The sequence below is a fragment of the Methylocystis bryophila genome (assembly GCF_027925445.1).
Lineage (GTDB): Bacteria > Pseudomonadota > Alphaproteobacteria > Rhizobiales > Beijerinckiaceae > Methylocystis > Methylocystis bryophila.
In genome coordinates, this window is record NZ_AP027149.1 from 4138792 (window position 1) to 4193849 (window position 55058).

The following is a 55058-nucleotide window of genomic DNA, read 5'->3' on the forward strand; positions in this document are numbered from 1 at the left end:
CGGCGCGCTTTCCATGTGTTTTTTTCCTTTGAAGGCGAGAGAGACGCATTTGCTTGCGCGACGCGACCGAGCGATCCGCGCTCTTCCCTCTCGGAGGATTTGACGCATTGCTTTCATGGCGCCTCCGCGAAATATAGTCCACAGGGGCGCCGGAGCCACGGCGGTTCATTCCTTCGCGATAGGCGCCGAAGGTGAGGTCTGCGTGATCGCGGAGAGTTTCAAGAGGATCGACGTCTCGATCGGCCGCGGCAAGTTGGGCGGAAACTTATTCTTGCCTCAGCGGCCCTCCGGTCTCGTCATTTTCGCGCATGGCAGCGGATCGTCGCGATACAGCCCGCGCAACGTGTTCGTCGCGGAGAGCCTCGTCGCTCGCGGCCTCGCCGCATTGCTCTTCGACCTGCTGCATCCGGAAGAGTCCGAGCAACGACGTAACGTGTTCGATATTCCTCTGCTCGCGTGTCGTTTGCAGGAGGCCATAGGGTGGGCGCCTCGCCAGAATGAAACGAAGGATCTTCGCATCGGGCTCTTCGGCGCGAGCACCGGAGCCGCAGCGGCCTTAGTCGCCGCCGCACAGGACTCGGCGTCGGTCGCCGCCGTGGTGTCTCGCGGCGGGCGCCCCGACCTTGCCGCCGCGTCGCTGGCGCATGTCAGGGCGCCGACTCTGCTGATCGTCGGCGGCGCCGATCCCCAGGTGCTGGAGCTCAATCGATGGGCGCAGCGCCAGCTTCGCTGTAAGACGCGGCTGGACGTCGTGCCGAACGCCAGTCACCTCTTCGAGGAGCCAGGAGCCCTGGAGCAGGTTGCGCAAATCGCAGGCGACTGGTTCGTCGAGCATCTTCCGGACATAGGCGAGAGCCGGCGATGACCCCGGCCCGCGCGCAAAGCCTCCCATTGACAGAGCCGCTCAAGAAGTCAGGCGACGCGCCAGACCGGATGTGGTCCGCAGGCGTGACGAGAAACAGCAACGCGCTCGACCTCGAGGCCGGCGTCTTCGCGCTTGACGAGCCGCGCGAGATTGCGCGCTCATTGAAGCGCTCCGCAGAGATGAGCACGCGCCGAAAGAGCGACCCCTTCCGCTCGGCCATGTCCATGCTGACTTTTTATATGAACCGAGCCGGCTCGAACCTGTCTGACGAGCGCAAGGCGGTGCTGCGAAGAGCGAAGGACGAGTTGCGAAGAGCTTTCGGCCGGCCGCCCAAGAGATAGCCGCTCGCCAAGAGATGGCCGCTCGCCAAGAGATAGCCGCTCGAATTCTAGCGTTTCTCAGGGACTCATTGAGGGGGTGAAATGACGACAATGGACGAGGTTCCGGGCGCGCCCGCCACGCAGCCCCTCAAGCCGGCAGACCCTGAGCTCGCCGTGTTCGCGCTCGACGCTAACGGAGACCTCGCGCAAAACATCGGGCGCTCGCTTCATCTTGAGCTTGCTCCGCATGAGGAGCGCCGGTTCGAGGACGGGGAGTTTAAGATCAGGCCCCTGGCGAACGTCCGCAACAAGGATGTCTTCGTCATCTCTAGCCTCTATGGCGAAGCGGACACGAGCGTCTCCGACAAGCTTTGCCGGCTGCTGTTCTTCACGGGCGCGTTGAAGGACGCCGGCGCGCGTAACGTGACGACGGTTGCGCCTTATCTGTGTTTCCAGCGCAAGGATCGGCAAACAAAGCCCCGCGATCCGATCGGCACGCGCTATCTGGCGCAGCTGCTCGAAGCAATGGGGACGGATCGCGTGATGACGATCGACGCGCATAATCTCGCCGCTTATCAGAACGCCTTCCGTTGCGACAGCGACCATCTCGACGCACAGGCATTATTCGCGCGCTTTTTCAGCCGACTCGTCGGCGGCAAAGAGATCTCGGTTGTCTCACCCGATCTCGGCGGCGAGAAACGGGCGGAACTTTTTCGAGAGCGCCTGGAGAGGGTGCTGGCGAGGCCCGTCGCCAAAGGCTTCATGGACAAACGCCGCAGCGAAGGCAAGGTCACGGGCGACATCTTCGCGGGCGACGTGAAGGGGCGGACAGCCATCGTGCTCGACGATCTCATCAGCGGCGGCGGCACGATGGCGCGCGTGGCGGCGGCCTGCCGCAGAGAGGGCGCAACCGAAGTCTGGTGCGCGGCGACGCATGGCGTGTTCTCGCCAGCAGCCGCCCCCGTGCTTGAAAGCGCGCCGATCGATCGACTTGTCGTCACCGACAGCGTCCCTTTGCCAAGCTATATGAACAGCGATTTGTTACAGAGACGCCTGACGGTCGTGAGCGTCGCAAATCTCCTCGCCCAAGCCATTCGGTGTTGCCATGAAGGCGGTTCGATAGCAAAGCTGTTGGAAGAAGGCGCTTGAGCTAGCGCCTTAGATCACGCTGCGTTCAGGCGGACTCGCCTGAACGCAGAAAACGTGATCGCTTCTAAGAGTTCAGAGCGCGATTTGCGCGAAAAAAGCCGGTTTCCACTTTTTCGCATCGCGCTCTAGCGTGGACAGACTCCCGAGAAACCTCAATGGCGAACCAGGCGCTCTTCGCGGACTTTTACGAATTCACGATGCTGCGCGCCTATTTCGAGCTCAAGCTGACACAAACGGCGACCTTCAGCCTCTATGTGCGAAAGCTTCCGAAGCCTCGCAATTTTCTCCTCGCCTGCGGCTTGAGCGACCTTCTCGACGACATCGAAGCGCTGCGCTTCGGCGAGGAAGAGATAGAGAGACTGCGCTCTCAGGGCGAGTTTGGCGAGCCGTTTCTCCAATGGCTGCGCGGCTTTCGCTTTCGCGGCGACATTGTCGCCATGCGCGAGGGAACGCCGTTTTTTGACGAAGAGCCCATTCTGGAAGTGACCGCGTCTCTTCCAGAGGCGCAATTGATCGAGACCCTGGTTCTCAACCAAATTGGTTCCCAGACGATTTTCGCCTCCAAGGCGGCGCGCGTCGTCGCGGCCGCGAAGGGGCGTCCGGTGAGCGATTTTGGCGCGAGGCGCGCGCAGGGGATCGACGCGGCGATCCGCGGCGCGCGCGCCTTCTTCATCGCCGGCGTCACATCGACTTCGAATGTGGCGAGCGGCTTGATCTACGGCCTGCCGCTCGAAGGCACGATGGCGCACAGCTTCATCGAGGCTTGCGACACCGAGCGAGCCGCGTTCGAGAACTTCCTGGAGATCTTTCCGCACGCGACCCTCCTCGTCGACACCTATGACACGCTCGCCGGCGTCGAGAATGTGATCGCCGTCGCCAAGTCGAAGGGCGCGGGGCTCGCCCTGCGCGCCATCCGCCTCGATTCGGGCGACCTCGCCGCGCTTTCGCGCCGAGCCCGGAGGATGCTCGACGACGCAGGCTTATCCCATGTGGCGATCGTCGCGAGTGGCGGCCTCGATGAGCGCGCCATCGAACGGCTTTTGGAAGACGGCGCTCCCATCGACGCCTTCGGCGTCGGCTCAGACATGGCCGTCTCCGCGGACGCTCCGACGCTCGACATCGCTTATAAGCTCACAGAATACGCTGGCGAGCCCCGCATGAAGCTGTCTTCCGGCAAGCGCTCTCTGCCGGGACAGAAACAGGTTTTCCGTCAATTCGAGGATGGCGTCGCGGTTCGCGACATTATCGCGCTGCGTGGGGAGAATGTAGAAGGCCAGGCTTTGCTCCGGCCCGTGATGCTCGCCGGCCGTCGCGTGGAGAGCGAAAAGGTTAGTCTAGTCCAAAGTCGCAACTACGCCGGAGAGTCGACCGCCGCCTTACCCGAGGAATGCCGAGGTCTCTCGGCGTCCTCATCCCGCTATCCGGTCGCGATCAGCCGCAAGCTCGCCCAGCTTGAAGAAGAAACGCGGGGGCGGCTGCTGCATCGTTGAGCTTTCCTGCGCGCCTCGCGCCTTCGCGCCCGCTCAGGCCAAGGCTGCTTCAGCGATCGCGAGATACCGCCCGGCCAGAGGCTCCCACTTTTCCGGCGTGCGCGGCGACGAATCCAGCAGATGAGCCACCGCGAGCCGAGCCCTCAGAACGGCGCGCCAAGCCGCGTAGAGCGGCATCAGCTGCTTTGGGACGCAAACGCCCAGCCTTTGGGCCACAGCCTCGGCAAGCATGGGTCCGATTTTAGGGGCGCCAAGCAGCGCGCATTCCACCCCTAGAAACGCAATCTCGTCGAAGGGATCGACCTGGCGGAGCTCGGCGTTGAATTCCAAAGAGTCGAAGATCGCAATTCCGTCGGAAAAATTCACATGCTCCGGACGAAGATCGCCGTGACCATCGACGACGCCATGGGCGCGAACACGCTCTTCAAGGCGCGCGCGATCGATGGAAAGACGGGCGTCCAAGCGATCGAGCACAAGCGACGAGCGCCCGTGATCGAGATGGAACGCGCGAGCGGTGAGCACCTCGCGATTGATCTGCTGCTCGCGAAAGAAACGCTCCGCATAACCAGCCGCGGCAATCGTCGAAACCTGGGCCTTGAGATAAAAATCGGCGAGCTTTTGCGCGAGAAGATCGACCTCATGCGCCGAGACCCGCCCCTCGGCAATCATCACATCCAGCATTTGCCGTTCCGGCAGACTCTTCATCTCGATCAACCAATCGACGATCACGCCGGCGCCGCCGATCGCCAGAGCGCCCGCCGACGACTGGACCAAAGCGCAGACGTCCAGATAAACGTCCGGGGCCAGACGACGATTGAGGCGTAGCTCCTCGCGGCACATCGCCTCGCGCAATTTAAGAGTCGAGAAGTCCAGGAAAGAAAAGCGAACCGGCTTCTTCAGCTTGTAGGTTTTCGCCTCGGCGATGAAGACGAAGGACATATGCGTTTCGACCACGCGCACCTCCCGCGACGCGTGCGGATAGCTTGCCGGATCGCTCAGGAAGCGCAGTTTATCCTCCAAGCTGACGCAAGCGCCGAAGGCCCGGTCCGGTGTCGAATGCATCGGTCATCCCCCTCCTCGCGCTCAGGCCGCGACCGCAATATTCAGATTCGAACGCGCTCCGCGCTTGGTCGGTTTCGCAGTTTTTTGGAACACGCTCTGAGAAAGGAGGGATTTATGAGCTTTGGTCAAGACGACGCCCTCATCGTCCTCGACCTTCAGCGTGATTTTTGCGCAGGCGGCGCTTTGGCTATCGCCGGCGCAGACAAGATCGCGCCTAAGATAAATCAGCTCATCGACGAGGCGACCGCGGCGGGGGCGATGGTGGTCGCCTCGCGCGATTGGCATCCAAAGGGTCACGTGAGCTTCGCGGCGCGGGGCGGGCCTTGGCCCGAGCACTGCGTCGCCGGTTCGGAGGGTGCGAAGTTCCACGCGCAGCTTTGCCTGCCCGACAATGCGCTCATCGTCACCAAGGGCGCCGACCTCGACAAGGACCAGTACTCGGTGTTCGACGAGACCGGCCTCGTCGAGCAACTGCACGGCCGGGGAACGCGGCGTGTATTCCTTTGTGGCCTTGCGCTCGACGTTTGCGTGCGCGCGAGCGCGCTTCAAGCTGTGCAGGCCGGCTTCGAGACCCATGTGATGCTGTCGGCGACCCGGCCCATCACACAGGCCGGAGGCGAAGCCACGATTCGAGAGATGACGAACGCCGGCATTGTCGTCGAACATGGCGATCCAGACGACACTACGGCGGGGTGCGCTTAGAGCATGTCACGGAAAAGTGCGAAGCGGTTTTCCGGTCATGACATGCTCCAACTTTTTGACTTGGCGCGATTCCTTTTCGTTCGAACGATTCCGTTCGAGCGGGAAACGCGCTAGCCGGTTGGCGATTGACGCTTCCCCCCGCCTGTGCCGCCCAACGCCTGCTCACGCGATCGTGTCCACCACGCCGCCGTCGACTCGAAGCGCGGCGCCCGTCGTCGCGGAGGAGAGCGGCGACGCCACGTAAACCACGAGGTTGGCGACTTCCTCGGCCGTTGCGGCGCGCCCGATGATCGAGCTCGGCCGATGAGCCTTGACGAAGCCGGCGGCGACCTCCTCGATCGGGCGACCGGATTTCGATTGCTCGGCCTGCAGCATGACCCACACGCCTTCGGACAGCGTCGGCCCTGGCAGGACAGCATTCACGGTGACGCCAGTCCCGGCGACGCGCTTCGCGAGGCCGCGCGAAAGCGCGAGGTCGGCGGTCTTGGTGACGCCGTAATGGATCATGTCCGCAGGAATATTGAGACCCGACTCGGAGGACAGGAAAATGACCCTGCCCCATCCTCTCTCGATCATTTTCGGTAAATAGAAGCGCGACATGCGCACTCCCGCCATCACATTCACCTCGAAGAAGCGGAGCCAAGTCTCGTCCGAAGTGTCGAAGAAGTCCTCCAATCCGTAAACGCCGAGATTGTTGACGAGAATGTCCGCCAAGGGCTCCGCTTCGAAGAGCGCGGCGCAACCGCTCGCCGAGCCCAAATCAGCGGCGACGCCTGAAACGAGGGAGGGGTCGACCTCGTCTCTCAGTCGTCGCACCGCTTCGTCCACACGGCTCGGCGTGCGGCCATTGACCACAACCCGAGCGTTGCTCTGCGCCAGCCCCAGCGCAATCGCGTAGCCAATGCCCGCAGTGGAGCCCGTCACCACCGCCGTTTTTCCCGTGAGGTCGATCTGCATTTTCATCCTCCAAAAAAGGCGAGCGCCACGGCTTCCAACTCATCCGTCGCGTGCGCCCGCCAACCCTTGCGGCGGAAGGGGCGACTAATCGGCGCAAGCTAAGGACTGCAAGAAATATGCGCGCGCCACTCAGCGCGCTCCTATTCGGCGAGCGCCGAGTCAAGCGAGGCGCAAGCCGCGCCATGCGCTTGCGCCACCGCCTGCGAGACAATCGCGCCGTCCGAAATCTGGAGCCCGGCGCGCAAATCGGCGTCCTCCCGCAAGGCGCGGCGCCAGCCCTTATCGGCGATGGCGAGCACGAAGGGGAGCGTCGCATTGTTGAGCGCGAAGCTCGCCGTGCGCGGCACGACGCCCGGCATGTTTGGCACGCAATAATGCAAGACGTCGTGGAAAAGGAACGTCGGATTCGAATGCGAGGTGGCGCGCGAGCTCTCGCAACAGCCGCCTTGATCGATTGCGACGTCGACGATAACGGCGCCCGGTTTCATCGTCGCGACCATCCCGTTGGAGATGAGCTTTGGCGCCCGCGCCCCAGGGAGAAGAACGGCGCAAATCAGCAAATCCGCGCGTTTGACGATTTCGGCGATCACGGTTCTCGTCGAGAACACGGTGCGGGCCGCGCCGCGGGATCTCGCTTCGAGGCGGCGAAGCGCTTCCGGATCGCGGTCGATCACGATCACGCTGGCGCCCATGCCGAGCGCGATCGTCGTCGCGGCGGAGCCGACGACCCCTGCTCCGAGGATCGCGACCTCCGCTGGCGGCACGCCCGGCGCCCCGGCAAGCAAAACGCCCCGGCCTCCAGCAGATTTTTCCAGGAAATGCGCGCCGATTTGCGGCGCCAGCCGTCCTGCCATTTCCGACATGGGCGTCAGCAACGGAAGGCCGCCCCGCGAGGATGTCACCGTCTCATAGCCGATGCAATTCGCGCCGCTCCGCAGGAGATCCTGCGTAAGCTCGAGATCGGGCGCGAGATGCAAATAGGTGAAGATCGTTTGACCTCGCCGCAGCTGTCGGCGCTCGGCGGCGAGCGGCTCCTTGACCTTGACGATGATGTCCGCGCCTTCGAAGACGCTCGCCGGCCCATCGACGAGCAAGGCGCCGTTCAACTCATAAGCTGCATCGTCGAAGCCGGCGCCCAGCCCAGCCCCCTTCTCGACCAGGACCGCATGGCCATGCTGCACGAGCTCGGCGACCGAGGAGGGCGTCAGACCCACGCGATATTCATTGTCCTTGATTTCCCTCGGAACGCCAATCCGCATCGACCTCGCCTCCCGCGTCAAAGCCCCGCGTCTTTATCGTTACTATGTCAGCGCTAGCTGCCGCCAAGCCCTATGATGATCGCCGCGCGCATTTGTCCCTCGGGAGACGCAGGCCCACGGCTCCGCGTCACTCCGACCGCTTAGATTGAGGCGGCTCCTTGGGCCCGAGACGATCGAGGATCGAGATGACCTCAGCATCGCTGATCTGGCGAAAATCCGCGTAGAAATAGCCGATCGCGCCGAAGTCCTCGGGCGTCTCCAGGCAAATTGTCTCGTCGGCCTCGGCCTCGAGCGAAGCGAGCGTGTCCGCCGGCGCGACCGGGGTCGCGAGCACGAGCTTCTTGGGGCGCCGCGCACGAACGGCCCGTAGGGCGGCGCGCGTCGTGGCGCCCGTCGCAACGCCGTCATCGACAACGATGGCGACGCGCCCCTGCGCTTCCGGCCGAGGGCGCAAGCCGAAATAGAGCCGCCGCCGTCGCTCGATCTCTTCGAGCTCGCGCTGGCGGACGGCCTCGAAGTCCTCCGCGCTGACGCGCGCCATCGCAATCACGTCATCATTGCGGACGGTGATCGGCGCGCCGCCATCCGCCACTGCGCCCATGGCGAGCTCCGGTTGGAAGGGGACGCCGATCTTGCGGACGAGAACGAGGTCGAGAGGCGCGTCGAGCGCCGCTGCAATCGGCGCCGCCACGGGCGCGCCGCCGCGCGGCAAGGCGAACACCACGGTTTCCTCGCCTTTATATTTAAGGAGCCGCGCGGCGAGCCTTTTTCCCGCCTCATCCCTATTGCGAAACGACATGGCCCTCTCCCGTCCCGAGCCCGAATTGGCCCGTCAGAGCGTGATGCGAAAAAGTGGAAACCGGTTTTTCGCGCCAATCGCGCTCTGAGCTTTTAGAATCGATCACGTTGTCCGCGTTCAGGCGATTCCGCCTGAACGCGGCGTGATCTCGTGAGTTAGATCTGCACGAGGGCTCGTCGGCGGAAGATCGACGGCGTCATTCTGTTCACTGGAAACGTCGCCGAAGGCCGAGCGATAATTCCTCGAGGATCACCACGGCCGCGGAAGGGGCACGACGAGGCCGACCCGCAGCTCATTCTCGACCAGCCCCGTCCTTGCGCCGAAAGAAGCGCCGCCGGCTGCGCCGCCCCAAATCGCTGTCGCGACCGGATTGTACTCGTGCCGCAAATAGAGGAGCTGAAGCGTCGGCCCACCCATCTTGAGCTCGAGGCCGCCGCCATAGGTCGCGCCGAGCCTGAAGTCGGAGGCGCTACCCCAGGCGAAGGTCCCCAAGGCGCCGCCATAACTGGAAAAAGCGATCTGCGCTTCGGAAAAACCTGCGGTCACGAAGGGCGTGACCACCGTCGTTCCCCACAGATCTATGTCGAAGCCGACCTCGACGCGCTGAGTCGCCTCGAAGCGGCTACTGAAGCTTGTAAAAGCGAAGGGGAAGTGGCCGTTATGCGCGCCGCCGCCGCGTCCGGCGACGTCCAACGCTAGGCCCACCAGAAAGCCCGCGTCGAAGGGCCGCAGGCGCAAGTCGACTTGAGCCCCGCCGCCGCCGAAGCTGCGATCGAGCGAGGGCGAGGCGCCGAGAGGACCGAAGGCCCCGCTCCCGACCCCCGACGACCAGGAGAGGTTGGGGCGCGCCCAGCTGACGCTCCCGAACACGCCCGCGCGCAACTGCAGGAATTCGTGCGGCGCGGCCGCGAGCGTCGCCGCGGCGGGCGTCGCCGGAATCGTTGCGTCTCCGTCCTCGGGCAACTCGGGCGCCGCGGGCAGCGAAACGGAGCCGGACTCCGCGGGAAGCTTTGGAAGCGGGGGCAACGGCGGCAGCGCCCCAGCGGAAGGAGATTCGGGACCGCGCGCCTCGCGCAACGGCCCGGGCTTAGCGATCGCCTCGCGGGGAGCCTCCGGGTGCGGCGGCGTTTCGACTTGCGGCGCGATCGGCGCTTCCGCCTGTGCGGCGGCTTGCGATTGGGGCGGCGCCTGCGGCGCCGGCGCCGTCGGCTCCTCGCTCATGCGCAGCTCTGGAGGTCGAGGCGGCGCTTTCGCCGGCTCCTGGCCGGAAGGCTTCGCGGACGCTTCCGCCGGAGGCTTCGCCGGCGGCTCCTGGAGGGGCTGAGTCGGCTCCATGGCGCTGGGCTGCTTGACGGCTCCAGCGGTCTTCGCCGGAGCCTCGGCAAGCGGCTGAGCCGGCGCCTTCTCGGCTGGCTTTGGAGGCTCCAAGGGAGCGGTCTTCGCCGTGGCCGGCTGGGCGGCTTCTTGGCTCGCGGCCGGAACCTCTGCGTCAATCTTTTCGATCAGCGCGTCCTGATGGGCCGCAAGCGCCTTGTAAGCCTGCAGACGACGCGCGCCGAGCGTCTGAATCTCGGCGTTGCTCTGCACATATTTTGAGACGATCCCGAGGAAACCTTCGTCAGGCTCGCCATGAGCAGAGGCGGACGTCGCTGCCGCATCCTCTTCGACCGGGCGCTTTCTGTATTGCAGATCTTCGCCGTCGAGCTTCGCGCCGTTGAACTCGTAACCCTCGGCCTTCAGTTCATCGAGCGCGCTCTGCCAGACGGCCTTGCGCTTTGTCTCATATTCTTCGGCGGCGGACTGATAGGCGGACTTGTCTTGTGTGTAAGTGGGATCGAAACTCTTCAGGAAGTTTTCCTTGTCGAGGTCGTAGGCTTTTTGAGCCGCGTTCTTGCGCGCGCCCTTCAGATCTTTGAGACTGACGTATCTCATGGCGAGCCGGCGCAGCGCGGCCCGCTCCGCGTCGGGGCTTTGCGCCGTTTCCGCCTTCTTTTCGAGTTCGGCCGGCTTTTGGCCGCCGTCCTGCGCAATGGCTTCGTCGGAAAGCGCAAGGACGACTCCGCCAAAAAGAGCGGCGTAAGCGAATGCGCGGCGAAGATCCTTGCCCCCGATCATGAACAACTCCGAGCGGATCGGCCGCCCACGTCGGCCGAAACTCTCGGAACTGTGAAGGATTAACCTTAATGGGGATTAAAGAGCGCCGATCGCTCTTCGTGCTCGGGCGGCTCCAAGGCTCGTTCGAGCCTTCTCACCAGGCGCGGAAGAACGAGAAGCCATCATTGGGCGCCGGCTGCGGCGCCACACGGCGCTCGACGGCGACGCGTCCTGCGCGAGCCCGGGGCGCCTCCGTGTAGACTGCGGCGCGGGTCGGCGCGGCGACGCCGTCGATCTCGATCGAGGCGCCATATTGCTCGACCCAGCCGAAAAGCTCCCGCGCGTGCTCGATTGAGAGCCGCACGCAGCCATGCGACGCTGGTCGCCCAAGCCCGCGCTCGGAGGTGCCGTGGATCGCCAATCCGCGCGAGAAGAAGATCGCGAAGGGCATGGGCGCCTGATCATATTCGTCGGAGAGATGGTCGGCGTCGAGTCGCTGAACGATGAACTTGCCGGTTGGCGTCTCGAAGCCCGGGCGGCCGCTCGAGATTTTCCAAACCAACGGCTTGTCGTTGTTCTTGGTGACGGTCATTTGCTGACGCGTCAGATCGACGCGAATCTCAACCTTCGCCCTGGCCGACCCGAGGGAGCCCGCGAGAATGAGAGCCAGCGTGAGGAGCCCGAGAAGCCGAAGGCGCATCGCCTTGGCAGACTACGCCGGAGCGGCGCTCCGGTCTAGCCTGGGGCGCCTGAACCGCCAAGGAAAGCTTGCGCTCATCGCGGCTTGAGCCCAAATAGCCGTAAGAGCGCCGATTTCAAACTCCGTCCGGCGCGACAGCGGCTGACGAGGCAAGATGCGCGATCCCTACGAGGTCCTTGGCGTTACGAAATCGGCGAGCCACGCCGAGATCAAGAAGGCCTATCGACATCTCGCGAAGAAATATCATCCGGATCACAACAAGAATGATCCGAAGGCGGCCTCGCGTCTGGCCGAGATCAATGCGGCGTATGAGATCGTCGGCGACGAGGACAAGAAGGTAAAGTTCGACAGGGGCGAGATCGGCGCCGACGGCAAGCCGCGCTTTGCCGGCTTCGAAGGCTTTGGCGGCGGCCCTGGGGGCTTTGGCGGATTTGCGAAGGGCGGCGGCTCGGGGCCCGGCGGGTCGCGCTTTGACTTCGGTCAAGGTTTCGACGCCGCCGACATCCTGTCTGATCTCTTCGGCGGCGCGGCCCGGCGCGGCGCGGGGCCAGGCGGCGGCGCAGCGCGACGCGGCGGAGACGTCGTCGCCACGGCGCGCGTGGCGCTCGAGACGGCTGTTCGCGGCGGCTCCGCGCGTGTCGTCATGCCTTCCGGCCGCACGCTCGACGTGAGCATTCCGGCGGGCGTCGAAGATGGTCAGCAGATCCGCCTGCGTGGGCTGGGACAGGCCGGACCCGTCGGCGCCGAGCCCGGTGACGCTCTGGTAACCGTGAGAATCGCACCGCATCCGCATTTTCGCGTCGAGGGGCGCGATCTGCGTCTCGATTTGCCGGTGACGCTCTACGAAGCGACTCTCGGGGCGAGAGTGCCCGTCCCCACTCTCACGGGAACGGTGGAGCTCGCCGTTCCGCCCGGCTCCAATGGCGGCCGCGTTCTGCGCCTGCGCGGGAAAGGCCTCCCGGCGGCTGACAGCAAACCCGCGGGGGACCTTTATGTTTCGCTCAAGGTGATGTTGCCGGAGGCGCTGGACGCGGATTTCGAGGCGCTGATGAAGAAATGGCGCGACGGCAAGCCCTATGACCCCAGAAAGGGGCTTTGAGGGCTTGTATCGAGCGCCTGCTCGAGCGCATGCGAAAAAGTGGAAACCGGTTTTTCGCGCGAATCGCGCTCTAAGCTTTTAGAATCGATCACGTTTTCTGCGTTCAGGCGATTCCGCCTGAACGCAGCGTGATCTAGCGCGTTTCTCGCTCGAACGGAACCGTTCTAGCGATAAGAAGTCGCGCTAAGCCTTGGCCTCCTCCTCGATCCAGGTCTTCGCCAGCTCCCAAGCAACCGCCAGCACAACGGGACCCATGAAGAGCCCGCCAATGCCGTGCGTCATGACGCCGCCGACGACGCCGAAGAAAGTCACCGGCATGGGCGTCTTCAGCCCATGCGAGAGCGCGAAGGGCTTGGCGACGTTCTCGATGAGCCCCACCGTCAGCATGCAGAGCGTGAAGGCGAGAGCGCCGAAAGTGGGAAGGTTCATCCAGCCCCATGCGATCAGCAGCACGCAAACGGGCCAGGGGCCGACCTGCACGATGCCGAGCGCCAGAATCAGCACGGTGATCAGGCTCGCGCCGGGAACTTCAGCCGCCGACATGCCGAGCGCCGCGATGACGGCTTGCACGAGGGAGATGCCGATCACCCCACGCGAGACGGCGCGGATCGTTGCTCCGGTGAGCGTGACGAAGCCTTCGCCACGCGCAGCATCAATCCTGCGCGCGAAACGCATCGTCGCGGCGAGAAGACTGGGGCCGGGGTTGAACATGAAGCCCGCGATAATCACCGAGGCCAGGAATTTCAGCGTGCCCATGCCGGCGCTGCCGGCCGCGCCGAGCAACGCCTCGCCGACCGGCCTGAGCTGCGGCAGCAGCGGGGAGAGGACGCTCGCCAGATTGGTCGAGGCCCGGGCCCAATAATCATAGGCGAGGCCGCCGATGACCGGCCAGTCCTTCACGCTTTCTCGGGGCGGCGGGATATTGAGATCGCCCACGCTCACCTTGGTGACCAGCTCGCGCCCGCCCTCGACGAGGCCGATGCCGAGCCAGGTGACCGGGCCGATCACGACGAGGAGGCCGAGCGCCGTCAGCAGCGCAGCGGCGAGCCGCCTGCGCCCCCGGAGCAGATGCGCAAGCCAAACGAAAAGGGGGTAAAGCGCGACGGTCAGAACCACGCTCCACAGCACGATCGACGCGAAAGGCTGAATCAGCGTGAATGTCCAATAGCCGAGAAAGCCGATAACGCCGAGATGAACCGCAATCTCTATGACGGTGGCGTTGGAAATATTCAGCTTGAAGGGCTCGGGAGTGGTCTTGAACATGGCCTTTTGTCCTTCTCGGCCCGAGGCGGCGCGGTCGCGGATCAAGCCTTAGAGCGCGTCCCGAACGCGTGGCGCCACGCGATCGAAAAAGACTAGGCTTCAAATCAAAAACTTGGAGCCTGTCCTGACCGGAAAAGCGCTTCGCACTTTTCCGGGACGCGCGCTAGAGCGCGATGCGAAAAAGTGGGAACCGGTTTTTCGCGTGAATCGCGCTCTAAACTTTTAGAATCGATCACGTTATCTGCGTTCAGGCGATTCCGCCTGACCGCAGCGTGATCTAGAGCGCGATGCGAAAAAGTGGAAGCCAGCTTTTCGCATAAATCGTGATCACGTTATCTGCGTTCAGGCGATTCCGCCTGCACGCTGCGTGATCTAGCCCATAGCGGCGCAAAGCGACACTGACGCGAAGACCAATGATTCCTGAGGCCGGTCGGCGGTCAGCGCGGCGTTCTTCGTTCAGCATCGCCATATTCCACGCGCGTCGGCTCAGGCCGGTCCTTTAGACCGGGATGGCGCGCGCGGTTTCCTCCTCGCCGTCAGTCCGAGACGTCGAATGTTTCGCATTTCACGGCGCTCACAGCAGCCCGCGCTCTTTCGAGGTCGGAGCCGCGTTTGGCGAAGGCGCGAATGAGCACAAAGCCGCGCGGCGCGGGAGCCGTCACGCGCGTTTCGGACGGCGCCGGGCCGTCTTCGGGATCCGCCTCTTCGAGATCCTCCATCTGCGGAGCCTGTCCGAGCACGATTTCAATCTTGCCTTTATTCGCGCCCCGATCGCTCACCGCGTGAAACACCGGGCCGGCGGCGGTGTGAAAGGAAAGCCCGAGGAAGTTTTCGGCGTCCGTGGAGGCGGTGACGCGGAGCAATCCTCCGGTGAGGTCATAAACGCACGCGCCCTCCGCCAACGCCGGATCTTCGAAGGGCAACAACTGCTTGTCTGGAGCCGGAGCGTCCAACAAAACAACGCCCTCGGATGACGGCGCCTTGGATTTCGAGGCCGCGAGGAGGCGATGATAGGCGTCGTTCGGGGCGACCGCAGGCATGAGCAGGATGGAGACGATATGAACGATCCCTCCGAGCAGGAGAGCGGCGATCAGCCAGGGCAGGAAATTGAGAATTCTGTCCTTAAGGTTCATGAGCAGGCCTGTCGGACAATGCTTGGAAAAGCCGAAGGATCGGGTTTCGCCGAGGCGTCGATCGACATATCGTAAAGTCGCAAGGCGATCACGAAGGACCGCGCCTTGCCTGGCGAGAGCCAGTTGCCCGGACGGGCGTTCCGCGCCACTTCAATATCGAAGCCGCCGCCTTCGCGCCTCAGAACCTCCCCTGAAGAATAGGCGTATCTCTGCGCGTCATTGGCGAGAGGCGCGCCGTCCAAACCGAAAAGGCCAATCGTCCAAAAGCGAGCCGGCGGCACGGGGGAGCTGATGCGATAACTGCAGCGTCCGTCGAGCGGCTCACCGCTCGAGTCGACTCGGGCGACAAAGGCTAGGCCCAGCCCACGCGCCAGCGGCGCCTCTCCCCGCCCGGCCAGCGCAGCCCGCGCGTAGGGATCAATGTCAGGAACGCCCGTCTGTGGCCAGGCCGTCCAGGGGCCGGCGACAAGAGATCCGAAGCCATAACCGGCGTTGATCGCCGCCCATGTCGCCAGGAGCCCGAGAACGAGGCCGCACAAGCAGGCGCAAAGGACATTGAGGTAAAGCCCGTAGGGGCCGGGCGACGCAGGGCCGAGCTTTTTCTGCGAAGCGGCCGCGCGCCATGGTTTTTGGAGCAAGCCTAAAGCCCCTTGCCACGGGCCACGTTCGGCGAAGCTCATTCTATGGCGCCGCCGCCCGGACGCACATTTTCCGCCGCAGCTCGCGCGGCGGGCAGTGCGGGCTCCATGATGCTTGCGCCTTTACCGAGCGGAAGATTTTTGGCTTTCGCGGCGATCGCCGAAAGCGCCTCTGCCGCTCCCTTGGAAAGCGACGCCGGGCGCTGCAGATTTCCGACATCGGCAGTCTTGCCTGCGCCCGCGTCCTTGGACGCCGTCTGAACGGCGGAGGATGTCATGCCGACGATCGGCTTGAGCTGCACGCCCTCATGCGCATAGGCCATGACGTCATGCCAGGTGTGTGCGGGCAGCGAGCCGCCGGTCATATTGTTCATCAATTCGCCGTCGTCGTTGCCATACCAGATGCAACCGCCCATGGTGCCCGAATAGCCGCAGAACCACGCGTCCTTAAACCCGTTGGTCGTGCCGGTCTTGCCGATCACGTCAATCCCCGGTCCCAGGTCGGCGGCTCTTCCCGTGCCTTCTAGGACCACCTTGTGCATCATCGACCCGAGCTCGATGACCTTGTCGAGCGGGACGGCCTGCACCTGTTTCGGGGCGTCCCGATCGTGCTTATAGAGCACATCCCCCCGCCGGTTGGAAATCTCGACCGCCGTGTAGGGCGTCGTGCGCTTCCCGCCGTTCACGAATGCGGCATAGGCGGCGGAATGCTCCAGCACGGTCAGCTCGCAGGCGCCGATCGGCAAAGAGGGCGTGTCGGTCAGCGGCGCGGTGATCCCCAAAGCGCGCGCCGTCTCGACGATCTTCGCGCGGCCCATCTTGGGGTTGCCGTTGCCGATCGCGATGGAAAGCTTCACGGCGACGGTGTTCAGCGATCGCGCCAAGGCATTTGCGAGCGGCAGGGATCCGGCGTAGGAGCCGCCGAAGTTATGCGGGCACCAGTTGCCGATGCAAACTGGCGAGTCCACAACGATCGTCGTCGGCTTGAACTTACCGCTCATCAACGCGGTCAGGTACACATAGGGTTTGAAGGACGAGCCGGGCTGCCTCAGGGCTTCCGTCGCACGATTGAACTGGCTTGCGCCATAATCGCGACCGCCTACGATCGCGCGTAGCGCGCCATCGGGCTCCATCACGACCATAGCCCCCTGCTTGACGTGATAGGATCGTCCATTGAGGCGCAAATTGTCCTCAATGACGGAATCCGCCTTCTTCTGCACGTTGGAGTCCAAGGCGAGACGCGCGTTTAGAATGCGCTCCTCGCCGAGCTTGCCGGCTTCGGCAAGCTTTTGCACCTCACCATAGGCATAGTCCAAATACCAGTCGGGACTTGAGTCCTGCTTTCTGGCGACGGGAGTCGCCGGATTGCGCCGGGCTTGCGCCACCTCGCTTTCGGTCATGAAGCCGAATTCGACGAGATTGTTCAACACGTCGTTGGCCCTGGCGCGCGCAGCCGGCAGATTGACGTGAGGGGCGTATTTGGTTGGCGCCTTGAACAGGCCGGCCAGCATCGCCGCTTCCGCCACGGTCACGTCTTTGACGGATTTTCCAAAGTAGAATTCAGTCGCCGCCTGCACGCCGAAAGTGCCGCCTCCCATATAGACGCGATCGAGGTAAAGCTGAAGAATATCTCGCTTCGTCAGGTGGTGCTCGAGCCAGAGGGCAAGAAAAGCCTCGTTGATTTTGCGTGTGACAGTTCGCTCGTTTGAGAGAAAGAGGTTCTTGGCGAGCTGCTGCGTGATGGAGGAGCCGCCTTGCACAACGCCGGAAGACTTTGCATTGACGGTCAAGGCGCGCGCCGTTCCGATCACGTCAATGCCGAAATGCTCATAGAACCTACGATCTTCTGTCGCGAGCACGGCCTTGACGAGATGGGGGGGATATTGCTCCAAGGGCACGGCGTCGTCATGCTTGATGCCGCGACTGCCCACCTCGGTCCCATAGCGATCGAAGAAAGTGACGGCGAGGTCGGCGCGCTTTAGCCAGTCATGCTCACTCGTCAAGCGGAAGGCGGAAAGAGCGAGCGTCAGCGCGACGAGACCCGCGGCGAAGCCCAGAGTCAGCGCCTCGCACAGCAATTCCACGACGACCCGCGCGAGGCCGGACACTTGGAACCGCGACATAAAGTTGGAGAACTTCTCGTAGCTCTCCCGCGAGCGGCGGCCACTGTCGAACATGCCCCAGTCGATCGACGCGTCGATTGCGAGCAGCATTCGCTGGAAACGCTTGACGACGGGGAGGTTTTTTAGTTTTTGCCACAAGATGGGAATGTCCCGCTGCTACGGATTTTCCACGCGACTCGATATTAGCGCTTCGGCCGCCAGTTGACGATGGTCCGGCCCACGACCGAGGAAGATAAGGTGTCAACTGGCGCACGCCAAGGGAGAATGCCGAGCCGGAGCTCATGAGCGCTGATTCGCGGCCTTTTTGGGAGAAGCCCCTCTCCTCGCTGACCCGATCGGAGTGGGAAAGGCTCTGCGATGGTTGCGGGCGCTGCTGCCTCATCAAGCTGGAGGATGAGGACTCGGGAGAAATCCATCACACCAGCGTCGCCTGCCGTTTATTGGATCACCGCAGTTGCCGTTGCTCGCATTATGAAGGGCGCAAGAGCCTGGTTCCCGATTGCATGCGCTTGACGCTGGCAAAGCTAGCCAAGATCCGATGGCTGCCGCCAAGCTGTTCGTACCGGCTGCGTTTTGAGGACAAGCCCCTGCCCCCCTGGCATCATCTGCTGACGGGCGATCCGGACAGCGTCCACAAGGTTGGAATCTCCGTCAGGGGGCGTGTGGAGGCGAGCGAGCAGGAGGTCGAGATCGACGATCTCCCCCGATTTATCCGGCGATGGCCCAAATCTTGGCCGAAGCGGGGACGCTAGGGCGCGACGCAAGTCTCGCGAATGCGGCTCTAAAACTTTGGAATCGATCAGTTTGTCTGCGTCTGAGCGGTTCCGCTCAAAGGCAGCGTGATCTAAGGTCTGGGCGCAGAAAGGTCGCGCGCCGTTCATCCCAAGTTCAGTAGGCGGATTCTAGCGTTTCGCGTGGAGGAGGTTCGTGGTGACGTTCCGCTGCGGGACAACGATAAGGATCGTGACGGCGGGCGCCGCGCTTGTCGCCACGAGCGTCGTCCGCGCGGAGGAAACCTCGCCCAATACCGAATGCTACACTGTGGCGCAGACGCGCGAGAAAATCGCGCAGCACGGATTGGCGGATCCGGTTCCGCTGCTCCGCAAGGCGGGCGCCGAAAACCAGGGGGAGCCGCTGGCGGCGCGGTTATGCCGCAATGGCGAAGTATTCATTTACGACATCACCGTCATGCGCCGCGACGGGCGCATCGAGCGTGTTCCGATAAACGCCGCGGACGGCAAACCTCAGCCGAGGCGCGAAAAGCGCCCCTAATTCACGCTGCATCGCCTGAACGCGGAAAGGAGAAGGAATTGCGCCTGCTCGTCGTGGAGGATGACAAAAATCTCAATCGCCAACTCGTCGAGGCGCTTCAGCAAGCCGGTTACGCGGTGGATCGCGCCTTCGACGGCGAAGAGGGGCATTTTCTTGGAGACACAGAGCCTTATGATGCGATTGTGCTCGACGTGGGCCTGCCCAAGAAGGATGGCGTCAGCGTGCTGCAGGAATGGCGCAAGGCCGGTCGTCTCACCCCTGTGCTGATTCTCACCGCTCGCGACCGCTGGAGCGATAAGGTGCAGGGTTTCGACGCCGGCGCCGACGACTATGTCGCCAAGCCGTTCCATATGGAGGAGGTCTTGGCGCGGCTGCGCGCGCTTTTGCGGCGCGCCTCCGGTCGCGCGACGGACGAGATCGTCTGCGGTCCCGTCACCCTGGACGCTAAAGCGGGCCGCGTCGTCGTGGACGGCGCCCCCGTGAGGCTCACCTCTCATGAATACAGGCTTTTAGCCTATCTTCTGCACCACGCCGGCCGGGTCATTTCGCGCAGTGAGATTATCGAGCATCTCTACGATCAGGATTTCGACCGGGACTCCAATACGATTGAAGTTTTTGTCGGGCGCCTGCGCAAGAAACTGGGCGTCGACCTCATTCAAACCGTCCGTGGCCTTGGCTATCTCGCGGCGCCTCCGGGCGACCAAAAGAAAAACTGACCGACGATGCGCATCCGGTCACCGGCCGCTGGCTCAGTTGCGCGTCGCCTATTCCTGAGCGCTGCCGCGCTAAGCTTTCCGCTTCTCCTCATCGCCTCGTTCTTACTGACGGAGCTCTATCGCCGCAGCGAAGTGGAAAATTTCGAGCAGAAGCTCGAGGGTTACGTGAAGAAAATGGGGAAGGACGTCGAGGATTGCGCGCAAGACGGTCGTGAGATTTCGATCGAGCTCCCCGAGCCCCGGTTCGAGCTCCCCTTTAAGGGCTGGTACTGGCAGGTGACGAGAACCGACGTGACGCCCCATGAGATCGTCACCTCTCATTCTCTTTTCACTGCGCAACTGCCGAGGCTTTCGACCTCCGGAAGCGAGCTCGCAGGAATACACGGGGGAGAAACCGCAGGATTTTCCGGCGATCGGCTTTACCTGGTCGAATCAAGAACGAATGTTCGGGACGCAGGCGTCTATCTCCTCCAAGTCGCCGCGAGCCTCGACGAGATCGAGCCTCGCATTCGGCGGTTTCGGCTCATTCTCATCGGCGCCTTCACCCTTTTGGGCGTCGCTCTCGCCGCCGTGGCGGCGATTCAGGTGCGCATTGGATTGAAACCTTTGCGGGCTTTGCGAGGAGAGCTCGGCCAGATTCGGCGTGGGGCCCGCGACCGCATCGAAGGGGCCTATCCGAGCGAAGTTGCTCCGATCGTCGAAGAGCTCAATCTTTTGATGGGCGCAAACCGGGAGATCGTCGAACGGGCGAGAACGCAGGTCGGCAATCTCGCTCACGCATTGAAGACGCCGCTCAGTGTGATCGTCAACGAAGCCGACGCCGCGCCCTCGCCCTTGGCCGAAAAGGTCAATGAGCAGGCGCAAGTCATGCGTCATCAATTATCGTATTACCTGGACCGGGCCCGGGCGGCGGCCGGGGCCGGCGCGTTGGGCTCCTCGACCCGCCTGGCGCCTGCCCTCTCGGCGCTCCTCCGCACCTTCACGAAGCTATATGAATCTCGGGGAATCCAATTTGTCGCCCAGGCTCCCGATTCGCTCTGCTTTTCCGGTGAGCCTCAGGACCTCGATGAGATGGTCGGCAATCTCCTCGATAATGCCGGAAAATGGGCTCGCGAGGCTATAAGCGTCGAAGCGGCCCTGGTGGCGAATGCGAAGGGAGACGGCCGAAGCGAGATCCGGCTTTGTATCGATGACGACGGCCCCGGGCTCGCGCCAGCGTTACGCGAGGAAGCCACTCAGAGGGGGCGCCGCCTCGACGAGACCAAGCCGGGCTCGGGACTGGGTCTCTCGATCGTGTCCGATCTCGCCGCGGCCTATGGGGGCTCGCTAAGGTTGACCGACAGTCCCCGGGGAGGCCTGAGAGCGGAGCTGCGACTGCCCGGATATGACGCGGCCTGACTCGGCTCCCGCTCGAACGAAATCGTTCGAGCGATGAGAAATCGCGTCAAGGCCTGCCGCGTCCGTGCGGTCGCCCTCTGATCAGTAAAAAGCGATGCAGATGGGCTCGCCGTAGTAGTCGCGACCCCAACGCGCGCAGCGAGGCGGTGGGGGAGGCGGCGGCGGCGGAGGCGGCGTTGTCGCGGCCCCCAAGACCGCGCCCGTCGCGGCGCCGAGCGCGGCGCCCGCGAGCGTCCCCCCGGCCCGACCGTTGGAGGCCAGAGCGCCAATCGTCGCGCCAGTCACACCGCCGATCGCGGCGCCGCCAACGGCTCGATCTTGGGGCGTATAGCATCCCCCCAAAGCCAGAGCCAAGGCGAGCACCATAAGTTTTTTCATGGAGTTATTCCTTTCATCCGCTTGGGCGGACGGCGCTCTTCTCGACGCCGGTGGAAACCTTGGCATTACGAAACCGGATAATCGTGGAGAAAACATGGCCTGGGGTTGGCGGGCGCGACCCACCGGTTCATTGTAGGCGCGAGCAGCTTGGCTCGCTCTGGATCAGACTCCATGCGCATTTCTACGTGACGATCGAGGCTCTGGCCGTTTCACAGCCAATAGCGAGGAAAGGCTCAGCGAGCTGGGAATTTACCGCTTCGATCAAATCGCCGCCTGGAGTCTGATAAGCTGCGCCGGATGGGCGCGGCGCTCGCCGCCGCCCCAGGCTGCATCGGGCGTGGCAAATGGATAGAGCAGGCGCGGCGGCTGGCCGCACATCACCATCAGAGCGTGGAGACCCATGAAAAGCAAGAACGGCGTTGGCTTTGCGAGGAGCGGTTTTCTGTGCCTTCTTGCTCTTGTGGCGACTCCGCCTCGCGCTCAGGACATGCTGCGCGGGGTGGACCTTGCGCAGCCCGCCTATTCCCAGGCGGAGCTCACGCGCGAAACCCTCGAGGCGGCGCTTCGAGCGCGGACGGCCGACGCACCGCTCGATCTTTCGGAAAAGAGCCTCAACGGCCTCGACCTCTCTGGTCTCGATCTCTCCAACGTGAACCTTCGCGCCGCGCGGCTCGTGAGAACCCGTCTCGTCGGCGCGAGGCTCGACCATGCGATTCTCGATCAGGCTTGGCTATTGGAGGCGGATCTCTCCCGGGCTTCGCTCGTCAACGCGAGGCTTTTTTCGGCGCAAATGCAACATGTGCGCGCTGACGATGCGGACTTCTCGCTTGCCCGCGTCACGGGCGACCTCACGGGCGCCAGCCTGCGCCGGGCGAAATTCGTCGAGGCGGATCTCTCATCGGACATGAAAAATCAGTCGATGGGGCTGATGCGCGCCGTGCTGGGCGCCGCGAACGCCGAGGAAGCCGATTTCACAGCCGCCAATCTCAGCCACGCCGATCTGCGTTTCCTTCATGCAGGGCGGGCCAATTTTTCCGGAGCGTCGCTCGAAGACGCGGATGCGTCGGGAGCAGACTTCACCGGCGTGAAATGGGACGGCGTGCGGGCGATGGATCTGGATCTCGACCAGGCGCGCATCGACGAGGCCGCCAAGCCCGCCTTGAAGGACGCCAGGAACGTCGATCGCGCGCAAACCCGATGAGTTCGGGTCGGCTCCGCGTCGGCGTCGACCTCGGCGGAACGAAGACAGAGGCGATCGCGATCGACCCCTCTGGCGCAATGCTCCTGCGCCGGCGGGTTCCCACGCCCGCCTCCGACTATGCGGCGATCCTTACAACCATCGTCGCTCTCGTCCACGCGATTGAAGCCGAGCTGGGCGGAGTGGCGCGGGTCGGCGTCGGCGTGCCGGGCTGGATCTCTCCCAGGAGCGGGTTCATAAGAAATTCCAATACGTTGGTTCTGAATCAACGTCCCTTCGCCAAAGACCTGGAGCAGGCCCTGGCGCGGGAGACGCGAATTGAAAATGACGCCAATTGTTTCGCTCTCTCGGAAGCGACAGACGGCGCGGCACAGGGGCGCGACGTCGTCTTCGGCGTCATCCTCGGCACGGGCGTCGGCGGCGGTCTGACGTTGCGCGGCGCGCTTCTACGAGGCGCCAATGCGATTGCCGGCGAATGGGGCCATAATCCCCTGCCCCGCATGTCGCCCGATGAATTTCCCGGCCCCCGTTGCTATTGCGGACGCATGGGCTGCATCGAGACTTTCCTTTGCGGCGGCGCGCTCGCCCTGCGCTATGGCGAAAAGAGCGGCGAAAGCGTCGGGGCTGAAGAGGTGGCGCGGCGCGCCGACCATGGCGAAGCCTTGGCGCTCGACGCGCTCGACTCCTATCGTGACCGTTTGGCGCGCGCGCTCGCCTCTGTCGTCAATATCGTCGATCCCGACATGATCGTGCTCGGGGGCGGCGTTTCCAACATTGACCGGCTCTACGAGGGCTTGGAAAAGCTCGTCGGAGATTACGCCTTCACCGATGCGCTGGCCACGCCGATCGTCCGAAATCGCCATGGCGACAGCAGTGGCGTGCGGGGCGCGGCATGGCTATGGGAGGCTGGCTGAGACGAGCCGCCTTACAGGGGCGGCGCGATTTGTGCGAAGAACTGGTTTCCGCTTTCTCTCATCGCGCTCTAAGGTTGTGCGCGAGGCGGTGGCGCGACTAAAACTTCCCCCTGTCGTCGCCGAGCCGTTCCTCGGCCGGCCAGCGCCCGGAATTCCAGGCCAAGGCCCAAACGAAAGTCCACAACTCTTCGGAACTCCAGATGCCCAAAGTCGTCATCTACACCACGGCTACCTGCCCCTATTGCATCGCGGCCAAGCGGCTTCTTAGTCAAAAGGGCGTGACCTTCGAGGAAATCAGCGTCGATGGCGATCCTCAGGGTCGCGCGAAGATGAGCGTGCGGGCCGGCGGACGCCGCACCGTTCCGCAGATTTTCATCGACGAACATCACATCGGCGGCTGCGATGACCTCTATGCGCTGGAGGAAGGGGGTCGTCTCGACCCGTTGCTCGCCGCCCCCCCAAAAGCCCCCTCCACCTGATCCCCCCATTCGCTTCAGCCCGCCTTTAAGCTCGACCGAAGCCCGAGGGCCAGGCGCGAGCTTGGCAAAATATCGGCGCATCCGCGCATGGAGCGGATTCACGACGGGTCGGATGCGGGTTATACAATCCTAGGCGTCTGATTCGGGCCGAAGCGAAAGCGCTGTCTGGAAGGCTCGACCGAACAGGCGAGGGGCAGGAAGGCGCGGCGCTTTGTCAACGTCTGTCTAGCGTCAGTGAGGCTTTCTTAACCATTGCAGAGTTAGGGTTAATTAAATCGGGCAAAGTGGCGTTCGACGGGAGTTTGGCGACACGCGCCGGCAACCTCAGCAATGGATCGTCGCAAGCTATAGCTAGGGCTCAGTGGGGAACTGACATGCGCGTTTTACTGATCGAAGACGATAGCGCGACGGCTCAGAGCATCGAGCTCATGCTGAAATCCGAGAATTTCAACGTCTATACGACAGATCTCGGCGAGGAAGGCATCGATCTCGGCAAGCTCTATGATTACGACATCATTCTGCTCGACCTGAACCTTCCCGACATGTCGGGCTATGAGGTGCTGCGCACGCTCCGCGTCGCCAAGGTCAAGACGCCAATCCTCATCCTCTCGGGCATGGCCGGCATCGAGGACAAGGTCAAGGGATTGGGGTTCGGCGCCGACGACTATCTGACCAAGCCTTTCCACAAGGACGAGCTCGTCGCACGCATCCACGCGATTGTGCGCCGCTCGAAGGGGCACGCCCAGTCGGTCATCGCCACGGGAGATCTCGTCGTCAATCTCGACCAGAAGACCGTCGAAGTGGGCGGCGCCCGAGTGCATCTGACCGGCAAGGAATATCAGATGCTGGAGCTGCTCTCGCTGCGCAAGGGCACGACGCTGACCAAGGAGATGTTCCTCAATCACCTCTATGGCGGCATGGACGAGCCGGAACTGAAGATCATCGACGTCTTCATTTGCAAGCTCCGAAAGAAGCTTGCCAACGCCAGCGAAGGCCGCAACTATATCGAAACGGTCTGGGGCCGTGGATATGTCCTGCGCGAGCCCTCCGAGGCCGACGAACGCATCACCGCTTAAGGTTTCTTCTGAAAACTCCGCCAAAGAGCGCCTTCATGTTCACGCGGCGAACATGAAGGCGCTTTTTCTTTTGGAGCGCGCAAAGGTTCACTGAGCCTCGGCTTTCTTCTCGATCTTGCGCCACCCTCCTCTGCTACGCCAATGCGCGAAAATTTGCGCCAGCGCCGCGGAGGCAAGCCGGGACAGCACGCCGTCGGCCCGGCTTGTCAGCATGATCGGGACCCGCGCCCCGAGCACAAGCCCCGCGATGCCGGCGTCCGCCAAATAGACCAGTTGCTTCGCCAGCATGTTGCCGGCTTCGAGATCCGGCGCGATCAGAATGTCGGCGTCGCCAGCCACGGACGAATAGATCCCCTTGGCGCGCGCGGCTTCCCTGGAGACCGCGTTGTCGAAAGCGAGCGGACCGTCGAGAATCCCGCCCGTTATCTGGCCGCGATCCGCCATTTTACAGAGGGCCGCAGCGTCCACTGTCGAGGGGATCTTCGGCGTGACCGTTTCGACCGCCGAGAGGATCGCGACCTTAGGCGGATCGATCATCAGCGCCCGCGCGAGGTCGATCGCGTTCTGCACGATGTCGCGCTTCGTCTCCAGGTCCGGATAGATGTTGATTGCCGCATCGCTGATGAAGAGCGGTTTCGGATAGTTCGGCGCGTCGATCGCGAAGACATGGCTCATGCGCCGTTCGGTGCGCAGGCCCATCGCAGTGTCGAGGACGGCCGCCATCAGCTCATCCGTGTGCAGCGCGCCCTTCATCAGCGCTTCGACTCGGCCTTCACGCGCCAGCGCCGCAGCGCGCTCTGCGGCGGCGTGACTGTGCGGCGCAGAGACCAGCTCGACGCCATCGAGCCGGCATCCGGCCGCTTCGGCCGCGGCCCGGATCTTTTGCTCCGGCCCGACGAGGATCGGAACAATCAGCCCCTCTTGCCCGGCTTCGAGCGCGCCGAGAAGCGACGCCTCGTCGCAAGGATGGACGACGGCGGTTCTAATCGGCGGCAGCTTCTTGGCGGCAGTGATCAATTCGCGGTAACGCGCGCCCTCTTCATGGGTCGACGGGCTGGACGCAACGGGCTGTTTCCGCGACTTCCGCGTCGGCGCAATCACGCGTGCGCGCCCCTTGGCGAGCGTTTGTCCCGCTTGACCAAAGCAAAAGCAATCGAGAACGATCTCTCTCGGTTCGGCGATCTTCTCGCACAGCGTGACGCGCGCTGTGACCGGCTCCGAGAACGCCGAGGAACCCTCGAAATCGAGGCGATACCCCTTCAGGCGCGCGCCCGGACCCGGGAGTTGCGCGTCAATGACCTCCAAGACGAGCGCCGTCAGCCAGGCGCTTTGAGCGACGAGATGAGCGGCGTCACCTTCGCTGTCAGCTTCGCTCGCAACGGAGAGAACAGTCGGGGCGCCTGAGGGATCTCCGAGACTCCGCGTAATTTCGGCAGAATCACCAAGCTTGAGCGCGTCGAACGCATCTTCGCTGAACCGCATTTGGCGCCTCCCGAACAATGATCTCCTCTCTTTAGGGAAAGCCGGAGCCGTTGTCCTGCTCTTCTGGGCCTTTGGTCCTCTTGGCCAGTCCTAACCGAACGCAAGGAGCAACATGCGGCGCCCACTGCGAAAGACCGAATAAATTGTTGCGTCGAAGGGAACGCTTGCGACCGTACAACGTTAAAAACTGTTGGTCCGAATGCGCCCAAAGGGGACCTAACCGACGACGCGAGGGAGATGGGGAGTATGAGCATTGCGCGTATCCTCGCCCTGAAAGGGGCGGAAGTTTTTACGACGACTCCGGAGCAGAAGCTGAAGGAAGTTGCGGCGGAGCTCGCGCGACGCGGGATCGGCGCCCTCGTCGTGATCGATCGCTGGGGTGAAGTCGCCGGCGTTGTTTCCGAAACCGACATACTGGCGGCGATCGGCGCGCGTGGCGCCGACGCTCTGGAAGACAGCGTCGCAAACCACATGGGACGCAATTTCCGGTTCTTGACGGAAAAGGACACGGTCGACGACGCCATGGAGACGATGACGATCGAGCGGCGTCGGCACCTGCCGGTTCTGCGCGATGGCCACATTGTCGGCCTCGTCTCGATCGGCGACGTTGTGAAGTATCGGATCGATACGATCGAGGCGGAGCGTTTGGCGCTCCATCAGTATATCGCCACCGCGTGAATAGCGGTGGATGGCGAGCGGCGGGGGCAGCGGTCCGCTTCTACCCCTCCGCCCGCAGCGGCCGCATGAGGAGCGCCTCGATCGCCGCCTCGACATCGATCCTGCCGGCAAGGATTTCCGCGACTGACTGAGAGATCGGCATTTCAACCGATCGCTCGCGGGCGATCTCCATCAGGGCGGAGGCCGTGAAGGAGCCCTCCGCGAGCTTGCCATGCCTGGCCTCGCTCAAAGCTTCGCCACGCCCCAGAGCTTCGCCGAGAGCGAAGTTGCGCGATTGGTTGGAGCCGCAGGTCAGCACCAGATCGCCCAGCCCGGAGAGACCCATCAGAGTTTCGGTCCTCGCGCCCCAGGCGGCGCCGAGGCGCGTAAGCTCGGCAAATCCGCGCGCGATGAGAGCTGCGCCTGCGGAGGCGCCCAGCCCGCGGCCCGAAGCCATGCCGCAGGCGATCGCGAGCACATTCTTAACCGCTCCGCCGATTTCGACGCCGCGCACGTCCTGGGATCGATAAAGGCGAAAGCTGCGGCTAGACAATTGCTCCGCAAGCCACTGCGCGCGCGCTTCGCTATTGGCGGCGACTGTCACTGCGGTCGGCAAGCCTTTGCAGACGTCCGCCGCGAAGCTCGGGCCGGAAAGGACGGCGACCTCGACCTGGGGAGCCTCTTCAGCCACGACTTCGCTCATGAACGCGCGCGTGCCCTGCTCGATTCCCTTGGCGCAGATAACGAAGGCCGTTCCCGCTCGGAGGTGAGGACTCGCCGCTTTGACGACGCTGCGCACAGCCTGGGCCGGCGCTGCGCAAAGCACGATCTCGGCGGCATGGACTGCGGAAAGACTGTCGGTGGGCGCGACGGCTTCCGCGAGCCTCAAGCCGGGCAAGAAACGGGCGTTCTCGCGCTCCTGGGCGAGCGCCGCGATATGGGCCGCATCTCGGCCCCAGAGCGGAACCCGCTCGCGGCCGACGGCGGCCACGTTGGCGAGCGCGGTCCCCCAGGCGCCGGCTCCGAGCGTCATGACGCAAGCGCGCGTCATGGACTTGCAGACTTCCTGACGGCCGCCGCGGGTCGGTGGGCGGTTTCGAGCGGCCAACGCGGCTGCGGCGCAAAGGAAAGATCGTCGACGAACCCAAGCTTGAAACGCTCGAGGCCGGCGAAGGCGATCATGGCGCCGTTGTCCGCGCAAAGCTCAGGAGGCGGCATTGCGAGCCGCAACCCCGATTCCCCACAAAGCCGCGACAACGCCTCACGCAGCGCCATGTTGGCGCAGACGCCGCCGCCTATCGCCAAGCCTTGGAGGCGTTCGTCGGTTTTGCTGAAAATGCGCAGCGCCACGCGCAGCCGATCGATCACGACGTCCACGACGGCAGCCTGGAAGGAAGCGGCGAGATCGCGCCTGTCCACCTCGCTCAATGCGCCGCCCAAACGCAGAAGCGCCTGCCGCGCCGCAGTCTTCAGGCCGGAAAACGAGAAGTCGGCTTCCGGCCTGCCAATCATCGGCCGCGGAAAATCGAAGCGTTGCGCGTCACCTTGGCGAGCCAAGGCCTCCAGCTCTGGACCACCGGGGTACGGAAGACCCAGCATCTTGCCGACCTTGTCGAACGCCTCGCCCGCGGCGTCGTCCATCGTCGCGCCAATCCTTTGGTAGTCGCCGACGCCCCGCACCGCGACGATCTGCGTGTGGCCGCCCGAGGCGATCAGCGCGAGATAAGGAAAGCCCAAGCCCTCCGTGAGCCGGGCGGTGAGCGCATGCGCTTCGATATGATTGACCGCGATAAAAGGCTTTTTCGCCGCCAGCGCCAAGGCTTTGCCGGCCGTCAGTCCCACGAGCACGCCGCCGATGAGGCCGGGACCGGCCGCGGCCGCGATGGCGTCGAGCTGCCCGATTTCCGTCCGGGCGTCTGCGAGCGCGCGCCCGATAAGCCTGTCGAGGACCTCGATATGCGCCCGCGCGGCGATCTCAGGCACCACACCGCCATAGGCCGCGTGACGGGCGATCTGACTCATCACCTCATTGGAGAGAATCTCAGCGCCGACACCGCCCAGTTTTTCCTCGACGACGGCCGCAGCGGTCTCGTCGCAGGTCGATTCAATTCCAATTACGCGCATCGTCACCCTTTTGGCGCGAGCGGTGAATCGCGCAGCACATGCACCCCTTAGCGCGGTTTCCGCGCGAACGAAATCATATGAAGCAGCACCCGATCAAAAGCGAGGCGATTCCTCAAGAATGGGGCCCGCTCGGACGGAGACCCGCTTGCATCGCCGGCGCCGGTTGGGGTCGGCGAAATCAGAACAAAAGTGAACCGCGCGATCGGCTCAATAAAATTTTGTTTACCACTGTGGCTTTTCTGCAACAGTCAAAAGCTCTGGCGTGCTGTATTCACTGCCCGCCTCAAGCTTCAATCTTGGGGCGCGGCTCACAGCCCAAAGCGGTCCTTTTGTTTTTGGAGACAGCGAATGTGGTTGGTCGATTTTGAAATTTCCTCCAACTCAAAGCAAGGCAATCACGAGACGGCGTCCTCGAGTTCCCCCCTTCTTCGCAGGGAGCGGCTTTCCCGCGAATCACGCCCTTTCGCCGCGCACGTGATTTTTGACCCCTTTTTCCAGACGCGCCGCCGCAGTCTCTCGGAGGGACGAGCGTACAATCCCTATGCCGTTTGAGACCAGGGTTCGGAAGGCGCGAGGGGTTCGTTCAAGCCGATAAATACGAGTCCTCTCGATTGCGGTTAGCTCGCATTGGCCAACTTGACACGCCCCAGCGGGCGCGACATCAGTTCGGCCCAAGGCCTCGCGTGACGCCGCTCCGGCTGCGCCGCGCGCTGGTTCCCGCAAAGCTTTCGCAAAGAGAGCCACGATGAACCCGCAGTCCCGCAACGAGAAGCCGCCGCTCAAGATCTTGCTCTGTTCGCCGCGCGGCTTTTGCGCCGGCGTCGTGCGCGCCATAGACGCGGTCGAGCGGGCGCTGGCGGTCTACGGCGCGCCGGTCTACGTGCGCCACGAGATCGTCCACAACCGTTATGTCGTCGAAGCGTTGAAGGCGAAGGGCGCGATCTTCGTCGAGGCGCTCGCGGAAGTTCCCAACACCGAAGCGCCTGTGATCTTCTCGGCCCACGGCGTTCCGAAATCCGTTTCCGCGGAGGCGGCGGGGCGCAATCTGCTCGCGATAGACGCGACCTGCCCGCTCGTCACGAAGGTGCATCGCGAAGCCGAGATTCACCATCGACGCGGACGCCGCGTGCTGCTCGTTGGTCACGCCGGGCACCCAGAGGTCGTCGGCACGATGGGGCAGTTGCCCGAGGGCGCCGTGATGCTCATCGAATCCGTCGCCGACGTCGAGGCGCTCGCCCTCGGCGAGGAGGAAAACCTCGCTTATGCCACCCAGACCACGCTTTCTCTCGATGACTCTCAAGAGGTCATCGGAGCGCTGACCAAGCGCTTTCCGAACATCGTGGGGCCCCACAAAGAAGACATCTGCTACGCGACCACCAATCGCCAAGCGGCGGTGAAGCGCGTCGCCCCTCAAGTGGACGCGGTGCTCGTCGTCGGCTCGCCCAATTCCTCCAACTCGCAGAGGCTGCGCGAGGTCGCGGAGCGTTCCGGGGCGCCCGCCCGGCTCGTGCAGGGACGAAGCGAGATCGACTGGAAAGTCTTTGGCTCGGTCAGGAGGCTTGGCATCACGGCCGGCGCCTCCGCGCCCGAAGTGCTCGTCGAGGAGATCATGGACGCTTTCGCCGAGCGTTTCGAGATCACGGTCGAGACCATTTCGGCTGCCGACGAGAACGTCTCCTTCCCTCTCCCGCGCGAGCTTCGGGCCATCGCCTGACGCCTCCAGCCGGGGCGATGAGCTAATTCCCTCCCGATCGCCAGAGCGCCATGGCAGTTTACACGGAAGTCAGCGACGAAGAGCTCCTCACCTTCCTTGCCCGTTATGAGCTGGGAGCGCTGCTCTCCTGCAAGGGCATCGCCGAGGGCGTCGAGAATTCGAACTATTTTCTTCATCTGGAATCGGGCTATTTCATCCTCACGCTCTACGAGAAGCGGGTGGCTGAGCAGGATCTGCCTTTCTTCCTCTCCCTCATGGAGCACCTGTCGGCGCAAGGAGTCTCTTGCCCGCTGCCAGTCAAGGATCGCGAAGGCAAAGCCCTCGGACGGCTCGTGGGACGGCCGGCCGCGATTGTCACCTTCCTCGAAGGCTATGCGGTGCAGCATCCCAACGCGAGCAATTGCGCGGCGCTGGGCGAATCCATGGCGCGCTTCCACCTCGCCGGGGCTGGCTTTGGCCTAAGACGAGCCAATGCGCTTTCGCTTGACGGCTGGCGCGCGCTGTTTGCCGATCATGAGCATGAAGCCGACGGGGTCGAGCCAGGCATGGGGGCGCTCATTGCGGCCGAGCTTGCGGCGCTTGAGGAAAGCTGGCCGCGCGACCTTCCCTGCGGCGTCATCCACGCGGACCTCTTCCCCGACAACGTCTTTTTTCTCGGCGAGCGTGTCTCGGGACTGATCGACTTCTATTTCGCCTGCTGCGACGCCTTTGCTTATGATCTCGCGATCTCGTTCAACGCTTGGTGCTTCGACGCCGACTGGACGTATATTCCGGCGAAAGGCCGCGCGCTCGTGCAAGCCTATCAGCGCATTCGTCCGCTCGACGCGCGAGAGATTTCAGCCTTTCCCGTTCTTCTCCGCGGCGCCGCGCTGCGTTTCCTGCTCACGCGTTTCGTCGATGCGCTGTCGGTTCCGGAAGGCGCCCTCGTCCGCCCCAAGGACCCGCGCGAATATCTCGCAAAGCTTAAATTCCACAAGGGGACGAGCCATGTGCGCGACTACGATCTGGAGCTGTGATTGCTCGCTCGGCGGCGCAGGCCGTAGGCTAAGATGACGGGCGGCGTCGAGATCTGGACGGACGGCGCCTGCTCGGGCAATCCAGGGCCCGGCGGTTATGGCGCGATCCTGCGCTTTGGCGGTCGCGAGAAGGAAATTTCCGGCGGCGAGGATGCGACGACCAATAATCGTATGGAGCTGATGGCGGCGATCGCGGCGCTCGAAGCGCTGACGCGGCCTTGCGACGTGACGCTCCATACCGACTCCCAGTATCTGCGCAACGGCGTCACCCAGTGGATACGCGCCTGGAAGGCGCGAGGCTGGAAGACGGCCGACCGGAAACCGGTCAAAAACATCGATCTTTGGCAAAGGCTGGAGGCCGCCGCCGAGCGTCATCAAATCGATTGGCGCTGGGTCAAAGGCCATGCCGGCGACGCAATGAACGAACGCGTAGACGGGCTGGCGCGCAGCGCTGTGGAGCGGCGGCGGGGCGGCCGCGCTGAGACGACGCGTCTGACGGGCGACGCGGCGAAGCTCTCTTGATTGCACTGCCGACCCATCTCGGTCGGCGGAAGAGCACGCGAATTCTACAGGATTTCCAGCACCTTCTCCTTCGGCCGGCAAAGTCTCGCGCCTTTCGGCGTCTCGACGATCGGCCGTTCGATGAGCAGCGGGCGCTTCACCATGAAGTCGATCAGATCGGCTTCGCTCCACTTGGGGTCGTCGAGATTGAGCTCTTCATAAGGACCGCCTCGCTTCCTGAGCAGCTCGCGAGCCGAAATTCCCATCAGCGCCAAAAGCGACTTTAACTTTGCCGCGCTCGGGGGCGTCTTGAGATACTCGACGACGTTCAGCTCGACGCCGCGCTCGCGGAGCATGCCCAACACATTGCGCGAGGTTCCGCAGGCGGGATTGTGATAGATCGTGACCGTCATTCCGAGGGGGCTCCCAAAGTTTCGTTAGCCCTTAGCGCGCGCGACGAAAAAAAGACGCGGATAGTGCAGCAGGAGGCGACCGTCCGGTTGGCGATCGTAGGACGCCCCCAGTTCCTGTCGATAGCGCGCAAGGAAGACCGAGCGCTCCTCTTCGGTCAGAGGGTCGAGAAAGGGGCGCAACTCCGCGCCTTCGAACCATTCCACGATCTGGTCGGGTCCGTCGACAGGATGGATATAGCTCGTCTCCCAGATGTCGACGCGCGCGCAAAGCGGTGTCAGCAGCCGATAATATTCCTCCGCGGGGCCAATGGGCGGCCTCGACTTTGCGATGGGCAGGAGGCGATCGGCCCAGGGTCCCTCCGCCGAGATCATCCGCATCAGCGCATGCGACGCCTGATGCGTGCTGTTTGGCATTTGCACGGCGATGACGCCACTGGGCGCGAGCGTCGACACAAGGCGCTGGATCAGCGCATAGTGATCGGGCACGAAATGCAAAGCCGCATTGGCGAAGAGGAAGTCGGGCGGAGTTTCCGGGCGCCAGTGCGCGATGTCCGCCTGTATGAAGCTCGCCGAGGGAACCCGCGATTGGGCGACGTTCAGCATATTGCTCGAATTGTCGATGCCGATGATCGTGGCGTCGGGAAAGCGGCTGCGCAGCAGCAACGTGCTGTTGCCCGGCCCGCAGCCGAGATCGACGACGATTTTCGGCTCGAAGTCGGGCGCGCGTGACAGCAGATCGCGAGCCGCGCGCGTGCGCTCCTCCTCGAATTTCAGATAGAGTTCGGAACTCCATTCCAGCAAATCGACTCTCCCCCCTCCACGGAGAACTGATCCTCCGGCCGTCTCTGATCTGATAGGACGGCGCCGCCTACGCTCGCCGCTTTGTTCTGTCCGCCCCCCTTTCGCATGGGGAAGATTGCGAGGCGTCGCAGCGCGTCGTCCTTGTTAAGAAATAGATAGGCGTCGCCACTTTTTGAAGAGAGAGCATAGAGCGCCCTATGCCCTTGGTAAATCTGCTTAAACGCCGTCGCTGCCGAGAGAGCCGCCTGGAGCTTCGCTGAAAGGATCGATCCGCCGCGCGCCAAGGCCCTGTGGGGTCGCCGTCGACGCTCTCGCCTATCCTGCCCAAATTTCGACTACGGCCCTGCCGGCAAATTGGACAATTTGAGTCAGCTTCGATCTTGACTTTTGTGCGACGCAACATTATTAAAATTGCATCGCAGCGAGATTGCTCTTGCTTCGATGCCCTCCTTGGGCGTTTCCTCCCTAGACTCGGGCCACCGCCTCGTCGGTGGCCCCTTTTTTTGTCGCGAGCAGATGAAAGAAGGAGCCGCTGACGGTTCCCCTCCGCAGCCCGCAGCGACGCGCATCTTGCGAATAAGCGTCTCGAACCTCAGCGAATGCCTCACCTTCCTCGCGCAGGGTCACCGCGTAATGAAACTCGTGGCCATAGAGGATCGCCCCGCTCGCGCCGAGCGCATGCGGCGCGAGGAGAGTCGCCCGCCTGTAGCCAAGAGTGAGTTTGCGCTGCGAAAAACTCGTTTCGAGCCTAAGTAGGCCGGCCATCGCGTGTCTCGCGCCAACAGCGTCGACGAGGCCGTCGCCGAGCGCCATGTAGCCCCCGCATTCGCCATGCACCGGCCGATCCCGCGCGAAGCAACGCAAGCCTTCGAGGAAGACTTGCGCGGCGGCGATGCGGCCCGCGTGGAGTTCGGGGTATCCGCCGGCGAGCCAGCAGAAGTCGCAGGCTTCAGGGGGAGGCTCGTCGGCGAGGGGAGAGAAGAAAAAGAGCTCGGCGCCGGCCTCGCGCCAGCCCTCCAGCAGATGCGGATAATGGAAGGAAAAGGCCGCATCACGCGCGATGGCGATGCGCTGTCCAGGAGGCGTGGTTTGGATATCCTGCATTGCCTGTCGGCCCGCCCCTCCTGCGGCGCAAGCCAGGATCGCATCGAGATCGACATTCGTCTCGACGAAATCGGCGAGACCGTCGAGCCGCGCCGCGAGGCCCTCCGTCTCGGCGGCCTGCACGAGGCCCAGGTGGCGCTCCGGCAGCGCCAGGGCCTCGACCCTCGGAAGCGCGCCGAACACTGGAACGCCCAAAGCCTCAATGGCGTCGGAGCAAAGCTTACGATGTCGCTCGGAGGCGACCTTGTTCAGGACGACGCCGGCGATGGAAACGCGCGGATCATGCGCGGCCGCGCCGCGTGCGAGGACCGCAGCCGATTGTCCCTGCCCCGAAACGTCGAGAATGAGCACCACCGGCCAGCGCATGAGGCCCGCAATGTCAGCGGCGGCGCCGCTCGCAAAGTCCAGCGGCGGGGCCCCATCGAAGAGGCCCATAGCCCCTTCGGCGATCACGACGTCAGCCTGCTCGGCTGCGCGCGCGCAGAGATGGAAGAGCAGGCTTGCGTCCATCGCCCAACCGTCGAGGTTGATGCTGGCGCGCCCGGTCGCCGCGGCGTGGAAGGCGGGGTCGATGTAATCCGGACCGCATTTAGCGGGCGCGACCCTCAGACCTCGTCGCGTCAGGGCGCGCATGGCGCCGAGCGCCAGCGTGGTTTTGCCGGCGCCGGAACGCAGCGCGGCAAGGATGAGGCCCGGGGCGATATCAGGGGTCACGCCGACGTCTTATCGCGAGGACAGGCCTTTGGCCAAGCGCCGGAAAAGAGCGCGAGGGTTGGGTCGCGTCGACGGAGCATCCGCTCGTCATCGTGACCTGCGCGCCTATTTCTCAAGGGCGACATCACAGCCGACGCAGCGGCGGCGGGACGTTCGGCCAGTCGGAGGTCTTTGAGATGCCAGACATCAACACAGAAAAAGTCTGCTTCGTCATCGTCAAGGCGCGCGAGCTCGAATGCGAGGACGAAGGCGTCGACGCCGACGCCTCCAATGAGACAGACGACAAATTCACGAGCATCATGACGGAGGAGGCCTATCAGACGGTGCGCGCCGAGGTGAAGGCCGCGATCGACTCGATGGATGAGGACGAGCAATGCGAGCTCGTGGCGCTCGCCTGGGTCGGCCGCGGCGATTTCTCCGCCGAGGAATGGAAAGCCGCGGTCAAAGAGGCGCGCGAGAGACGCAAAGGCCCGACCTCGGCCTATCTGCTCGGCATCCCGCTGCTCTCGTCCTTTCTTGAAGACGGACTCGCGGAATTCGGCGAGAGCTGCGAGGGCTATGCGACAGACCGCCAGTAGGCGGGTCTTCGCGCCGCAAGGACGCCGGCCGAGCCCTCCCTTGCTCGCCCCGCGCGGCGCATCGGCCTCATTGACGCGCCCGCTTTCGCGGCCCATGTTCCTTCTCGCCAGGGGAGCCCCGCCCGAGATCGTCGCCGGGGCTGAGAGGCCGAGGGCGCGCTGCTTCGGGCGCGGGTCGGCGACCCTTCGAACCTGATCCGGTTGGAACCGGCGGAGGGAGGGCCCTTGATCCCTATACGAGAGCGGCCCGGCGATGCGCGTTGAAGTGGTTGGCGCCGGCGTCGCGGGGCTTACGGTCGCCTATGAGATTGCCCGCCGAGGATTAGAGAGCGGCGTTGCTGTCGCGCTCGTCGAGCGCGAGCCGGCTCCCGGCCGCGGCTGCTCACGCTACGCTGGCGGCATGATCGCGCCCTGGTGCGAGCTCGAGACCGCCGAGCCGATCGTCGCCCAGCTCGGCCAGGAGGCGCTCGATTTCTGGACCACGGACGTTCCGGTCGCGACCACGAATGGGAGCCTCGTCGTCGCAGCCCCCCGCGAAAGGGCCGAGCTTCTCGACTTTTCGCGCCGAACGGAAAATTTCCAGTCGCTGGACGTCGCAGCGCTCGGCGAGCTTGAGCCCGATTTAGCGGAGCGTTTCGACTCCGCCCTTTTCTTCGCGAAGGAGGCGCATCTCGATCCAGCGCTCGCCATGACGGCGCTCGCCGAAAGGCTGGGCGAATTGCCGAACGTTACGCTCCGCTTCGACGCGTCGCCCTCGGGCGACGCGGATTGGACCGTGGATTGCCGGGGCTTCGCGGCCCGCGACGCGTTCAAGAACCTCCGCGGCGTCAAGGGCGAAATGCTCGTTCTGCGCACGCGCGAAATCACGCTCTCTCGCCCGGTGCGCATGCTGCACCCGAAGCGCCCGGCCTACGTCGTCCCGCGCGGTCAAGGACTCTTCATGATCGGCGCGACGATGATCGAGAACGAGGAGCAACCCCGCGTCACCGCGCGTTCCCTCGTGGAGCTCGTCAACACCGCCTATGCAATCCATCCGGCCTTCGCGGAAGCCGAGATCGTCGAGACGGGCTCGGACCTGCGGCCGGCATTCCCCGATAATCTGCCGCGGCTGACCCGGCGCGGCAAAACGCTCTATGTAAACGGGCTTTTTCGACACGGCTTTCTCCTCGCCCCCGCGCTGGCGCGCCGCGCCGCGCGCATGCTGCTCGAGGACGCCTGGTTCGAGGAGATATGCAATGAATATCCGAATTAATGGCGAGATGCGCACGGTTGCGGCCGTCACGCTTGAAGCGCTGCTCGCCGAGCTCGACTATGGCGACGGGCCTTACGCCACGGCGCTCAATCGCGAATTCGTGCGTAAAGACGCACGCGCCCAGACGAGGCTGAAGGAAGGCGACTGCGTGGAGATCGTCTCGCCCAAGCAGGGGGGTTAGGACTTCTTGGACTCGCTGACGCTCTATGGCGAAAGTTTCTCGTCGCGGCTGTTGCTCGGCACGGCGCGTTATCCTTCGCCCGCCATTCTTGCGAAGGCGATCGAGGCGTCGCGGGCTGAGATCGTCACTGTCTCGCTACGCCGCGAAGCGGGGCGCGCGCGCGGCGGCGAGACCTTTTGGGAGCTCGTGCGCGCCTCCGGCGCCCGGGTGCTGCCAAACACCGCGGGCTGCCGCACCGCGAAGGAAGCCATTGTCACCGCGCAAATGGCGCGCGAAGTCTTCGGCACGGAGTGGATCAAGCTCGAGGTGACGGGCGACGAGGATCTCCTGCAGCCGGAGCCATTCGGCCTCGTCGAAGCTGCGCGCGCGCTTTCGAACGAAGGGTTTCGCGTCTTCCCCTATACGACGGAGGACCTTTCGGTCGCCGAAAGGCTCCTCGAGGCGGGCTGCCGGGTGCTGATGCCCTGGGCCGCGCCGATCGGCTCAGGACGTGGAATCAACAATCTCTTCGGCCTCCGGGCTTTGCGCGCGCGCTTCAAGGACACGCCCCTTATCGTCGATGCGGGGCTCGGCGCCCCCTCCCATGCGGCGGCGGTCTTGGAGCTTGGCTTCGACGCCGCGCTGCTGAACACGGCCGTGGCGCGCGCTGCGGACCCTGTCGAGATGGCGCGGGCCTTCGCTCTGGCGATCGACGCGGGAAGGCGCGCGCATCGGGCCGGGCTCATGACCCCGCGCGACTTCGCGGAAGCGTCAACCCCCGTGCTGGGTCGCGCCTTTGCCGAGGACGGGGCGTGAAGCTCGATCCTTTTTATCTGATCGTCGATGATGCGCTTTGGCTCGAACGCCTGCTGCCTTTGGGCGTGAAGCTCGTGCAGCTGCGCATCAAGGATCGAACCGATGGCGAGTTGCGCGACGCCATTCGCGCATCCTTGCGCCTGTGCGCCCGCCATGGCGCCACGCTCATCGTCAATGACTACTGGCGGCTGGCGATCGAAGAAGGATGCGATTTCGTGCATCTCGGCCAAGGCGATCTGGACAGCGCGGATCTCGAGGCGATCAGAGCCGCGGGCGTCAGGCTGGGCGTCTCCACCCATGACGAAGCGGAGCTCGATAGAGCGCTTGCGCTTTCCCCGAACTATATCGCTCTCGGCCCGATCTATCCGACAGTGCTGAAGGCGATGACCGTTGCGCCTCAAGGCCTCGCGCGGATCGGCGAATGGAAGGCGAAGCTCGGGGCGATCCCGCTCGTCGCCATTGGCGGGCTGACGCCCGAACGCGCTCAGGCCTGCTTGAAAGCCGGCGCCGACAGCGCTTGCGTCGTGACCGACGTGCTCCGTCACGCCAATCCCGAAGCACGCGCGCAGCAATGGCTCGCTGCGACGGCGTTGTTACGATGAGCGGGAAACTTGCGCCGACGCGATCTGTTCGTCTGCGCGGCGCTGAAGAGCGTTTGTCACCAAGAGAAATTAAGGCCCCGCAGCGCTGGGCTGACGGGGCCGTCACTTTTCGCTCTGTAGCGAAGTTTCTGGAGGTTTGACCAGTGAGTTCCTCATCCGGCGCCGTTAGGCCATGCAGCCAGGTATCGGATAGAGGCTAGGTAAGCTCGAATCTGAGAGCCCCACAGACCGGCGTCCCGGACCTCGGGGCTTAGTGTCCCGGCGCGTTCGCGCCTGACCCTACTCAACCCGGTGGCGTCACGCTCCTCTCGCAGGCGTTGCGAAAGTCCGGCGCTCAAGGGGCGCCGTCGAGGCTGTCCGCGACCCGGTCAGAGGTCCCGCTCGACCGATGCTCGCCGCCATCCGAGAATGTATCGCATCCACGAGGCGACCGCGAACGAGTAACAGATTGAGCTTTTATGACGATTCGGTCAAGTGAATAATTGACGCAGCCTGTTGTTGCGCGAGGATTTGTCCGCTCGGGCGTCTTCGGTGTGATAATAAGCTGGCGACGCTATTGTTCGGACCTCGTCGCAGCCGCCGGACCGCGCGGAGAGTCGAGACCCATCAACCGAAAAGTTGGAGGCAAGCATGAAAACTCTCTGCCTAGCGCTTCTTGCGACGCTCGCCATGAGCTGCGCCCACGCGCAGGAAGTGAACGACTGCGCCGCCAAGGCGGCGGAGAAGAAGCTCGCAGGGGCTGCGCTCAAGAGCTTCGTGACGAAATGCGAGAAAGACTCTTGCAACGCCGCCGCGACGGAAAAAAAGCTCGCTGGCGCGGCGCGCACAAGCTTTGTCACGAAATGCGTGAAGGACGCGGCGGCGCACTGACCGCAGATCGGTATCGCGCCCTTTTCTGACGCTCCCCAACACGCGCGAGCAGACTCCCGTAAACCTGCGCCACAGGTCGACGGCTTGTGGCGCAGGCGTCATTTAATAGCGGCGTCGCCGCCGTGAGAAATATTCCCCGCAACGGCGCCTTCAGGCGCGTCCGAGGAGCAAAGCATGACCTTTAAGACGATCGAGATCGAACGCCACGGACGGGCGGCGCTGATACGCTTAAATCGCCCAGAAGCGCTGAATGCTCTGAACAGCGAGCTCATCGCCGAGCTCGACAGTGCATTGAGCGATTTCGAAAGCGATCCGGAAATCGGTTGCGTGGTCCTCACCGGCTCGGAAAAAGCCTTTGCCGCCGGCGCAGACATAAAGGAAATGCGAGACAAGAATTTTGCGGAGGCGTTGCTAGAGAATTTCCTCGGTCGCTGGGACACCGTGGCTCGCGCCCGCAAGCCGATCATCGCCGCGGTTTCAGGCTTCGCTCTCGGCGGCGGCTGTGAGCTGGCGATGATGTGCGACTTCATTTTGGCGTCGGAGTCGGCGCAGTTTGGCCAGCCCGAAATCAAGCTCGGCGTCATGCCCGGCGCGGGCGGCACACAACGTCTGACTCGCGCGGTGGGCAAGGCGAAGGCGATGGATCTGTGTCTCACGGGCCGCATGATGGACGCTCAGGAAGCCGAACGCGCAGGCCTCGTCGCGCGCGTCCTGCCGGCGGCGGAGCTTCTGCCCGAAGCGATCAAGACCTCGCAACGCATCGCGGCAATGTCCGCGCCGGCCGTGCTTTCGGTCAAGGAAGCCGTGAATCGAGCCTTCGAAACCTCGCTTGCGGAGGGTGTCCGGTTCGAGCGCCGGGCCTTCCACGCCTTGTTCGCGACGCATGATCAAAAGGAAGGAATGGCCGCATTCATCGAGAAACGCCCGCCGCAGTTCCAGAACCGTTAAGGGCCAGCTTTCGCGCGGACTGGTTAACCTTTGTAACTAAAACGTTTTTAGCGTTTACGCGGCGGCGCGCGATGGGGACCCGATCCAACCCCACCTACCCTTGACCGCAAATTCGTGCTGGAAAGTTTCCGTGAGACCTGATTCGCGCCCGCTCCTCTCCATCGTCGCGCCGCTCTACAATGAGGAGCGCAATTTGCGCCCGTTGGTTTTGCGTCTCGTTCCCGTGTTGGAGGGGCTCGGATTACCGTTTGAGGCGCTTTTTGTCGATGACGGGTCGACCGACGGCACGCTCGAGGCGCTGCGAGAGCTCTGCGCCGCCGACCCACGCTTGAAGGCCATCTCCTTCAGTCGGAACTTTGGAAAGGAAATCGCGATCGCGGCGGGCCTCGACCACGCGCGGGGCGCAGCGGTGGTCGTGATGGACTCCGATCTCCAGCATCCCCCGGAGATTATTCCCCTCTTCGTAGAAAAATGGCGAGCGGGATATGAAAACGTCTACGGAGAACGCGTCGACCGGGCGTCGGATCCGCGGATTCGGGTCGCGCTAACGAGAATCTTCTACACGCTGATCGACCACATCGGAGACGTCGTGATGCCAGCGGGCGCAGGCGACTTCCGATTGCTCGACCGCAAGGCTGTCGACGCGCTTTGCGCCATGCGCGAACGCGCTCGCTTCAACAAGGGGCTGTTTGCTTGGATCGGCTTCAAGACGATCGGCGTGCCCTTTATGGTTGAGCAGCGCGCGCATGGCGCTTCCACGTTCAACTTCGCCCGCCTGCTTCGGTTTGCGCTCGACGGGGTGATGTCCTTTTCCTCAATTCCCCTGCGGATGTGGACTTTTTTCGGCCTGCTGATTTCCGGCTGCGCCCTGGCGATGGCCGCCTGGTTCTTCTTCAAGACGATGATCCTCGGGGTCGACACGCCCGGATTCGCAACCTTGATCGTGTCGATCGCCTTCTTCTCGGGCGTGCAGTTGATCTCGCTCGGCGTGATCGGCGAGTATATCGGTCGCATCTTTTCGGAAGTGAAGGGCAGACCGCTCTATCTCGTGGCCGAGCGTATCGGGAGCCACAATCAAGGCGGGCCCCTGCAGCCGGCGCAAGGTCCAAACGACACCCCATGATTCGCAATCTCGTCTCCGTTGGCGGCTTCACGCTTCTTTCACGCGTGACCGGCTTTCTCAGCCAGATGGTTCAAGCCGCGGTGCTCGGCGCGACAGAGATTTCCGACGCCTTCATCATCGCGCAAAGGCTACCGAGCAGCTTTCGCAGCATTTTCGGCGAAGGCGCGTTCAACACCGCTTACGTCCCCTGCTACTCGGAGGCGCTCGAGCATGAGGGCGCTGAAAGCGCCAAGGAGTTCGCCTCTCAAGTCTTCTCGCTGCTGCTCGCGAGCCAAGCCTTGATATTGATCCTCGCCTGGATTTTCACGCCGCAGCTCGTCGCGGTCATGGCGCCCGGATTGAGCGACCGGCCCGAAAAATTTGCGATCACGGTCATGCTGACGCGCATCGCATTCCCTTATCTCGCCTGCATGGTGCTCTTCACGCTGCACCAAGGCACGCTCAACGCGCATGGATATTTCGCCCTCCCGGCCTTTGCGCCGAGCCTCATGAACATAGGGGTCATGCTGGGTCTCGGCATTGGCCTCTTCTTCCTGAACTCGGCAGTCGCCGCGACCCTCGGCTTTGTCCTTTCCGGCTTCGCCCAGCTCGGCCTCCTCATGTGGTCGGCGCATCGGCATGGGCTTCTGGAGCGAATTGCGCCTGTGCGTTGGAGACGCGTGCGGGAATTCCTCCTGAGGCTGGGTCCGGCGGTCATCGGCTCCGCGAGCGGACAGATCGCGATCTTCGTCGACACGATCCTCGCGTCCATGCTCCCCGACGGCGTGGTGTCGTCGATCCAATATGCCGACCGACTCTACCAGCTTCCCAACGGCCTCATCGGCGTCGCGGCCGGAACTGTATTATTGCCCGAAATGAGCCGGCGCCTCGCCGCCGGCGACGAAGCAGGCGCCAAGCGCGCGCAAAATGCGACCATGGCGCTCACCATTATGGCGGCCTTCCCTTTCTTCGTGGCGTTTATCAGCCTGCCGGAAGTGATCGTCGCAGGGATCTACATGCACGGAAAATTCGGGGTCGCGGCGACATACGCTTCGGCTGACGTGCTTGCAGCTTACGGAGGGGGACTCCCCGCCCTGGTGCTTGTCGCATCTGCGAAAGCAAGCTTTCAGGCGAGAGGCGACACGCGCACGCCCATGCTGATCGCGCTCGCGGCGCTCGCCGTCAATATCGCGCTGAAAGTCGCTCTTATCCATCCGATGGGGGCGCCGGGGCTTGCGATCGCGACGGCGATCGGCCTCTGGATCAACCTCGGCGCGCTTATCGGCATAGCGATGTCGCGCGGGATCATGCGGTTTGACGCGCTGTTTGCAAAGTCTCTGCTCGCCACTGGCGCGGCTTCTGCGTCGCTGATCATCGCAGCGCAACTGTGTCGCGGACCTGCGCTGGATCTCGGGCGCGCCTTTGGACCCCTTGCCAATCTCGTCGCGCTTATCGCGCTGTCGATCCTCGGAGGCCTCGTCTACTTTGGCGTGCTCATCGGGCTTCTCCGGCTGCTGGGCGTCCGGCTCTCCGCTCTGCGCGGCGCGGATCCGGGCATGAGATGAGGTAGGGGCGCCGGTTTACGGCCTTCAGCGAGCTTGCGCGACGCCGCTGGGCTTGGGCTTCTCTTCCGAGCCTTTCGCCTGACCCGAGACGACGGATACGCCTGCATCCTTTTCAGCGGCGGCAAGAGCCTCGGGTGTGCCGGAAAGAAAAGCGGCGAGGTCTTCGGCGCTTCGATCTACGAAGGCTGCGAGAGATTTGTCGTCGACGGCGTCCCAAGGGTTCGCCTCCGTCTTCAACGCGGTCTCGTCCATCAGACGCTGCACACGGCGCCCCTGACGATCGTAGACGTCGAGCACACAGGCAAGGCGCGCCCCGCCGGGCGCCGGCAAGGTGGTCAAATAGCCTCGAATCCGGTAGTGAGCCGCTTCGGTCTTGGCAAGCGCCACGTCCCGGGACTGCACGGCTTTGTCGAATTGCTCCCGAAACCTTTCCGAAACGGTCTCGGACGGCCCGTCGAGGCTCGCAAAGGCGAGGCTCGCGCCTCGCGGGCTGACGCCGGCTCTGGCCTCGGGCCGAACATGCGGAGCGCTGGCGACGAGCGATCGGTCGCCCCGGTCCGGCAATGTGTCGAGGCAGCCGCTAAGCAGCGAAGCCACGAAAGCGATCTCAATTCCCAGCAGCGACCGGCGCCTAGCTTCCGTCTTGATCGACAAGCTCCCTCCAGGAAAAGCGCGGTGAGGCTGTGACGGTCACGATAGACTGGACGGCGCGCGTGGTCAAAACGACGTCCCGGAAGCCCGTCCGCAAGAAAGACTTGCGCGCGCGCCATTTATGGAAAAAACAGATGAGCCCGCTTGTTTAGCGGGCCGCTAGGGAGGATCCCGACGGTGCAAATGAAGGAAGCCAGCTCGGATGCGCCGCTGAAGCTCAGCGCTGTCCGCTCGCGCGCGCTCGTCGGTCGGCAGCGTCCTCCTGGCGACAAGTCCATCTCGCATCGAGCCTTGTTGCTTGGATTGTTGTGCGTCGGCGAAACGACGATCGAAGGTCTTCTCGAAGGCGAGGACGTGCTGCGAACGGCTGAGGCATGCCGGGCTCTCGGCGCCACCGTCACGCGTGGCGCCGCGGGTCGCTGGAGTGTGAGAGGCGCGGGTCTCGGCTCTCTCGTCGCGCCTCGAGAAACGCTCGACTTTGGCAATGCGGGCACCGGGTCGCGGCTGATGATGGGCGTCGTCGCGGGGCATCCGATCGCCGCCCGTTTTGACGGCGACGCGTCCTTGCGCAAACGCCCGATGCGGCGCGTGCTGGAGCCGCTCATAAAACAGGGCGCGCGCGTGCTCGAGGAGCACGAAGGCGGACGCCTGCCCATTCTTCTGCAGGGCTCAGGCGCCCCGTTCCCCATAGAATATCTGACGCCCGTGGCTTCCGCCCAGATCAAATCGGCGGTCCTGCTTGCCGGTCTCAATTCGCCGGGGCGGACTGTCGTCATGGAGCGCGAAGCGTCCCGCGACCACACCGAAAAAATGCTCAACCACTTCGGGGCTCGCGTCACCGTCGAGCCCTATAATGGCAGTGGGCGCAGGATCGCCTTGGAGGGGCGGCCGAATCTGCGGGCCACGACAGTGCGCGTGCCAGCGGACCCTTCTTCTGCAGCCTTCCCGCTCGCCGCGGCGCTGGTCGTTCCCGGCTCGGACGTGCTGATCGAATCGGTGATGATCAATCCATTGCGTTGCGGTCTGATCGAGACCTTGCTCGAAATGGGCGCCGATATAACGATCGAGAATCGACGCGGAGAGAGCGGGGAAGAGGTCGCTGACTTGCGAGCGCGCTACTCACGCAATCTGCGGGGCGTCGAAGTCCCGGCGGCGCGAGCGCCGTCCATGATCGATGAATATCCGATTCTGGCTGTGATCGCGGCTTTTGCCGCTGGCGGAACGATCATGAGGGGGCTCTCCGAGTTGCGCGTGAAGGAATCGGATCGCCTTGCAGCCATTGCCGCGGGACTGGAGGCGAACGGCGTCTCCTGCAATATTCAGGGTGATGATCTCTATGTTGAGGGCGCCGGAGGCGCTGTTAGGGGCAGCGGTTTGGTCAAGACTCATCTCGACCATCGCATCGCCATGAGCTTCCTCATCATGGGTTTGGCTTCTAATGAATCGGTGACGGTGGACGACGCCAGCATGATCGCGACGAGCTTCCCCGACTTTCGGGAGCTGATGGGAAGTCTCGGAGCGAGCTTCGCGTGAGTGGCCTTGTCATCGCCATTGATGGTCCCGCCGCCTCCGGAAAGGGAACGCTTGCCCGGCGCTTAGCGGAGCGCTTCGGCTTGCGGCACCTCGACACCGGATTGCTTTACCGGGCGACTGCCTGTGTTCTCTTGGATGAAGGTTTGCCGCTCAACGACGTTGAGGCGGCTACTGCAGCCGCCCGCGGACTTTCGCTTGTGGATTTCGACGAAGCGCGCTTGCGTTCGCGGGAGATGGGGGAAGCAGCCTCTGTAGTCGCGGCGATCCCCCCCGTCCGCGCGGCGCTCGTCGATCTACAGCGTCGCTTCGCCGCCTGCGAAAAAGGCGCGGTGCTCGACGGCCGCGACATTGGCACCGTGATATGCCCGAATGCCCGGGTGAAAATATACGTGACGGCGTCGCCCGAGACGCGAGCCCAACGTCGGGCGCTCGAGCTGACGGCGCGCGGCGAAAAAACGGATTACCAAAGCGTGCTCGCCGATGTGAAGAAGCGCGACGAACGCGACGGATCGCGTTCTGTCGCCCCTCTCAAACCAGCCGCCGACGCCATCGTGCTTGATACGAGCGATCTCGACATTGAAGAGGCGTTCCGCGTGGCGGTGGAGATCGTCGAGCGGGCGAAGCGGTGATTGCGGGCCCCGAATCGTAATGGGCGATAGGCCTGCGGGGACTCAAGGACGACCCATGACCAAAGCCCGGTCCATTTTCGTCTGTCAGAATTGCGGCGCGATCACCAATCGCTGGCAGGGCCGTTGCGACTCGTGCCAGGAGTGGAACTGCATCGTCGAAGAAGTCACGGAGTCTTCTGGTCCGAGCCGCTCGAAGCGCGGACGCCTCTTGGCGCTCGAAGACTTGTCCGCAGAGAGCGAAAGCGCTGCGCGCATCGCTACGGGCTTCAGCGAATTCGACCGCGTCCTGGGCAGCGGCTTCGTCCGAGGATCGGTCACGCTGCTGGGCGGAGAGCCGGGGATCGGCAAGTCAACCCTGCTGATACAGGTTTGCGCAGCGCTCGCGCGACAAGGCAGGCGCGTGATTTACATATCAGGCGAGGAAGCGCTGGCGCAGGTGCGGCTTCGCGCTCGAAGACTCGGCTTGATGGACGCGCCGGTGGAGCTCGCCTGCATCACCGAAGTTGAGGACATCATCGCAACCTGTGCAGCGGGCGCTCCAGCCGCACTGATTGTCATCGACTCTATCCAAACCATGCAGAGCCAGACCGCCGACTCTCCGCCGGGCTCCGTCGTGCAGGTGCGCGCCAGCGCTCAGGCGCTGCTGCGCTTCGCGAAGAAAAGCGGCTCATCGCTCGTGCTCGTGGGTCACGTGACCAAGGATGGCCAAGTCGCCGGCCCCCGAGTCGTCGAGCACATGGTGGATGCGGTGATGTCTTTCGAAGGCGACGCCAGCCATCATTTTCGCTTGTTGCGCGCGTCGAAGAACCGCTTCGGCGCGACCGGCGAGATCGGGGTCTTTGAAATGACGGGACTGGGTCTCGTCGAGGTCGCCAATCCCTCCGCGCTGTTTCTATCAGGCCGCGATGCCGCGGCGCCAGGCGCGGCCGTGCTCGCCGGCATGGAGGGCCAGCGCCCTATGCTCATCGAAATTCAGGCCCTCGTCGCCCCAAGCGCCCCCGGGACCCCTCGCCGCGCCGTTGTCGGCTTCGACCAAAGCCGTCTCGCGATGATCCTCGCGGTGCTCGAAGCGCATGGCGGCGTGAAGCTGTCGCTTCACGACGTCTATCTTAATGTTGCGGGCGGAATGCGCGCCGACGAGCCCGCGGCGGATCTCGCAGCGGCGGCGGCGCTCGTCTCCTCGCTTCTCGGCGTCCCTCTGCCGGCCGAGCGTGTTTATTTCGGTGAAATCGCGCTCTCCGGGGCGATCCGACCCGTCATTCACACGGACGCTCGACTCAAGGAAGCCGGAAAGCTGGGTTTTCGAGAAGCCGCGCTCGCGCGCGCGCAGCAGATGGGAGACAATAGCCGCTCGGCTGGCGTCGCCGCTTGCGAGATACCCAATGTGGCTAAGTTGATTGAGATGGTCGTCGAGTCGGCGCCGTCGAGGCCCCCGAACAAGAACAACAGGAATTGAGCAGTTCTTTATCGCCTTATCGATCCTTGCTCTATTTCAAAGAAAGCTCTGAGGATCGACATCGACTTGCACGCGCACTCCTCCTCGCGCGGGGGGGCCTCCCTCGAGAAGATCGCGAAGAAAGCCTTGCAGATTCGCGCGGCGCGGCGCCTTGATCAAGAGGCGGAAGCGAAAGCGACCTCTCAAGAGCGCGATGGGCGCCTCGGCCGGCCCGAGCACAGCGATCTCATCCGGCTCCGGAAGCCCCCCCGCCGCAGCCAACCGGTAAGCGGGAGTCGGCGGCAATGAGTGGGCGGCGCGGACCAATGCGCGAGCATGCGCCTCAGCGAGCCCCGCGTCTCGGCCCGAGACGATCAAGGCGGCAAGCCGGCCGAAGGGTGGAAGACCAGCCCGCTCACGCAAGGAGATCTCTTGGGCATAAAAGTCCTCCGGGTCGCCGCAGAGGAGCGCGCGCATGACCGGATGTTCGGGGTGATAGGTCTGAATGAGGGCCGCGCCCGGCTTGTCGCCGCGTCCAGCTCTTCCCGTCACCTGCGCGAGCAGTTGGAAGGTGCGCTCGGAAGCGCGCGGGTCGCCGCTCCCCAGCCCCAGATCCGCATCGACCACGCCGACAAGCGTGAGATAGGGGAAATTATGCCCCTTTGCCACGAGCTGTGTGCCGATAATGAGATCAAAGGATCCCTTAGCGACTTCCTCGAGCTCCCGTCGCAGCCGTTCCGCGCCGCCGGGAAAATCTGAAGAGAGCACAAGAATACGAGCGTTGGGGAATAGCTTCGCGGCCTCCTCCGCGATACGCTCGATTCCGGGCCCGCAGGGAGAAAGCGTTTCTTCTGCATCGCATTCGGGGCACACATTGGGTCGTTGCTCGACATATCCGCAGTGATGACAGATCAGCGCGCGACGGAATCGATGCTCGACGAGCCATGCGTCGCATTGTCGACAGCGAAACCGATGGCCGCAACTGCGGCACAGAGTGAGCGGCGCATAGCCTCGCCGATTAAGAAAAAGCAAGGCTTGCTCGCCACGCGCTATGGTCTCCCCGATCGCCCGCGCAAGGCGCGGCGCGAGCCAGCGCCCCTGGCCGGGACCTTCGATGCGCATGTCGATCGCGTCAGCCCGGGGAAGAAGTCTGGCCCCGGCTCGCGCGCGCAGCCGCAAATGCGCGTAGCGCCCTAATTCCGCATTCACGCGCGATTCGATCGAAGGCGTTGCGGAGGAAAGCACAAGAGTTGCGCCTTCAATGCTCGCCCTCACGACCGCCATGTCGCGAGCGTGGTAGCAGACGCCGTCCTCCTGCTTATAGGCGCCGTCGTGCTCTTCGTCGACGACGATCAGCCGCAGATTGGCGAAGGGCAAGAACAAGGCTGACCGCGCGCCGACGACCACCTTGACTTCGCCCGTAGCGCAGCCGCGCCAGATACGCGAACGCTTGCGGTCGGCGACTGATGAATGCCACTCTGCCGGCCTGCCTCCAAAACGTTGCGCGAAGCGCTCCAGAAATTGGCTCGTCAAAGCAATTTCGGGCATCATGACGAGAGCTTGCTCGCCCTGCTCCAAAGCCGCAGCGACCGCCTCGAAATAGACTTCCGTCTTTCCCGAACCCGTGACGCCTTCGAGCAGAAAAGGCTGATAGGCGCGCAAAGCGACCGAGCTTCGCAATGCCGAGGCGGCTTTCTCCTGTTCCGTTTCAAGCGTCGACTGAGCGTAATCGGAGGTCAGAGAATCTGCGATTGCGCTTGCAGGCGCTTTGATCGCTTCTAGCGCGCCGTCGTCGACGAGCGCATCGACGACGGAAGGCGAACATCCAGCGGCTCCGGAAAGCGCCTTCTTTGAGAAAACGAGCCCCCCTTCCGCAGCCGCCAGCACGCGCGCGCGAGTCGGCGTCTCGCGTTGGGGCCTAGCTCCCGTCGCCCGGTAAACCAAGCGGTCTGGCTCAGCTTCCGCGCTCTCGGCGGAACGCGTCGCGAGCCGAAGCGCCATGCCGCGCGGCGCAAGCGTGTAACGCGCGAGCCAGTCGACGAAATCCCGCAGCTTCTGTGAAAGAGGCGGGCGAGCGTAGCGGGAGATCACGGTCTTCAAATTGCCGGGCGTGTCCGCCGAGCCCCGCACCTCCCAGACGACGCCGTAGGTCGACTGCCGGCCCAATGGAATCTCGACGTGTTCGCCCGGAGCAAGCCTCAGCGCAGGGGGAGAAAAATAGCTGTAGGTCTGGTCCACCGCCAAGGGCGCGAGCACCTCGACGATCTGCCCCGCGGCGTCGGCGTCGTTCATGAGAAACTTCTTAGCATTCTCAGTGCGTTGATGGCAGAAGCGAAGAAAACCTGCTATCTCCGGCAGCCATGCCTACGGATCCCGCCCCGCGACACTATCCCCACCGCCATCTCCTTGGCATCGAGGGCCTTTCCCGTCCCGATATTCTGACGCTGCTCGATATGGCCGAGGATGCAATCGAAGTCTCGCGTCAAATCGAAAAAAAGAGCTCAAAGCTTCGCGGACGCACACAGGTCAATTTGTTCTATGAGGCCTCGACCCGCACTCAGGCCTCATTTGAGATCGCCGGCAAGCGTCTCGGCGCCGACGTCATGAACATGTCGACGGCGAAATCCTCCGAGAGCAAGGGCGAGACCTTGCTCGACACGGCCATCACCTTGAACGCGATGCGACCCGATATCATCGTCGTGCGCCATTCCCAGGCGGGCGCCGCGCATCTGCTCGCCCGCAAGGTGGATTGCGCCGTAGTGAACGCCGGGGACGGCGCGCATGAGCACCCAACGCAAGCTTTGCTCGACGCCTTGACCATTCGACGCAACATGGGCCGCATCGAAGGATTAACCATTTCGATTTGCGGAGACGTGCTGCATTCGCGCGTCGCACGCTCCAACATTCTGCTTCTCGGCGCGCTCGGCGCGAAACTGCGGGTGGTGGGCCCGCCGACCCTCGTTCCCCGTGGTTTCGAGAGGATGGGCGTGGCAGTGTTCCACGACATGACGCGGGGCATTGAGGGCGCGGATATTGTCATGATGCTGCGCCTGCAGCGGGAGCGCATGAGTGGCGCGCTTGTTCCAAGCTCGCGAGAGTATTTTCAGTTTTTCGGCCTGGATGAGGAAAAGCTGAAAGGCGCCGCAGCCAATGCGCTCGTCATGCATCCAGGGCCGATGAATCGGGGCATCGAGATCGATTCCTTCGTGGCGGACGGCGCTCGCTCCCTGATTCGCGAGCAGGTCGAGATGGGAGTCGCGGTACGCATGGCGGTGCTCGAAGCCTTGGCGCACCATCTGCCAAACGCCTGAGGGCGGCTTGGTTACAAGTCTAAACGCTGGCTTCGAGGCCGCGCGCCCAGCCTTCCTTGATCTCGGCAACGAAATCGGCGAGGCGCCGCATGGCGATCGCCTCCCGCAGTCCGGCCATGAGCTCCTGATAATAGGCGATGTTCACCTGAGTGAGCAGCATCATGCCTAGGATTTCCCGCGCCTTGAAAAGGTGATGTAGATAGGCGCGTGAATAGTCTCGTGCGGCCGCGCACGAAGATTGCGGGTCAAGGGGAGCGCGGTCATCCGCATGACGCGCGTTCATCAGATTCACTTTGCCGAAGCGCGTATAGGCCAGCCCATGACGCCCCGCTCGCGTTGGCATCACGCAGTCGAACATGTCGACGCCGCGCATCACGGCTTCAACAATGTCGTCCGGCGTGCCCACACCCATCAGATAATGAGGCTTATGCTCGGGAAGATGCGGCATCACCGTGCGTATCATGTCGATCATCACGTCCTGCGGCTCGCCGACCGCAAGCCCGCCGATCGCGAGACCGTGGAAATCCATGCTGCTCAGGGCCTTCGCGCTTTCGATGCGAAGCGGCTTCACGGCGCCCCCCTGCACAATCCCAAAGATTGCGCGGCCTGGAGCCTCGGCAAAGGACTTGCGTGAGCGTTCGGCCCAGCGCAGCGAAAGCCTCATCGCGCGTTCTGCCTCCGCGTCGGTGCAGGGCAACGGCACGCATTCGTCGAGCTGCATCTGAATGTCGGAACCGAGCAACGCCTGAATTTCCATTGATCGCTCAGGGGTCAGCAAATGTTTTGAGCCGTCAATGTGCGATTGAAAAGCGACGCCCCGTTCATCAAGCTTACGAAGCTTGGAAAGCGACATCACTTGGAAGCCGCCCGAATCGGTCAAGATTGGTCCCGGCCAGCGCATGAATTCGTGCAGTCCGCCAAGGCTAGCGATCCGCTCCGCCCCTGGGCGCAACATGAGATGGTAGACGTTGCCGAGAACGATGTCGGCTCCAGCGTCGCGAACGTCCTGCGGGAACATCGCTTTCACTGTCGCCGCGGTGCCGACGGGCATGAATGCGGGAGTGCGGACGACGCCTCGCGCCGTGAAAATACGGCCGCTGCGCGCGTCCCCATCGCCAGAGTCGATCTCGAAAGCGAACCGGCCGGTCATCCCCGTCTTTCCCTGGAACCGAGTCGAGCGATTTTCACCACTTCATAGTCGCCGGCGTCGGACTCATTCCAATAAACCTGAAAGCGTGCGCCGACGCCGACGCGAAGGTCACGGAGGTTGGTCCGCCATCTCCGGGCTGCGCTGGCTCCGAAATCTATCTCTCCGTCACGCCTTAAGATAAAGGGCCGACTGCGATCGCCGTCGAGATCGAAGGCGCCGAAGAGATCCCACGGGGCAAGGATGCTTCCGGTTTCGGCGTCGAGCCGGATATCGACCGTCATCGTCGCCTCCGTCGGATCATCTCGCCAAAGCGCCTTCATGCGCGCATCATATGTATTCATGTCCGGAATAGCAGGGTCGCATCCCCGTAAGAATAGAATCTGTAGCCCTGTCGAACCGCGTGAGCATAGGCGGCCTTTAAGCGATCCAGTCCGCCAAAGGCGCAAACGAGCATGAACAGCGTCGAGCGCGGCAGATGAAAATTGGTCATCAGCGCGTCAACAACGCGGAAGCGATATCCCGGCGTGATGAATATGTCCGTCTTGGCTTGGAAGGGCTCGAGCCTTCCGCTCGCGCATGCCGCGCTCTCGAGGCAACGCAGCGCGGTGGTGCCCACCGCGACGATGCGTCCGCCGCGGCCCTTGATTTCATTTAGCGCCTCCGCCGTTTCCTTGGACAAAGAACAATATTCGGCGTGCATCACATGGTCCCGCGTGTCCTGCGCTCTGACGGGCAAAAATGTGCCTGCTCCCACCTGCAAGGTCAGTCGATGCAGGGATATCTTCGCGGCTTCGACGGAGCGCAAGAGCTCCGGGGTAAAATGTAAGCCGGCCGTCGGCGCGGCGACAGCGCCGGGCTGCGCCGCAAATAGGGTCTGGTAGTCGCTCTCGTCGCGAAGGTCGGGCGCGCGCCGAGTGGCGATATAAGGAGGCAGCGGAATGGAGCCGCAGGCCTGTATCGCTTCCTCAAGCGCGGAACCCGACCGGTCGAACGCGAGCGTGACTTCGCCCGCCTCGCCTCGCGCCTCGACCTCCGCCTCCAGCGACGGATTCGCGCTCGGGCATTCTGTCGGCGTCCAGCCAAAGCTCAAGCGGTCGCCCACGGCGAGTTTTTTGGCCGGTCTCGCCATGGCTTGCCACGAGCTCGGCGATCGTTGCTCGATGAGCGTCGCTTCGATCTGCGCCTTGGTTCCCTCTCGATGTCGGTAGCCGTGAAGGCGCGCGCGAATAACCCGCGCGTCATTGACGACAAGAGCGTCGCCGGGGCGCAGAAGATGCGGCAAGTCGCGAACATGGCGGTCTTCCAAGCGATCCTCGCCCGCGGGAAGAACCAGCATTCGCGCGCTATCTCGGGGGTCGGCGGGGCGTAACGCAATCGATTCTGCCGGCAAGTCGAAGTCAAAGAGATCCACGCGCATTGTTTGACCGAATTCGGGGAATTTTACGCCGGCAAGCGAGGCTCATTCGCCCTCGCCAAACCGAGAGGCGATAAGCGCCTCCAAGGCGTCGAGCGCCTTCTCCGCGTCTTGCCCCGTTGCGGTGACGCGCAGCGTCGAGCCTTTTGCCGCTCCGAGCGTCAAGATCGCCATGATGGAGTCCCCGCCCACGGTCTCGTCGTCCTTCGTGATGCTGATGACGGACTCATAGGCTTCGCAACACTGCACAAATTTCGCAGTGGCGCGCGCGTGCAGCCCCTTCTTGTTGACGATCACGAAGTCGCGAGTGAGCGTTTTTTCAGGGGAGTGAGACTCTCGTTCGATAGTGTCCGGGTTCACTTGCGAGCCTCGGTCGGCTCCCTTGGGGTGGAGCATCGGGGGCTTAAGATCCTGCTCGCGACGTTGACATATTTTCGTCCCGCGTCTTGCGCCTGCAGAACGGCTTCTTCTAATGTGTGGCCTTCTCTCACCGTAGCAAGCTTTATGAGCATCGGCAGGTTGACGCCGGCCAGCACCTCGACGTTACTGCCGTTCATAACCGAAATTGCGAGATTGGAGGGTGTGCCTCCGAACATATCCGTAAGGAGCACGACACCCTCGCCGGTATCCGCGAGCCGGACGGCCTCAAGTATCTCCAGTCGCCGCCGCTCCATATCGTCTTCAGGTCCGATGGAGATCGAAGCGATCTGCTTTTGAGGACCGACGACATGCTCGAGCGCAGCGAGAAACTCGAACGCGAGATGTCCGTGGGCCACCAGGACAATTCCAATCATTCGGCATTACCGTTCGTTGCGATGTCACACTGGACGACACAGCGATAGGCCGCCGTCCCCAGCGCCCAGCCCTTGCCCATTACAGTCCCCCTCGGCAGCCGAGGCGGCGGATCATTGGCCTGACCCGGTGCCGCAGCATATCGACACATTCCGTCACGCAGGCGTTTCGCCATCATATTTTGTGCAATGCGGCGAAATTGGCAAGAAAAAAGCGGCGACATGGGTCAGCGCGACTCAAGATATTGTAAAAATAGAGATATTTTGACGCGATCCAGCCCATCCCGCATTTCGAGCACGAGCTTGGGCACCGGTAGCCCGCAGATTTCTTCATACTCACGCCTAAGCTCGGCCGGGCGGCCAGGACCGTTTCCCTCGGATGAAGAGAGGTCGACAAGCCCTCTAATAACTGCACCGCTTTCAAAAGGAACGGACACGATACCTATTCCGCGCACCTCGATCAAGCCTCTGTTGGCAATGTGCGGTCGAGCGATCAGTCGCCCATTGCGGTTCTCGAGCGCAATCCGATCATCTCCAACGAGGCAGGCGAACTCGCCCTTCAGGCGCGCCTCGGCGACGAGCATCATGCTCAGCGCGCTTTTGCCAGCGCCGGAGCCGCCGCGCAACAGCAAGCCCATTTC

The 55058-nt window shown here is 63.5% G+C and carries 58 protein-coding genes (2 of these 58 only partly in view); 31 read left to right on the top strand and 27 right to left on the bottom strand.

The window, feature by feature from the left end; genetic code table 11:
- Positions 1-15, bottom strand: the start of a protein-coding gene (locus QMG80_RS19110; protein WP_085773527.1) for an HPF/RaiA family ribosome-associated protein. Its footprint begins 333 nt before the window's first position; only the first 15 of its 348 coding nucleotides appear in the window; its start codon is at positions 13-15; the stop codon falls past the left edge of the window.
- A 187-nt stretch (positions 16-202) separates the two neighbouring features.
- On the opposite strand from QMG80_RS19110, the gene QMG80_RS19115 reads away from it, so the two are divergent.
- From QMG80_RS19115 to QMG80_RS19130, 4 genes are all read left to right on the top strand, one after another.
- Positions 203-865, top strand: a complete 663-nt coding sequence (locus QMG80_RS19115) for a dienelactone hydrolase family protein (RefSeq protein ID WP_245300070.1) — start codon at positions 203-205, stop codon at positions 863-865.
- Positions 866-933: 68 nt separating this feature from the next.
- Positions 934-1206 carry a DUF3175 domain-containing protein gene (locus tag QMG80_RS19120; RefSeq protein ID WP_245300230.1) on the top strand — a complete coding sequence of 91 codons (273 nt, stop codon included), beginning with the start codon at positions 934-936 and terminating at the stop codon, positions 1204-1206.
- Positions 1207-1287: 81 nt separating this feature from the next.
- The gene (locus tag QMG80_RS19125; RefSeq protein ID WP_245300071.1) at positions 1288-2334 is read left to right on the top strand and encodes a ribose-phosphate diphosphokinase; all 1047 of its coding nucleotides are present in this window, start codon (positions 1288-1290) and stop codon (positions 2332-2334) included.
- Between the two features lie 155 nt (positions 2335-2489).
- Positions 2490-3824 (top strand): nicotinate phosphoribosyltransferase, encoded by a 1335-nt coding sequence (locus QMG80_RS19130; RefSeq protein ID WP_085770610.1) that lies wholly within the window; start codon positions 2490-2492, stop codon positions 3822-3824.
- A gap of 33 nt (positions 3825-3857) precedes the next feature.
- On the opposite strand, the gene QMG80_RS19135 is transcribed toward QMG80_RS19130, so the two are convergent.
- Entirely contained in the window at positions 3858-4886 is a 1029-nt protein-coding gene (locus QMG80_RS19135) for a hypothetical protein (protein ID WP_245300072.1), read from the bottom strand.
- A gap of 114 nt (positions 4887-5000) precedes the next feature.
- On the opposite strand from QMG80_RS19135, the gene QMG80_RS19140 reads away from it, so the two are divergent.
- A complete protein-coding gene (locus tag QMG80_RS19140; RefSeq protein WP_085770611.1) occupies positions 5001-5588 on the top strand; it encodes an isochorismatase family protein in 588 nt (195 codons plus the stop codon).
- A 162-nt stretch (positions 5589-5750) separates the two neighbouring features.
- Here QMG80_RS19140 and QMG80_RS19145 read toward each other — a convergent pair whose 3' ends face one another.
- From QMG80_RS19145 to QMG80_RS19165, 5 genes are all read right to left on the bottom strand, one after another.
- Entirely contained in the window at positions 5751-6545 is a 795-nt protein-coding gene (locus QMG80_RS19145; RefSeq protein ID WP_085770612.1) for an SDR family NAD(P)-dependent oxidoreductase, read from the bottom strand.
- 140 nt (positions 6546-6685) lie between these two features.
- Positions 6686-7804: an alanine dehydrogenase gene (ald, locus tag QMG80_RS19150; RefSeq protein WP_085770613.1), complete on the bottom strand. Its 1119-nt coding sequence runs from the start codon at positions 7802-7804 to the stop codon at positions 6686-6688.
- Between the two features lie 127 nt (positions 7805-7931).
- Positions 7932-8603: a phosphoribosyltransferase gene (locus QMG80_RS19155; RefSeq protein ID WP_085770614.1), complete on the bottom strand. Its 672-nt coding sequence runs from the start codon at positions 8601-8603 to the stop codon at positions 7932-7934.
- Positions 8604-8852: 249 nt separating this feature from the next.
- A complete protein-coding gene (locus QMG80_RS19160; protein WP_085770615.1) occupies positions 8853-10718 on the bottom strand; it encodes a hypothetical protein in 1866 nt (621 codons plus the stop codon).
- 133 nt (positions 10719-10851) lie between these two features.
- Positions 10852-11397: a L,D-transpeptidase gene (locus tag QMG80_RS19165; protein ID WP_085770616.1), complete on the bottom strand. Its 546-nt coding sequence runs from the start codon at positions 11395-11397 to the stop codon at positions 10852-10854.
- Positions 11398-11551: 154 nt separating this feature from the next.
- Here QMG80_RS19165 and QMG80_RS19170 point away from each other — a divergent pair, with 154 nt between their 5' ends.
- Positions 11552-12496, top strand: coding sequence for a DnaJ C-terminal domain-containing protein (locus QMG80_RS19170; RefSeq protein WP_085770617.1), 945 nt, complete (start codon positions 11552-11554; stop codon positions 12494-12496).
- 183 nt (positions 12497-12679) lie between these two features.
- Here QMG80_RS19170 and QMG80_RS19175 read toward each other — a convergent pair whose 3' ends face one another.
- The 4 genes from QMG80_RS19175 to QMG80_RS19190 all read right to left on the bottom strand — a co-directional run bounded on the left by QMG80_RS19175 (position 12680) and on the right by QMG80_RS19190 (position 17743).
- Positions 12680-13759: an AI-2E family transporter gene (locus QMG80_RS19175; RefSeq protein ID WP_085770618.1), complete on the bottom strand. Its 1080-nt coding sequence runs from the start codon at positions 13757-13759 to the stop codon at positions 12680-12682.
- Positions 13760-14295: 536 nt separating this feature from the next.
- On the bottom strand, positions 14296-14892 hold the full coding sequence (locus QMG80_RS19180; protein WP_245300073.1) for a DUF1254 domain-containing protein: 597 nt from the start codon (positions 14890-14892) through the stop codon (positions 14296-14298).
- Positions 14889-15530: a DUF1214 domain-containing protein gene (locus QMG80_RS19185; protein WP_245300074.1), complete on the bottom strand. Its 642-nt coding sequence runs from the start codon at positions 15528-15530 to the stop codon at positions 14889-14891. The genes QMG80_RS19180 and QMG80_RS19185 overlap by 4 nt, the downstream gene beginning before the upstream one ends.
- A gap of 38 nt (positions 15531-15568) precedes the next feature.
- Positions 15569-17743 (bottom strand): transglycosylase domain-containing protein, encoded by a 2175-nt coding sequence (locus QMG80_RS19190; protein ID WP_085773529.1) that lies wholly within the window; start codon positions 17741-17743, stop codon positions 15569-15571.
- Between the two features lie 191 nt (positions 17744-17934).
- Between QMG80_RS19190 and QMG80_RS19195 the strand changes: the two genes are divergently transcribed.
- The 4 genes from QMG80_RS19195 (at position 17935) to QMG80_RS19210 (ending at position 21039) form a co-directional block, all read left to right on the top strand.
- Positions 17935-18405, top strand: coding sequence for a YcgN family cysteine cluster protein (locus tag QMG80_RS19195; protein ID WP_085770622.1), 471 nt, complete (start codon positions 17935-17937; stop codon positions 18403-18405).
- Positions 18406-18583: 178 nt separating this feature from the next.
- Positions 18584-18925 (top strand): PepSY domain-containing protein, encoded by a 342-nt coding sequence (locus QMG80_RS19200; RefSeq protein ID WP_158658606.1) that lies wholly within the window; start codon positions 18584-18586, stop codon positions 18923-18925.
- A gap of 38 nt (positions 18926-18963) precedes the next feature.
- Positions 18964-19641 (top strand): response regulator transcription factor, encoded by a 678-nt coding sequence (locus QMG80_RS19205; protein WP_085770624.1) that lies wholly within the window; start codon positions 18964-18966, stop codon positions 19639-19641.
- Between the two features lie 6 nt (positions 19642-19647).
- Positions 19648-21039, top strand: a complete 1392-nt coding sequence (locus tag QMG80_RS19210; protein WP_085770625.1) for a sensor histidine kinase — start codon at positions 19648-19650, stop codon at positions 21037-21039.
- An 81-nt stretch (positions 21040-21120) separates the two neighbouring features.
- Here QMG80_RS19210 and QMG80_RS19215 read toward each other — a convergent pair whose 3' ends face one another.
- The gene (locus QMG80_RS19215; RefSeq protein ID WP_085770626.1) at positions 21121-21417 is read right to left on the bottom strand and encodes a YMGG-like glycine zipper-containing protein; all 297 of its coding nucleotides are present in this window, start codon (positions 21415-21417) and stop codon (positions 21121-21123) included.
- 261 nt (positions 21418-21678) lie between these two features.
- Complete coding sequence (locus tag QMG80_RS19220; protein WP_158658607.1) at positions 21679-21819, bottom strand: hypothetical protein; 141 nt, start codon at positions 21817-21819, stop codon at positions 21679-21681.
- Between QMG80_RS19220 and QMG80_RS19225 the strand changes: the two genes are divergently transcribed.
- The 4 genes from QMG80_RS19225 (at position 21818) to ctrA (ending at position 25084) form a co-directional block, all read left to right on the top strand.
- Positions 21818-22618 carry a pentapeptide repeat-containing protein gene (locus QMG80_RS19225; RefSeq protein ID WP_085770627.1) on the top strand — a complete coding sequence of 267 codons (801 nt, stop codon included), beginning with the start codon at positions 21818-21820 and terminating at the stop codon, positions 22616-22618. The two genes, QMG80_RS19220 and QMG80_RS19225, sit on opposite strands and share 2 nt — an antisense overlap.
- Positions 22615-23529 carry an ROK family protein gene (locus tag QMG80_RS19230; RefSeq protein WP_085770628.1) on the top strand — a complete coding sequence of 305 codons (915 nt, stop codon included), beginning with the start codon at positions 22615-22617 and terminating at the stop codon, positions 23527-23529. The genes QMG80_RS19225 and QMG80_RS19230 overlap by 4 nt, the downstream gene beginning before the upstream one ends.
- A 200-nt stretch (positions 23530-23729) precedes the next feature.
- A complete protein-coding gene (grxC, locus tag QMG80_RS19235; protein ID WP_085770629.1) occupies positions 23730-24008 on the top strand; it encodes a glutaredoxin 3 in 279 nt (92 codons plus the stop codon).
- Between the two features lie 374 nt (positions 24009-24382).
- Complete coding sequence (gene ctrA, locus QMG80_RS19240) at positions 24383-25084, top strand: response regulator transcription factor CtrA (protein ID WP_085770630.1); 702 nt, start codon at positions 24383-24385, stop codon at positions 25082-25084.
- Between the two features lie 87 nt (positions 25085-25171).
- On the opposite strand, the gene QMG80_RS19245 is transcribed toward ctrA, so the two are convergent.
- Positions 25172-26566, bottom strand: coding sequence for a bifunctional enoyl-CoA hydratase/phosphate acetyltransferase (locus QMG80_RS19245; protein ID WP_085770631.1), 1395 nt, complete (start codon positions 26564-26566; stop codon positions 25172-25174).
- 246 nt (positions 26567-26812) lie between these two features.
- Here QMG80_RS19245 and QMG80_RS19250 point away from each other — a divergent pair, with 246 nt between their 5' ends.
- Complete coding sequence (locus QMG80_RS19250) at positions 26813-27244, top strand: CBS domain-containing protein (protein WP_085770632.1); 432 nt, start codon at positions 26813-26815, stop codon at positions 27242-27244.
- 40 nt (positions 27245-27284) lie between these two features.
- Here QMG80_RS19250 and QMG80_RS19255 read toward each other — a convergent pair whose 3' ends face one another.
- The gene (locus QMG80_RS19255; protein WP_085770633.1) at positions 27285-28274 is read right to left on the bottom strand and encodes an NAD(P)H-dependent glycerol-3-phosphate dehydrogenase; all 990 of its coding nucleotides are present in this window, start codon (positions 28272-28274) and stop codon (positions 27285-27287) included.
- The gene (gene tsaD / locus QMG80_RS19260; protein WP_085770634.1) at positions 28271-29347 is read right to left on the bottom strand and encodes a tRNA (adenosine(37)-N6)-threonylcarbamoyltransferase complex transferase subunit TsaD; all 1077 of its coding nucleotides are present in this window, start codon (positions 29345-29347) and stop codon (positions 28271-28273) included. The genes QMG80_RS19255 and tsaD overlap by 4 nt, the downstream gene beginning before the upstream one ends.
- Before the next feature lie 745 nt (positions 29348-30092).
- Here tsaD and ispH point away from each other — a divergent pair.
- Genes ispH through rnhA form a run of 3 tightly spaced genes read left to right on the top strand, consistent with a single transcriptional unit; the run spans position 30093 to position 32599 of the window.
- On the top strand, positions 30093-31061 hold the full coding sequence (gene ispH / locus QMG80_RS19265; RefSeq protein ID WP_085770636.1) for a 4-hydroxy-3-methylbut-2-enyl diphosphate reductase: 969 nt from the start codon (positions 30093-30095) through the stop codon (positions 31059-31061).
- A 50-nt stretch (positions 31062-31111) separates the two neighbouring features.
- Positions 31112-32077 (top strand): homoserine kinase, encoded by a 966-nt coding sequence (gene thrB / locus QMG80_RS19270; protein ID WP_085770637.1) that lies wholly within the window; start codon positions 31112-31114, stop codon positions 32075-32077.
- Positions 32078-32110: 33 nt separating this feature from the next.
- Positions 32111-32599 carry a ribonuclease HI gene (gene rnhA, locus QMG80_RS19275; RefSeq protein WP_085770638.1) on the top strand — a complete coding sequence of 163 codons (489 nt, stop codon included), beginning with the start codon at positions 32111-32113 and terminating at the stop codon, positions 32597-32599.
- A gap of 44 nt (positions 32600-32643) precedes the next feature.
- On the opposite strand, the gene arsC is transcribed toward rnhA, so the two are convergent.
- The 3 genes from arsC to QMG80_RS19290 all read right to left on the bottom strand — a co-directional run bounded on the left by arsC (position 32644) and on the right by QMG80_RS19290 (position 35610).
- Positions 32644-32991 (bottom strand): arsenate reductase (glutaredoxin), encoded by a 348-nt coding sequence (arsC, locus tag QMG80_RS19280; protein ID WP_085770639.1) that lies wholly within the window; start codon positions 32989-32991, stop codon positions 32644-32646.
- A gap of 24 nt (positions 32992-33015) precedes the next feature.
- Positions 33016-33792: a trans-aconitate 2-methyltransferase gene (tam, locus tag QMG80_RS19285; RefSeq protein WP_085770640.1), complete on the bottom strand. Its 777-nt coding sequence runs from the start codon at positions 33790-33792 to the stop codon at positions 33016-33018.
- 465 nt (positions 33793-34257) lie between these two features.
- Positions 34258-35610 (bottom strand): cobyrinic acid a,c-diamide synthase CobB, encoded by a 1353-nt coding sequence (locus QMG80_RS19290; RefSeq protein WP_085770642.1) that lies wholly within the window; start codon positions 35608-35610, stop codon positions 34258-34260.
- A 176-nt stretch (positions 35611-35786) separates the two neighbouring features.
- On the opposite strand from QMG80_RS19290, the gene QMG80_RS19295 reads away from it, so the two are divergent.
- The 9 genes from QMG80_RS19295 (at position 35787) to murJ (ending at position 43503) form a co-directional block, all read left to right on the top strand.
- Positions 35787-36188, top strand: coding sequence for a DUF3775 domain-containing protein (locus QMG80_RS19295; protein WP_085770643.1), 402 nt, complete (start codon positions 35787-35789; stop codon positions 36186-36188).
- Between the two features lie 253 nt (positions 36189-36441).
- The gene (locus tag QMG80_RS19300; RefSeq protein WP_085770644.1) at positions 36442-37440 is read left to right on the top strand and encodes an FAD-dependent oxidoreductase; all 999 of its coding nucleotides are present in this window, start codon (positions 36442-36444) and stop codon (positions 37438-37440) included.
- Positions 37424-37621, top strand: coding sequence for a sulfur carrier protein ThiS (gene thiS, locus QMG80_RS19305; RefSeq protein WP_085770645.1), 198 nt, complete (start codon positions 37424-37426; stop codon positions 37619-37621). The genes QMG80_RS19300 and thiS overlap by 17 nt, the downstream gene beginning before the upstream one ends.
- Before the next feature lie 15 nt (positions 37622-37636).
- Complete coding sequence (locus tag QMG80_RS19310) at positions 37637-38416, top strand: thiazole synthase (RefSeq protein ID WP_102938169.1); 780 nt, start codon at positions 37637-37639, stop codon at positions 38414-38416.
- Positions 38413-39018, top strand: coding sequence for a thiamine phosphate synthase (locus QMG80_RS19315; protein WP_085770647.1), 606 nt, complete (start codon positions 38413-38415; stop codon positions 39016-39018). The genes QMG80_RS19310 and QMG80_RS19315 overlap by 4 nt, the downstream gene beginning before the upstream one ends.
- Positions 39019-39648: 630 nt before the next feature.
- Positions 39649-39888: a PsiF family protein gene (locus QMG80_RS19320; RefSeq protein WP_085770648.1), complete on the top strand. Its 240-nt coding sequence runs from the start codon at positions 39649-39651 to the stop codon at positions 39886-39888.
- 174 nt (positions 39889-40062) lie between these two features.
- Entirely contained in the window at positions 40063-40836 is a 774-nt protein-coding gene (locus QMG80_RS19325) for an enoyl-CoA hydratase (protein WP_085770649.1), read from the top strand.
- A gap of 130 nt (positions 40837-40966) precedes the next feature.
- Positions 40967-41959, top strand: a complete 993-nt coding sequence (locus tag QMG80_RS19330; protein ID WP_085770650.1) for a glycosyltransferase family 2 protein — start codon at positions 40967-40969, stop codon at positions 41957-41959.
- Positions 41956-43503 carry a murein biosynthesis integral membrane protein MurJ gene (gene murJ, locus QMG80_RS19335; protein ID WP_085770651.1) on the top strand — a complete coding sequence of 516 codons (1548 nt, stop codon included), beginning with the start codon at positions 41956-41958 and terminating at the stop codon, positions 43501-43503. Before QMG80_RS19330 ends, murJ begins: the two co-directional genes overlap by 4 nt.
- Positions 43504-43527: 24 nt before the next feature.
- Here the strand turns inward: murJ and QMG80_RS19340 are convergent, their stop codons facing one another.
- Entirely contained in the window at positions 43528-44100 is a 573-nt protein-coding gene (locus QMG80_RS19340) for a hypothetical protein (RefSeq protein WP_158658608.1), read from the bottom strand.
- 237 nt (positions 44101-44337) lie between these two features.
- Between QMG80_RS19340 and aroA the strand changes: the two genes are divergently transcribed.
- The 3 genes from aroA to radA are packed head-to-tail and all read left to right on the top strand — an operon-like array spanning position 44338 to position 47772.
- Positions 44338-45687, top strand: a complete 1350-nt coding sequence (gene aroA, locus QMG80_RS19345) for a 3-phosphoshikimate 1-carboxyvinyltransferase (RefSeq protein WP_085770653.1) — start codon at positions 44338-44340, stop codon at positions 45685-45687.
- Complete coding sequence (gene cmk / locus QMG80_RS19350) at positions 45684-46316, top strand: (d)CMP kinase (protein WP_085770654.1); 633 nt, start codon at positions 45684-45686, stop codon at positions 46314-46316. The genes aroA and cmk overlap by 4 nt, the downstream gene beginning before the upstream one ends.
- A gap of 55 nt (positions 46317-46371) precedes the next feature.
- Positions 46372-47772, top strand: a complete 1401-nt coding sequence (gene radA / locus QMG80_RS19355) for a DNA repair protein RadA (RefSeq protein ID WP_085770655.1) — start codon at positions 46372-46374, stop codon at positions 47770-47772.
- A 36-nt stretch (positions 47773-47808) separates the two neighbouring features.
- On the opposite strand, the gene QMG80_RS19360 is transcribed toward radA, so the two are convergent.
- Complete coding sequence (locus QMG80_RS19360) at positions 47809-50043, bottom strand: primosomal protein N' (RefSeq protein ID WP_085770656.1); 2235 nt, start codon at positions 50041-50043, stop codon at positions 47809-47811.
- Positions 50044-50111: 68 nt separating this feature from the next.
- Between QMG80_RS19360 and QMG80_RS19365 the strand changes: the two genes are divergently transcribed.
- Positions 50112-51062: an aspartate carbamoyltransferase catalytic subunit gene (locus QMG80_RS19365; RefSeq protein ID WP_085770657.1), complete on the top strand. Its 951-nt coding sequence runs from the start codon at positions 50112-50114 to the stop codon at positions 51060-51062.
- Between the two features lie 19 nt (positions 51063-51081).
- Here the strand turns inward: QMG80_RS19365 and tgt are convergent, their stop codons facing one another.
- The 6 genes from tgt to QMG80_RS19395 form a co-directional block, all read right to left on the bottom strand.
- On the bottom strand, positions 51082-52212 hold the full coding sequence (tgt, locus tag QMG80_RS19370; RefSeq protein WP_085770658.1) for a tRNA guanosine(34) transglycosylase Tgt: 1131 nt from the start codon (positions 52210-52212) through the stop codon (positions 51082-51084).
- Positions 52209-52493: a hypothetical protein gene (locus QMG80_RS19375; RefSeq protein ID WP_245300075.1), complete on the bottom strand. Its 285-nt coding sequence runs from the start codon at positions 52491-52493 to the stop codon at positions 52209-52211. Before QMG80_RS19375 ends, tgt begins: the two co-directional genes overlap by 4 nt.
- Positions 52494-52549: 56 nt before the next feature.
- Positions 52550-53629, bottom strand: coding sequence for a tRNA preQ1(34) S-adenosylmethionine ribosyltransferase-isomerase QueA (gene queA / locus QMG80_RS19380; protein WP_085770660.1), 1080 nt, complete (start codon positions 53627-53629; stop codon positions 52550-52552).
- A gap of 42 nt (positions 53630-53671) precedes the next feature.
- Positions 53672-53986, bottom strand: coding sequence for an HPr family phosphocarrier protein (locus QMG80_RS19385; RefSeq protein WP_245300076.1), 315 nt, complete (start codon positions 53984-53986; stop codon positions 53672-53674).
- Positions 53983-54420, bottom strand: a complete 438-nt coding sequence (locus QMG80_RS19390; protein ID WP_085770662.1) for a PTS sugar transporter subunit IIA — start codon at positions 54418-54420, stop codon at positions 53983-53985. The genes QMG80_RS19385 and QMG80_RS19390 overlap by 4 nt, the downstream gene beginning before the upstream one ends.
- 224 nt (positions 54421-54644) lie before the next feature.
- Positions 54645-55058, bottom strand: the 3' portion of a protein-coding gene (locus QMG80_RS19395; protein ID WP_085770663.1) for an HPr kinase/phosphorylase. It continues 54 nt past the right edge of the window; 414 of the gene's 468 nt are visible here — the last part of the coding sequence; its start codon lies off the right edge, out of view; its stop codon occupies positions 54645-54647.

Excerpts from the sequence above, each read along its gene's own strand:
- QMG80_RS19120 (WP_245300230.1), top strand. The coding sequence starts at position 934 with ATGTGGTCCGCAGGCGTGACGAGAAACAGCAACGCGCTCGACCTCGAG.
- QMG80_RS19125 (WP_245300071.1), top strand. The coding sequence starts at position 1,288 with ATGACGACAATGGACGAGGTTCCGGGCGCGCCCGCCACGCAGCCCCTC.
- QMG80_RS19130 (WP_085770610.1), top strand. The coding sequence starts at position 2,490 with ATGGCGAACCAGGCGCTCTTCGCGGACTTTTACGAATTCACGATGCTG.
- QMG80_RS19135 (WP_245300072.1), bottom strand. The coding sequence starts at position 4,886 with ATGCATTCGACACCGGACCGGGCCTTCGGCGCTTGCGTCAGCTTGGAG.
- QMG80_RS19140 (WP_085770611.1), top strand. The coding sequence starts at position 5,001 with ATGAGCTTTGGTCAAGACGACGCCCTCATCGTCCTCGACCTTCAGCGT.
- QMG80_RS19145 (WP_085770612.1), bottom strand. The coding sequence starts at position 6,545 with ATGCAGATCGACCTCACGGGAAAAACGGCGGTGGTGACGGGCTCCACT.
- ald (WP_085770613.1), bottom strand. The coding sequence starts at position 7,804 with ATGCGGATTGGCGTTCCGAGGGAAATCAAGGACAATGAATATCGCGTG.
- QMG80_RS19155 (WP_085770614.1), bottom strand. The coding sequence starts at position 8,603 with ATGTCGTTTCGCAATAGGGATGAGGCGGGAAAAAGGCTCGCCGCGCGG.
- QMG80_RS19160 (WP_085770615.1), bottom strand. The coding sequence starts at position 10,718 with ATGATCGGGGGCAAGGATCTTCGCCGCGCATTCGCTTACGCCGCTCTT.
- QMG80_RS19165 (WP_085770616.1), bottom strand. The coding sequence starts at position 11,397 with ATGCGCCTTCGGCTTCTCGGGCTCCTCACGCTGGCTCTCATTCTCGCG.
- QMG80_RS19170 (WP_085770617.1), top strand. The coding sequence starts at position 11,552 with ATGCGCGATCCCTACGAGGTCCTTGGCGTTACGAAATCGGCGAGCCAC.
- QMG80_RS19175 (WP_085770618.1), bottom strand. The coding sequence starts at position 13,759 with ATGTTCAAGACCACTCCCGAGCCCTTCAAGCTGAATATTTCCAACGCC.
- QMG80_RS19180 (WP_245300073.1), bottom strand. The coding sequence starts at position 14,892 with ATGAACCTTAAGGACAGAATTCTCAATTTCCTGCCCTGGCTGATCGCC.
- QMG80_RS19190 (WP_085773529.1), bottom strand. The coding sequence starts at position 17,743 with ATGCTGCTCGCAATCGACGCGTCGATCGACTGGGGCATGTTCGACAGT.
- QMG80_RS19195 (WP_085770622.1), top strand. The coding sequence starts at position 17,935 with ATGAGCGCTGATTCGCGGCCTTTTTGGGAGAAGCCCCTCTCCTCGCTG.
- QMG80_RS19210 (WP_085770625.1), top strand. The coding sequence starts at position 19,648 with ATGCGCATCCGGTCACCGGCCGCTGGCTCAGTTGCGCGTCGCCTATTC.
- QMG80_RS19215 (WP_085770626.1), bottom strand. The coding sequence starts at position 21,417 with ATGAAAAAACTTATGGTGCTCGCCTTGGCTCTGGCTTTGGGGGGATGC.
- QMG80_RS19225 (WP_085770627.1), top strand. The coding sequence starts at position 21,818 with ATGAAAAGCAAGAACGGCGTTGGCTTTGCGAGGAGCGGTTTTCTGTGC.
- QMG80_RS19220 (WP_158658607.1), bottom strand. The coding sequence starts at position 21,819 with ATGGGTCTCCACGCTCTGATGGTGATGTGCGGCCAGCCGCCGCGCCTG.
- QMG80_RS19230 (WP_085770628.1), top strand. The coding sequence starts at position 22,615 with ATGAGTTCGGGTCGGCTCCGCGTCGGCGTCGACCTCGGCGGAACGAAG.
- grxC (WP_085770629.1), top strand. The coding sequence starts at position 23,730 with ATGCCCAAAGTCGTCATCTACACCACGGCTACCTGCCCCTATTGCATC.
- ctrA (WP_085770630.1), top strand. The coding sequence starts at position 24,383 with ATGCGCGTTTTACTGATCGAAGACGATAGCGCGACGGCTCAGAGCATC.
- QMG80_RS19245 (WP_085770631.1), bottom strand. The coding sequence starts at position 26,566 with ATGCGGTTCAGCGAAGATGCGTTCGACGCGCTCAAGCTTGGTGATTCT.
- QMG80_RS19250 (WP_085770632.1), top strand. The coding sequence starts at position 26,813 with ATGAGCATTGCGCGTATCCTCGCCCTGAAAGGGGCGGAAGTTTTTACG.
- QMG80_RS19255 (WP_085770633.1), bottom strand. The coding sequence starts at position 28,274 with ATGACGCGCGCTTGCGTCATGACGCTCGGAGCCGGCGCCTGGGGGACC.
- tsaD (WP_085770634.1), bottom strand. The coding sequence starts at position 29,347 with ATGCGCGTAATTGGAATTGAATCGACCTGCGACGAGACCGCTGCGGCC.
- ispH (WP_085770636.1), top strand. The coding sequence starts at position 30,093 with ATGAACCCGCAGTCCCGCAACGAGAAGCCGCCGCTCAAGATCTTGCTC.
- thrB (WP_085770637.1), top strand. The coding sequence starts at position 31,112 with ATGGCAGTTTACACGGAAGTCAGCGACGAAGAGCTCCTCACCTTCCTT.
- rnhA (WP_085770638.1), top strand. The coding sequence starts at position 32,111 with ATGACGGGCGGCGTCGAGATCTGGACGGACGGCGCCTGCTCGGGCAAT.
- arsC (WP_085770639.1), bottom strand. The coding sequence starts at position 32,991 with ATGACGGTCACGATCTATCACAATCCCGCCTGCGGAACCTCGCGCAAT.
- QMG80_RS19295 (WP_085770643.1), top strand. The coding sequence starts at position 35,787 with ATGCCAGACATCAACACAGAAAAAGTCTGCTTCGTCATCGTCAAGGCG.
- QMG80_RS19300 (WP_085770644.1), top strand. The coding sequence starts at position 36,442 with ATGCGCGTTGAAGTGGTTGGCGCCGGCGTCGCGGGGCTTACGGTCGCC.
- thiS (WP_085770645.1), top strand. The coding sequence starts at position 37,424 with ATGAATATCCGAATTAATGGCGAGATGCGCACGGTTGCGGCCGTCACG.
- QMG80_RS19320 (WP_085770648.1), top strand. The coding sequence starts at position 39,649 with ATGAAAACTCTCTGCCTAGCGCTTCTTGCGACGCTCGCCATGAGCTGC.
- QMG80_RS19325 (WP_085770649.1), top strand. The coding sequence starts at position 40,063 with ATGACCTTTAAGACGATCGAGATCGAACGCCACGGACGGGCGGCGCTG.
- murJ (WP_085770651.1), top strand. The coding sequence starts at position 41,956 with ATGATTCGCAATCTCGTCTCCGTTGGCGGCTTCACGCTTCTTTCACGC.
- aroA (WP_085770653.1), top strand. The coding sequence starts at position 44,338 with ATGAAGGAAGCCAGCTCGGATGCGCCGCTGAAGCTCAGCGCTGTCCGC.
- radA (WP_085770655.1), top strand. The coding sequence starts at position 46,372 with ATGACCAAAGCCCGGTCCATTTTCGTCTGTCAGAATTGCGGCGCGATC.
- QMG80_RS19360 (WP_085770656.1), bottom strand. The coding sequence starts at position 50,043 with ATGAACGACGCCGACGCCGCGGGGCAGATCGTCGAGGTGCTCGCGCCC.
- QMG80_RS19365 (WP_085770657.1), top strand. The coding sequence starts at position 50,112 with ATGCCTACGGATCCCGCCCCGCGACACTATCCCCACCGCCATCTCCTT.
- tgt (WP_085770658.1), bottom strand. The coding sequence starts at position 52,212 with ATGACCGGCCGGTTCGCTTTCGAGATCGACTCTGGCGATGGGGACGCG.
- QMG80_RS19375 (WP_245300075.1), bottom strand. The coding sequence starts at position 52,493 with ATGACGGTCGATATCCGGCTCGACGCCGAAACCGGAAGCATCCTTGCC.
- queA (WP_085770660.1), bottom strand. The coding sequence starts at position 53,629 with ATGCGCGTGGATCTCTTTGACTTCGACTTGCCGGCAGAATCGATTGCG.
- QMG80_RS19390 (WP_085770662.1), bottom strand. The coding sequence starts at position 54,420 with ATGATTGGAATTGTCCTGGTGGCCCACGGACATCTCGCGTTCGAGTTT.